A 57671-nucleotide genomic window follows, 5' to 3' on the forward strand; every position below is an offset into this window, starting at 1 on the left:
GCCTTCGCACCTCAACCACCGGAAGCCCGGCGGCCTTCGCACCTCAACCACCGGAAGCCCACCGGCCTTCGCACCTCGACCACCGAGAGCCTGGCGGCCTTCGCACCTCAACCACCGGAAGCCCGGCCGCCTTCGCACCTCAACCACCGGAAGCCCGGCGGCCTTCGCACCTCGACCACCGAGAGCCCGGCCGCCTTCGCACCTCGACCACCGGAAGCCCGGTGGTTGAGGTGCGAGCGCCAGCGAGCCTCGAAACCACCCCACGACCGACCGACTACGTTGAGGGGGTGAGTGACACGTTGCCGATGTTCCCGTTGAACACGGTGCTGTTCCCTGGGCTCAGCGTGCCGCTCCGGGTCTTCGAGGACCGCTACCGGGCGCTGGTGCACCATCTGCTCCGCGTCGAGGACCCGGCCGAGCGGTCGTTCGGCTCGGTCGGCATCCGCGACGGCTACGAGGTCGGTGACCACGGCGCCCAGTCGCTCTACCGGGTCGGTTGCCGGATGCAGCTGACCGAGGTCGAGAGCAACTCCGACGGCACCTTCGACGTCGTCGCGGTCGGGATGGAGCGCATCGAGCTCCAGCGGCTCGACACCACCGGCAACTTCCCGGTCGGACACGTCGTCGACCGGCCGGACTCCTCGGCCCCGGTGCCCGAGGAGGTCCTGGAGCGCGCCCGCGCGGCGTTCACCGCCTACCGGGTGGCACTGGCCGACCTGCGCAGCGACCCGTACGAGGGGGCGCTCCCCCGCGACCCGACGTACCTCTCGTGGACGCTGGCCGCGGTCGCGCCGCTGCCGATGTCGGAGCGCCAGTCCCTGCTCGAGGCGGAGGACGCGACCGACCGCCTGATCCTGCTGACCGACCTGCTCCGCACCGAGCTCCAAGCCATGAACGTCATCCCGTCGCTGCCGGCCACCGAGGTGGCCCGCACGCGGTGGTCGCCGAACTGAGCGCCGTGGCCCAGCAGAAGCCGTCCGGCGGCACTCCCGCGACCGTCGCGCTCTCGCGAGCGGGCATCGCGTTCACCCTTCACGAGTACCGCCACGACCCGCGCGCCGAGTCCTTCGGGCTCGAGGCGGCCGAGGCGCTCGGCGTCGAGGTCGGGCGGGTCTTCAAGACGCTGATGTCGGTCGTCGACGGCGTCCTGACGGTCGGCATCGTCCCGGTCTCGGGCCAGCTGAACCTCAAGTCGCTGGCCCGCGCCGTCGGCGGCAGCAAGGCCGCGATGGCCGACGTGGCCCTGGCCGAGCGGGCGACCGGGTACGTCGCCGGCGGGATCTCGCCGATCGGCCAGAAGCGGACCCACCCGACCGTGCTGGACAGGAGCGCCTCCGAGCACGCCACGATCTTCGTCTCCGCCGGTCGCCGTGGTCTCGACCTCGAGATCGCACCGGCCGACCTGGTGGCCGTGACCCGTGCGACCCTCGCCCCGATCGGCCGCTGAGCCGCTGGGCTAGTCGGTCGTGATCTTGAGCACCGTGTGGGCCGTGTCGTCGTCCACCCACGCGCTCATGCCCAGCGCGTCGAGGGGCTCGAGGTTGTCTCGGACCTCGGCGTCATCACCGGCCAGCTCCACCAGCCAGTCGTCGCCCGCGTCGAAGTCGAGGTAGACGACCGCCGCCGCGTCGTCAGCGTGCTCGACGACCTTGCGGAAGGTGGCGGAGTCGCCCAGGCCGCCGTCCTCCAGGAGCTGCTTGCGGTAGAGCGGATCGGGCCCGACCGCCACCGCACCACCGTCGGAGTCATGGTCGAGGACGCCGCCGTCGGCGCCGCCCGCTGCGTCCTGGAGGCGGGAGAGGACGCCCTCGATGCCGTCGGCGTCGCCGACGATCTTGACGCCCACCCCGGTCGCTCCGCCGTCGGACTCCCCGGCCGCGAAGGACGACGGGTCGAACCCGGCGTCGACCGCGATGGCCATCGAGTCGCCGACGAGGGTCTCCACGTCGTCGGGCAGGTCGAGACCGAGCTCGTCCTCCGCCTGCGCGAGCAGGTCATCGGCGGACTCGCCCGTCGCCTTCGCGATCTGCTCGACGAGGTCCTTGGCCCAGCCGTCGGCGAAGCTCAGCCCGATGGCCGCCGCGGTGTCGTCGGGCAGCGTCGAGACCGCCTGCGCGCCGGCGTCGCCGGCGGTGATCGCCCTGCCGGTGGCGGCCGGGTCGGCCGCCACCTCCAGCTCCAGGCCGCCGTCGTCGAAGCGCACCGTGGCCGCCGCGCCCTTGAAGTCCTTCAGGGCAGCCGTCATGTCGTCGGGGGCCGCGGCCGCCTCGTCGCCGAGGTCGGAGAGCCCGGACAGGTCGCCGAGACCGGACGACAGCTGGTCCGCCAGCACCGTGCCGGCCTCCGGGGCGGCGTACATCGACACGATGCCGGTGTCACCGGCCGCACCCGTCCACTTCTGGAAGTCGTCGTCGTCGGCCAGCGAGGAGTCGTCGGCGTCGTCGGCGATGCCGTCGACGACCTGCTGGCTCTCCCCAATGAGTGCCCAGCCGTCCGAGATCGCCCAGGCAGCGGCGTCGCTGTCACCGCCGCCGCACTCGAGCAGCTTGGTCAGGCCCTGGTCGGCCTTGTCGTCGTCGGAGACCTGAACCACCACCACCGGCGCCGGGCCGTCCTTGCCGGTGTCGACGGCCGCCACGGCGAACCGGTCGCCCAGCCAGGGCTCGATGTCGTCGCCGTAGTCGAGGTCCTTGCAGCCGGACTCCTGCTGGATCTGCTCGAAGATCCACTCGCGGATGTCGTCGTCGGTGTCGATGCCGACCTCGTCCTTGAAGCCCGGGAACTTCTGCAGGGTCCGCAGCGCCTCGATCTTCTGACCGCCGTTGGGGTCCAGGTCGATGCTGGCGTAGGCGAGCGTCGAGCCGGGCAGCGCCTCCGCCGGCTGTGCACCGGTCGCGAAGAACGACCACGCCGCCCAGGCCACGCCACCCACGGCCACGGCCCCGATGGCGCCGCCGATCGCGAGCACCGTCGTACGGCGTCCACCGCGCGAGGAGCCGGTCGCGGGCAGCGGCGCGCCACCTCGGCTGTCGAGCGTCTCGGGCGCACCAGCGGGCGGCCCGACGGGCGGGCCTGACGGCGGTGGTCCGGGCGGCAGGTCGTAGGACACCGGCAAACCTCACGATCGGTTCGCCGACCCGTGCCGGCGAGGTGGACGCAGCCTACCCAGCAACGCCGACGTCAGTCGGCGACTCCGGGGAAGTGTGCGGCTGGCCCTCCGACCGGTCCGGACGGGTCCGCGCGGAGAGCCCGACGAACACCACCATCAGGCCGAGCAGCGCTCCGCCGGGATAGGCGATGAGGGGGCCGTGCCCCGACACCGACAGCTGCATCGGGAGCCGGGTGCCGTCCGCCGCGGTGCGGGCCAGGACCGTGGGGTCGGCCGGACCCAGGGCGGTCCCGACGACCACCATCAGCCAGGCGCCGAGGACGGATCCGACCAGCACGGCGGCCAGCGTCCCGAGCGGCTGCCGGTCCACGAGCAGGGCCGCGGCCACCCCGGCCACGAGTCCTGCGACGGTGCCGATCGCGACGTACCACCCGGTCCCGGCGAACTCGTGCTGGAGCCCGATCGCGTCGCCCGCCGTCCACCGGTGGTCCACCACGACGCCCATCGTCGGAGTCCAGAGCCACTGCCAGACCGCGCCGGCGAGCGCGCCGAGCGCAGCGAGGGCGACGACGACGAGCACGAGGTGGACCGCGTCACGGCGCCTCATCCCGTCAGGCATCCGGGGCCGAGGAGCTGCTTGAGGTCGGCGAAGAGCGCCGGGCTCGGGGTGACCCGGTGGTGGTCGCCGATCCGCATCACCAGGGTCTTCTCCCTCATCAGCACCTTGAGGTGCACCTCGGTGACCCCGGGATGGGTCTTGAGCACGTCCTTGAGGTGGTCGACGGTGTCGGAGTTGACCCGGGTCTGGGGCAGCTTGATCACGACCGGACCGGACGGTCCGTCGGACAGGTCCGGGAGACTGACCTCCTGGCCCATGATCTCCGGCTGGTCCTTGCTGCGTGACAGCCGGCCCTTGACGGTGATGATGGCGTCCTCGGAGATCATGTGACCCGACAGCTGCCAGGCGCTGGGGAAGAGCAGCACCTCGATGGCTCCGTCGAGGTCCTCCACCGTGACCATCCCCCAGGCGTCGCCGCGCTTGGTGATCTTGCGCTGCACCCCGGTGACGAGACCGGTGATCTGGATCGGGCTGCCGTCGGCGCGGTCCTCGTCGAGCATCAGCTGGCCGACCGTGCAGTCGGAGCTGTTGGCCAGCAGGTGCTCGAGACCGAGGAGCGGGTGGTCGGACACGTAGAGGCCGAGCATCTCCCGCTCGTGGCCGAGCAGTGTCATCTTGTCCCACTCGTCCAGCTCGGGGATCGCGACGGAGACGCCGAAGCCGCTGTCGTCGTCGACACCGCCGAAGAGCGAGTCCTGGCCGATCGCCTCGTTGCGCTTGATGTCGACGTACTGGTCGACGGCGGTCTCGTGGATGGCGACCAGCGCCCGACGGCGGTGCTTCATCTCGTCGAACGCGCCGGCCTTGACCAGGGACTCGATGACCCGCTTGTTGCAGACCTGGGCGGGCACCTTGTCGAGGAAGTCGTTGAAGTCCTCGTAGCGGCCCTTCTCCTCGCGGGCGCTGACGACGCCGTCGACGACGTTGCTGCCGACGTTGCGGATCGCGGTGAGGCCGAAGCGGATGTCGGGTCCCACGGGCGTGAAGTTGTGCGCCGACTCGTTGACGTCGGGCGGGAGCACCTGGATCTTCATCCGGCGGCACTCGTTGAGGTAGATCGCGGACTTGTCCTTGTCGTCCTTGACCGAGGTGAGCAGCGCCGCCATGTACTCGGCCGGGAAGTTGGCCTTCAGGTAGGCGGTCCAGTAGGAGACCATGCCGTACGCCGCGGAGTGGGCCTTGTTGAACGCGTAGTCGGAGAAGGGCAGCAGCGTGTCCCACAGCGTCTTGATCGCCCCGGCGGAGTAGCCGCGCTCGGTCATGCCCGCGGAGAAGCCGGCGAACTGCTTGTCCAGCTCCTCCTTCTTCTTCTTGCCCATGGCGCGGCGCAGGATGTCGGCCTGGCCCAGCGTATAGCCCGCGAGCTTCTGGGCGATCGCCATGACCTGCTCCTGGTAGACGATCAGGCCGTAGGTCTCCCCCAGCACGTCCTCCAGGGCCTCGGCCAGCTCGGGGTGCAGCGCCTCGACCGGCTCGCGGCCGGTCTTGCGGCGGGCGTACTTGTTGTGCGAGTCCGCGCCCATCGGTCCGGGGCGGTAGAGCGCGCCGACCGCGGAGATGTCCTCGAAGGTGTCGGGGCGCATGCTGCGCAGCAGCGCCCGCATCGGCCCGCCGTCGAGCTGGAACACGCCGAGCGTGTCGCCGCGCTGGAGCAGCTTGTACGTCGCCTCGTCGGTGAGCTCGAGCTCCTCGAGCACGACGTCGACGTCGCGGTTCATCTTGATGTTCTTGACGGCGTCGTCGAGGACGGTGAGGTTGCGCAGTCCGAGGAAGTCCATCTTGATCAGGCCGAGGCCCTCACAGGTGGGGTAGTCGAACTGGGTGATCATCGCGCCGTCGGCGGGCCGCTTGAGCATCGGGATGATGTCGAGCAACGGCTCGCTGGACATGATCACGCCGGCGGCGTGTACGCCCCACTGGCGCTTGAGTCCCTCGATGCCGATGGCGGTGTCCACGACGCGCTTGACGTCGTTGTCGGCGTCGTACAGCGCGCGGAACTCGCCACCCTCGCCGAAGCGCTTGTGCTCGGCGTTGAAGATCTCCTGGAGCGGGACGTCCTTGCCCATCACGGCCGCGGGCATCGCCTTGGTGATGCGGTCGCCCATCGCGAACGGGTAGCCGAGGATCCGCGAGGAGTCCTTGACCGCCTGCTTGGCCTTGATGGTGCCGTAGGTGACGATCATCGAGACCCGGTCGTCGCCGTACTTCTCGGTGACGTAGCGGATCACCTCGCCGCGCCGACGCTCGTCGAAGTCGATGTCGAAGTCGGGCATCGAGACGCGGTCGGGGTTGAGGAAGCGCTCGAAGATCAGGCCGTGGACCAGCGGGTCCAGGTCGGTGATGCGCATGGCGTAGGCGACCATCGAGCCGGCACCGGAGCCGCGGCCCGGACCGACGCGGATGCCGTTGTCCTTGGCCCAGTTGATGAAGTCGGCGACGACCAGGAAGTAGCCCGGGAAGCCCATCTGGGTGATGACGCCGACCTCGAAGTCGGCCTGCTTGCGGACGTCGTCGGGGATCCCCGCCGGGTAGCGGAACTGCAGGCCCTTCTCGACCTCCTTGACCAGCCAGGAGTCCTCGTTCTCCCCCGGAGGGCAGGGGAAGCGCGGCATGAAGGTGCCGTTGCCCTCGGTGAACGAGACGTCGCAGCGCTCGGCGATCAGCAGCGTGTTGTCGCAGGCCTCGGGGAAGTCGCGCCACAGGTCGCGCATCTCCCGGGCGGACTTGATGTAGTAGCCGTCGCCGTTGAACGCGAACCGCTGACCCGGACCGTCGCCGGCCGGGATGTCCATCGTCGAGCCGGAGTTGATGCAGAGCAGGTGCTCCTGGCTCTTGGCATCCTCCTTGTTGACGTAGTGGGAGTCGTTGGTCGCCAGCAACGGGATCTGCAGGTCCTTGGCCAGTCGCAGCAGGCCGTCGCGTACCCGGGTCTCGATGTCGAGCCCGTGGTCCATCAGCTCGAGGAAGTAGTTGTCCTTGCCGAGGATGTCCTGGAAGTCGGCCGCCGTCTGCCGCGCGGCGTCGTACGCCCCGTGGCGCAGGTGGACCTGGACCTCGCCCGAGGGGCAGCCGGTGGTGCCGATGATGCCCTTGCCGTGCTGCGAGAGGAGCTCACGGTCCATCCGCGGGTGCTTGAAGAAGCCGTCGCGCCAGGCGCCGGTGGAGAGCCGGAAGAGGTTGTGCATGCCCTCGGTCGACTCCGAGAGCAGCGTCATGTGGGTGTAGGCACCGCGGTTGGAGACGTCGTCGGGACCGCCGCCGTAGAAGTTGACGCCCTTGCGCTCGAAGCGCGAGATGTTGGGCGCGAAGTAGGCCTCGATGCCGATGATCGGCTTGACCCCGGCGTTCTTCGCCTTCTTGTAGAACTCGTAGGCGCCGAACACGTTGCCGTGGTCGGTCATCGCGATCGCGGGCATCCCCAGCTCGGCGGTGCGCTCCGCCAGCGCACCGAGCCGGGCGGCGCCGTCCAGCATCGAGTACTCGGTGTGGACGTGGAGGTGGACGAAGGAGTCCTGGGAGCCTGTCGCCATCGTCGCGGGCCACTCCTCGGCGGTTGTGCGGGCATACGGAAAAAGGGCCACGATCACGTCGCGACGGCGCCTTGGGGAAGGACGTCAGACTACGCGACCGGTGAAGAGGATGGTGGCAGCCACCACCGACAGCCCCGGACGAGCATCGACGAGCAGCGACGACGGCAGCGGCGCCACGGCGCCGGCGCGCCTCAACCGCCGTCGGGAGCCGCGTCGAGGCTCTCGGTGATGATCGTGTGCACGATCCGCGACAGCCGGTCGACGCCCAGCGCGGGTGCCCGGACGGCCATCGCCTCCGCGATCGCCCGCTCACGCTCGGGGTCGCGCGACGGGTCGTGCTTGATGCCCTGGACCGCGGCGGTGAGCGCGGTACGACGCGCGAGCAGGTCACCCAGCTGGTCGTCGACCTCGTCGATCAGCCGCCGCAGGAAGGCGAGAGGGTCGCTGCCCGGCCACGCCATCCGGACGTCGGGCGCCCGCTCCTCGTTGGCGGACCCGTCGGTGCGCTCGAGCTCGACCAGGCCGTGGCGGGCGTAGAAGGCCCGGGCCGGGACGTTGGTCTCGAAGACCCACAGGCAGAACCCGTCGGGACGCTGGGCCTTGACCACGTCGAGCAGCGCCGAGCCGATGCCTCGGCGGGCCGCCGCGGGCGCGACGTACAGGTCGTCGAGCCAGGTCTGCGTCATCCGGGCATAGCCGACCGGCGCTCCGCCGTCCTCCGCCAGCCAGACCTCGTCCTCCGCCACCCGCGCGGTGAGCCAGGCGGCGACGTCGCCGTCGGTGTGGACGCTCGGAGGCATCGCAGCGGTACGGCGCGCCGCCAGGTGCACCGCGACCACGGCCGGGGCGTCCTCCTCGGTCGCCGGCCGCAGGGTCAGCTCAGTCGGCATCTCGGATCACCGCGAGCGCGTGCTCGAGGTCGGCGGGATAGGTCGACTCGTACTCGACGTGCTCGCCGGTGTCCGGGTGCTCGAAGCCGAGGCGCATCGCGTGCAGCCACTGGCGCTCGAGCCCGACGCGCTTGGCCAGCGTCGGGTCGGCGCCGTACGTCAGGTCGCCGACGCAGGGGTGCTTGAGCGCGGCCATGTGCACCCGGATCTGGTGGGTGCGGCCGGTCTCGAGGTGGACCTCGAGGAGGCTGGCGAACCGGTGTGCCTCGAGCGTCTCGTAGTGCGTGACGCTGTGCCGGCCGTCGGCCATCACCGCGAACTTCCAGTCGGACTTCGGGTGCCGGCCGATCGGGGCGTCGATCGTGCCCTCCAACGGGTCGGGGTGGCCCTGGACGAGCGCGTGGTAGACCTTGTCGACCGTGCGGTGCCGGAAGGCGTTCTTGAGCACGGAGTAGGCGTGCTCGGACTTGCAGATGACCATCACGCCGGAGGTGCCGACGTCGAGCCGCTGCACGATCCCCTGCCGCTCCGAGGCGCCGCTGGTGGAGATCCGGAAGCCGGCACCCGCGAGGTGCCCGACCACGGTCGGACCGGACCAGCCGGGCGAGGGGTGCACGGCGACCCCGACGGGCTTGTCGATCACCACGATGGCGTCGTCGTCGTGGATGATCTTGATGCCCTCGACGACCTCGGGGACGACCTCGAGCGGGTCGGTCAGCACCGGGATGCGGACGTCGAGCACCGCACCGGGCAGCACCCGGTCGCTCTTCGCCACGGCGGCCCCGTCGAGCTCGACGTGGCCGTCGGCGATCAGGTCGGCCGCGCGGGTGCGCGAGAGGCCGAACAGGCGGGCCATCGCGGCATCGACGCGCTCCCCGGCCATCCCCTCGGGGATGGTCAGGACCCGGTGGTCCGCAGCGCCGCTCACGGGGCACGCTCCCCGGGATGCTGGTCGGTGGTGCCGGTGTCGTCCACGCTCTGGTCCTCGGTCTGGTCGGTGGCGCGCGTGCCGTCGAGGCGTACGCCCCGGAAGACCTGGATCACGATCAGGACGGCGGCCGCGTTGATGAGCATGTCGGCGACGTTGAACACCGGCCAGTGCGGCAGCATGAAGAAGTCGATGACGTGCCCGCGCAGGGGGTCCGGCTCGCGCACGAGCCGGTCGGTCAGGTTGCCGGAGACCCCGGCGAGCAGCAGCCCGAGCGCCCACGCCCAGGCGACGCTGCCGAGCCGGCGCGACAGGTAGCAGATCACCACGACGGCAGCGATCGCCAGGCCGGTGAAGAGCTGCGTGTAGGCGGTCCCGGTGCTGAACGCCGCACCGGGGTTGCGGACCAGGTGGAGGACCAGCAGGTCCCCGACGATCTGCACGTCCGGGTGGTCGGTCAGCCGGTCGACGGCGACGATCTTGGAGATGACGTCGACGGCGTACGCCGTGGCTGCGACGAGCGCGAAGACGACCAGCACCCGACGGCGGTGAACGCGGGGTCGGAGGGCTGGGTTCACCTCATGGTCGCCGGTCAGCGACGCTCCTCGCGCTGCTTGCATGTCATGCACAGTGTGGCACGCGGGAAGGCCATGAGCCGCATCTTGCCGATGGGGTTGCCGCACGACTCGCACACGCCGTACGTGCCATCGTCGATGCGTCCCAGGGCCCGCTCGATCTGCGCCAGCTTGTCGCGCTCGCTGCTGAGGACCATCAGCTCGTGGTCGCGCTCGAAGCTGCTGGCGCCGACGTCCGCCTGGTCCTGACCGGCGCCGTCACCGGAGTCCCTCATCAGCCCGTTGAGCTCGCTGTCGAGTCCCGCGATGATCTCGAGGCTGTGCGTGCTCTGCTCGTGCAGCTCGTCGAGGACCTCCTTGAGCTCCGCCTTGGTCCAGGCCGCCTCACCGGGCTGCACGACCAGGGAGCTGGCGACCGCCTTCTTCGCGGGCGGCGCCTTCTTGGCCGGGGCCGCCTTGGTGGCCGGGGCTGCCTTCTTGGCGGGAACTGCCTTCGTCACAGGTGCTGCCTTCTTCACGGGAGCCGTCTTCTTCGTGGGAGCCGGCTTCGTGGCCGGGGCCGCCTTCTTGACGGTCGCTGCCTTCTTGGCCGAAGGCGCCTTCTTGGTGGGAGCGGCCTTCTTGACGGTCGCTGCCTTCTTCGCCGGAGCCGCCTTCTTCGCGGGCGCTGCCTTCTTCGCGGGCGCTGCCTTCTTCGCGGGAGCCGCCTTCTTCACCGGAGCCGCCTTCTTCGCGGGCGCCGCCTTCTTGACCGTCGCCGCCTTCTTCGCGGGCGCCGCCTTCTTCGCCGGGGCCGCCTTCTTGACCGTCGCCGTCTTCTTCCCGGCCGCTGCCTTCTTGACCGGGGCCGCCTTGGTGGCGGTCGAGGAGGAGCCGGCGGCCGTGGCCGCTGCCTTCGCCGGGGCCCGCCGCGACACCACCTTGCGGGCTGCAGCCTTCGCCGTACCGGCGATCGACTTCCTGGTGGTGCGTGCCATGAGCGGGCCTCCTCGGCCGTTCGGGCGACTGTGGTCCGTGCCACAGTGGGTGCAGGGAGGGTAGCCGTTGAGCGGCACCCCCTCCAATCCGACGCACCGTGCAACGCAACACCGGCCGACCCCGAAGGGGCCGGCCGGTGCAGTGGAGGGTCAGATCAGGCGTCGTCCTCGCCGAGGATCGACCGCAGGCGCTTGGGCGCCGGCGCCTCGTCGCCGCTCGGCGCCGGGGTGTCCGAACCGGAGTTGAGCGACTCGAGCTGCTGGGTGAAGTAGCTCTTGAGCCGGGAGCGGTACTCACGCTCGAACGAGCGGAGGTTCTCGACCTCGCCGTTGAGCTTGTCCCGCTCCTTCTCCAGGTCACCGAACATCTGGCGACGGCGCTCGGCCGTCTCCGAGTCGAGCATCTGCGCGCGGGTGCGCGCGTCGGCCTCGAGCCGGTCCGCCTTGGTGCGGGACTCGACGTCCAGACGCTCGGACTTGGTCCGGGCCTCGGCGATGATCTTGTCCGCGTCGTTCTTGGCCTCTTCGACCAGCTCGTCGGCGTTGCGCGTCGCGATCTCGAGCAGGCGAGCCGCGGCGTTGGACGCCTGCGGGACCGTCTCCACCCGGATCGTCTCGACCGGGCTGGCCACCACGACCGGCGCGGGCGTCGGCTCCGGGGTCGGCTCGGGCGCGGGCTCCGGCTCGGGCGTCTTCTCGACGACCGGCTGCGGGGCGGCCGGCGCCGGGGCACCGGACTGCGCGGCGGCGAGCTTCGACCTGAGGTCGTCGTTCTCCTTCGTGAGCCGCGCGAGCTCCCCCTCCACCTCGTCGAGGAACTGATCGACTTCACCCATGTCGTAGCCCTCACGGAGCCGGACGGGAGTAAAGCGCTTGTTGCTCACGTCCTCAGGCGTCAGCGGCATGACCTCACCCATTCATTCTCGTCAGAGTTAATGTCCATCGAACAATAGCGCTTGCGACGACCCCGAGGTCATCCACCACCAGCGCCGGTCAGGTCAGGACAGCAGCAGCTGTCGGTTGACCTGGAGTAGTACGTAAGCACCGATCATCACGATCAGGAAACTGAGGTCGAGGGAGATGCTCCCGATCCGCAGCGGCGGGATGACCCGACGCAGCGCCTTGATCGGCGGGTCGGTGATCGAGTAGACGACCTCGAGCGCCACCAGGAGCACCCCGCGCGGCGTCCACTGCCGCGCGAAGATCTGGACCCAGTCGACCACGAAACGGATCCACAAGAGCGCGATGAAGAACCACAGCAGCCCCTCGATGAGGCTTCCGGCAACTCTCACGTACGACGTTTCCTAGCTCTGGTTGAAGAATCCACCCTCGACAATGCGCTGCTTGTCCTCGGCCGCCACCGAGACGTTCGGCGGCGAGAGCAGGAAGACCTTGTTGGTGATGCGCTCGATGGTGCCACGGGTGGCAAACACGAGCCCAGCCGCGAAGTCGACGAGGCGCTTGGCATCAGTGTCGTCCATGTCGGACAGGTTCATGATCACCGGGGTGCCCTCCCGGAAGTTCTCGCCCACGGTCCGCGCCTCGTTGTAGGTGCGCGGGTGCAGGGTGATGATGCGGGACAGCTCCGCGACCACCGAGGTCGGGCCGGGCGTCGTACGGCGCCGCTCGGAGAGGTCCGCGACCGGGGCCGGACGGCTCTCCCGCTTCGCCGGCCGGGCCGAGACCGGCATGGTCTCCTGCGTGTCGTACTCGCCCTCGTAGGACCCGTACTCGTCGTCGTACCGACCGGTGTCCTCGAGCAGGCCGAGGTACTCGCCGATCCTGCGCATTCCGCCGCTCATGACTGTTGCCTCCGGTACTCCGCGACCCGTTGCGGGACGCACTCTTGGTGTTTGGACCCTACTTGAACTGCGGCCTCGAACCGAGGACCGCGGACCCGACACGCACATGTGTCGCGCCGGCATGGATGGCCTGCTCGAGGTCGCCGCTCATCCCGGCCGAGAGCCAGGTGGCGGCGGGGTGCTCGACGAGCAGGTCGTGGTGGATCGCAGCGAGCCGCGCGAAGGCCGGCCGCGGGTCCTCGCCCAGCGGCGCGACCGCCATCAGGCCACGCAGCCGGAGCGGGTCGGCCGCCTCGACCGCGGCGGCCAGGTCCGGCACGTCGTCGGGGTCGGCACCGGCCCGGCCCGCGCGGTCGGGCGGGTCCAGGCTGACCTGGAGCAGCACGTCGACCTCGTGCGAGCGCTGCTCGGCACCCCGGGCCAGCGGAGCCACCAGCTTGGCGCGGTCGAGGGACTCGACGACATCGGCGTACGACGCCACCGCGGCCGCCTTGTTGCTCTGCAGACCGCCGATGAAGTGCCAGCGCAGCCCGAGGTCGGCACACTCAGCGGCCTTGGCCTCGGCCTCCTGGTGGCGGTTCTCCCCCACGTCGGTGACGCCGAGGCCCGCGAGCAGGCGCACGTCGCTGGCCGGGAAGAACTTCGTGACCACGACCAGGCGAACGGCCCCGGGCTCGCGCCCGGCGTCCGCGCAGGCGGTGTCGATCCGGCGGCGTACGGCGTCGAGGTTGGCCGCGAGCTCCTCGGGACGGCCGGTCGAGCTCGTCATGGCGTCCTCCAGACGACGCCCGCGAGCCGGCCCGCGGCAGCACCGTCGCGACGGTAGGAGTGCAGCGCCTCGTCCTCGCGGGTGCAGCCGCCCACGTCGACAGCGGGTACGCCGGCGGCCGCCAGCTGGGCGCGGACACCGGCCCCGAGATCGAGCGCCGGAGTCCCCCAGCTGGTGGTCGCGCGGGTGGCCGGCACCACCGCGGCTACCTCGTCGCGCAGCTGCGCCGGCACCTCGTAGCACCGACCGCAGATGTGCGGGCCGACCCAGGCGCGCACGTCGGTGGCGCCCAGCTCGTGCAGGAGTGCCAGGGCCGCGGCGACCACACCGTGTCGTACGCCCTCGCGCCCGGCGTGGACCGCTCCGACCTCTCCGGACGCGGCCACCAGCAGCACCGGGACGCAGTCGGCCGCCCGGGCGAGCAGCGCCTCGCCGGACAGGGCGGTGACGAGCGCATCGGCGTCCGGGACAGCGCTCGCCGGACCGTCGACCACGTGGACGTGCGCGCCGTGCACCTGGTGCATGAGGTGCGGCGTGGCACCGCTCGCCGCAGCGACCTCCCCCAGCCCCGCCTCCCGGACGGCGGGCTCGGCCAGGTCGCCCAGGTCGAGGCGCCGGTCCGTGAACGCGACCGAGACCGTGCCGGTGGTCACCGGCACGGTCTCGTGGAAGAAAAAGGTCACTTGAGGAAGTCGGGGATGTCCAGGTCGTCGTCGTCGAACTGCACCGGGGTCGGGGTCGACCGCGGCGCGCTCGGCGGCGGCGACTTCGGGGCTGCCGACGCGGGGACGGGGACACTGGCACCGACGGACGCGCGCTCGACCGGAGCCGGAGCGGTGGCGGCCTTGGCCTCCGCCTGGGCCGGCGTCCGGCGCAGCACAGCACCCTCGTCGCGACGCTTGGGCATGCCCCCGTCGAAGCCGGCCGCGATGACGGTGACCCGCACCTCGTCGCCGAGCGCGTCGTCGATGGTGGCACCGAAGATGATGTTGGCCTCGGGGTGCACCGCGTCAGCGACCAGTGCGGCCGCCTCGTTGATCTCGAAGAGGCCGAGGTCGGAGCCACCGGCGATCGAGAGCAGCACGCCGTGCGCACCGTCGATGCTCGCCTCGAGCAGCGGGCTGGAGACGGCCATCTCGGCCGCCTGGACCGAGCGGTCGTCGCCGCGGGCCGAGCCGATGCCCATCAGCGCCGATCCGGCGTTGGCCATGACGGACTTCACGTCGGCGAAGTCGAGGTTGATCAGGCCCGGGGTGGTGATCAGGTCCGTGATGCCGGAGACGCCCTGGAGCAGCACCTGGTCGGCCTGCTTGAAGGCGTCGAGCACCGACACGTTGCGGTCGCTGATCGACAGCAGCCGGTCATTGGGGATCACGATGAGGGTGTCCACCTCCTCGCGCAGCTGCGCGATGCCCTCCTCGGCGGAGTTGGCGCGGCGGCGACCCTCGAACGCGAACGGGCGGGTCACGACGCCGATGGTCAGCGCGCCCAGGGAGCGCGCGATGCGGGCCACGATCGGCGCGCCACCGGTGCCGGTGCCACCGCCCTCGCCGGCGGTCACGAACACCATGTCGGCGCCCTTGATGACCTCTTCGATCTCGTCGGAGTGGTCCTCGGCGGCACGCGCCCCCACGTCAGGGTTGGCGCCGGCGCCGAGACCGCGGGTGAGCTCGCGACCGATGTCGAGCTTGACGTCGGCGTCGCTCATCAGGAGCGCCTGCGCGTCGGTGTTGATCGCGATGAACTCAACGCCCTTGAGGCCGACCTCGATCATCCGGTTGACGGCGTTGACACCACCACCACCGATACCGACGACCTTGATGATGGCCAGGTAGTTCTGTGCTGCTGCCACGGCGACTTCGCCTCTCGCTGCTCGATTGGATGGTGCTGTCCGGTGCGGGTGACCGGGAAGCTGTCCGGCGTGTCGAATGAACTCTGACCCTCAGCCTGAGGGTTATAGTTATGTCAACCTCGCCGTGGTCACGACAGTAGGCATCGAGCGCGCCGAGATCGTGGCGACACGCCCCAGGTCGCCGGACTTCTCGCGACTTTGTCTCGAGCTACTGCCGCGTCGTCGGCTGACCGGGGACGCTCACGTCGTAGTGCTGGGCGTCGACGGCCTTCAGCAGGTCGGCGAGCACCGCGGCCTTCTGCGTGGTCTGCTCCGCGCTCCCCCACTCGACCGAGCGGTCGTCGCGCAGCACCAGTGAGATCTCGTCGACCGTCTCCACGTCGACGTGGTCGACCTGCGAGGCCAGGGCGGTGGGCAGGGCGGCGACGACGAGCGCACCCTCGCGCAGCGCCTCGGACCCGGTGGCGGCGGAGGTCTGGACCCGGGGCAGGCCGGGGGGCGCCTTGGCGTAGCTGCGGAAGATCACCCCGTCGCCGTCCATGCCGCGCAGCTGGCCGTCGATCTCCACGACCGCGACCGGCCGCCGCTCGACGACGTCGATCAGCACCTTGTCGGGCCACTGCCTGCTGACGTCGGCGGACTGCACGGGCGCCAAGGACTGCACCCGCGCGCGGATCCGGTCGAGGTCGACGCTCGCCAGCGGTCTGCCCTCGGGCACCGCTGCGGCGTGCTCGACCTGGGCGGACGTGAGGTGCTGGACGCCGGTGACCTCGACCCCCTGCACCGCGAGGTAGGAGGAGAAGTAGACGAGCCAGACACTGCCGACGATCAGCCCGACGAGCAGCAGGACCGCCAGCACCGGCTTCCAGTTCAGCCAACGGCGCGCCCACTGCCGCCGGGCGAACCGTCGACGGCTGCGCAGCACCCGGCGGTCCGGCTGCGGCGCGGCGACCGGTGCCAACGCGTCGAAGCCCTGGGTGGCGTCGGGGTCCTGGGGTCTAGCCACGGCCGAGCAGCTCCAGCACCTGCGGCGCGATCTCGGTGACGGTCCCGGCGCCGAGCGTGAGCACGAGGTCGCCGGGCCGGGCCCGCGCCACCAGCTCCGCCGCGACGTCGTCGAAGGACGGCACGAACGTCACGCGGTCCGTCGGCAGCGGCACTGCCGCGGCCACCAGCGCGCCGGTCACGGCCGGGTCGGCGTCCTCACGGGCGAGGTAGACGTCGAGGACGACGACCTCGTCGGCCGCCCCCAGCGCGACGCCCATCGCCTCGCCGAAGATGCGCGTGCGGGAGACCAGGTGCGGCTGGAAGGCCACGACGACGCGGCCCTCGCCCGCCACCGCGCGGGCGGCCGCCAGGTCGCCGGCGATCTCGGTGGGGTGGTGGGCATAGCTGTCGTAGACGCGGACGCCGGCGACCTCGCCCTTGCGCTCCATCCGGCGCTTGGTGCCCGTGTAGGACACCAGCCCACGGACCAGGTCGTCCTCGGCGAAGCCGAGCTCCCGTCCGGCGGCCAGCGCGGCCAGGGCGTCCGCGAGGTAGTGCTCCCCCGGCGACCACAGGCGGACGTCGCCCAGCGCTCCCGGCTCGCGTGCGGAGACGGTCACGACCCGCCGACCCGCGGCGCGGTGCCGCTCGGCCAGGGCGGCGGCCCCGGGATCGTCGACCACGCAGACCAGGAAGCCGTCGGGGTCGAGGGTGTCGGCGAACTCGTCGAAGGCGGCGACGTACGCCTCCTCCGTGCCCCAGTTGTCGAGGTGGTCGGCCTCGACGTTGGTCACGATCGCGGCGTACGGCGCGTAGTGCAGGAAGGCGCCGTCGCTCTCGTCCGCCTCCGCGACGAAGAGCTCGCCGCTCCCCGCGGCCGCGTTGACGCCGGTCGCGGCCAGGTCGCCACCGATGGCGTACGTCGGGTCGGCGCCCGCCGTCTGCAGGGCGACGGTCAGCAGCGAGGTCGTCGTGGTCTTGCCGTGGGTGCCGGCCACGGCCACGACCCGGCGGTCGGCCATCACCGACGCGAGGGCGGCGGAGCGGGGCAGCACCCGCAGGCCCTGCCGCACGGCCTCGACGTACTCGGGGTTGTCCTCGCGCACCGCCGTGGAGACCACGAGCGTGTCGACGTCGCGCACCTGCTCGGCCGCGTGGCCGAGGTGCACGGTCGCGCCGAGGTCGCGCAGTGCCTCGAGGCCCGGCGAGTCGCTGCCGTCGCTGCCGCTGACCGTGACGCCGCGGGCGAGCATGATGCGGGCGATGCCGGACAGGCCCGCGCCGCCGATGCCGACGAAGTGCACCCGGCCCAGCCGCTCGACCGGCAGCAGCTCCTCGGGGACGGGCACCCTCATGGAGCCGCCTCGAACACCATCCGGGCGAGCCTCTCGTCGGCGTCGCGCGGGACCAGCGCCGAGGCGGCCGAGCCCATCGCCGCCAGCCGGTCGGGGTCGGTGGCGAGCGCGGGGACCGTGCTCGCGACCCAGGCGGAGGTGAGGTCGGCGTCGGGGACGAGCAGCCCGCCACCGGCGTCGACGACGGGCAGGGCGTTCTGCAGCTGCTCGCCGTTGCCGATCGGCAGGGGCACGAAGACCGCCGGCAGGCCGACGGCCGCGGCCTCGGTGACGCTCGAGGCACCGGCGCGGCACACGACCAGGTCGGCGGCGGCGTAGGCGAGGTCCATCCGGTCGACGAAGTTGACCACGACGTACGGCACGTCGCCGGTGGCCGGGGTGGCCTCGCCCTGCGGGCCCACGACGTGCAGCACCTGCACGCCGGCGGCCGCCAGTGCGCCGGCCGCTCCGGAGACCGACTGGTTGAGCTTGCGGGCGCCCTGGGATCCGCCGGTGACCAGGAGGGTCGGGCGGTCCGGGTCGAGCCCGAAGAACTCACGCGCCTGCGCCCGCAGGGCGGCGCGGTCGAGGCCCGAGATCATCGTCCGGATCGGCAGGCCGACGTACTCCGCCCGGGGCAGCGGGGTGTCGGGGAAGCTCACGGCGACCCGCTGCGCGACCCGGGCACCGACCCTGTTGGCGAGGCCGGGTACGGCGTTCTGCTCGTGGACGATCAGCGGCAGCTTGCGACGCCGGGCCGCGAGGTAGGCCGGCATCGAGACGTAGCCGCCGTACCCGACGACGACGTCGGGACGCACCCGGTCGAAGACCGCGAGCGTCTCCTTGACCGCGGCGCGGAGCCGGAACGGGACCTTGACGAGGTCGGCGTTGGGCTTGCGCGGCAGCGGCACCGGCGGGATCAGCTCGAGCGGGTAGCCGGCCTCGGGCACGACCCGGTTCTCGAGGCCGCGGGGCGTGCCCAGGCAGGTGATCTCCACCTCGATGCCGAGGTCGGGGGCGAGCCGCCGGATCGCGTCGGCGGTGGCGAGCAGGGGCGAGGTGTGGCCAGCGGTTCCGCCGCCGGCGAGTAGTACGCGCATCAGACCAACCCTAGTGAGGAGCGCGGCCGGCCGAGAGGCCGGCCGACCGAGCCTTCTTGCGCTGGGCGAGAGCCAGGGCGGCCTCCGGCTCGCGGCGCGCGAACCCGATCACCAGCCCCAGCGCGACCAGCGAGGGCACCAGCGCCGAGCCGCCGTACGAGACCAGGGGCAGCGGGATGCCGATGACCGGGAGCAGGGCGAGCACCATGCCGACGTTGATGATCATCTGGCCGAGCAGCCAGACCACGATGCCGAAGGTCATGTAGCGCACGAACGTGTCGGTCGTGTGGGAGGCCACCCGGACGGCGGCGTAGGCGATCGTCAGGAAGAGCCCGATCACCAGCAGCGTGCCGACCAGCCCGAGCTCCTCGCCGAGCACCGCGAAGATGAAGTCGGTGTGGGCCTCGGGCAGGTCGCCCCACTTCTGCTGGCTGGCGCCGATCCCCTGGCCGAACCAGCCGCCGGAGGCGAGGGCGTAGAGCCCGTGGGCGGGCTGCCAGCCGGCCCGGTGGAAGTCCTTGAACGGGTCGGTGAAGGTCGTCAGGCGCTCGAGGCGGTGCTGGCTGGTCGTGGCGAGGTAGAGCGCGATCACGCCGATCACCATGATCGACACCGTGAAGAGCCGCGCGGGCGCGCCGACCACCCAGAGCATGGCCAGCAGGATCGCGAAGAGGACCAGCGCGGTGCCGAGGTCGCGTCCGAGCATGACCAGGACGATCACGACGCCGATCCCCAGCACGACCGGGAAGAGCAGCTCGTGCAGGCTGCCGAGCCGCTTCTCCTTGCGGGCGTAGATGTGCGCCGCCCACAGCACGATCGCGAGCTTGGCGATCTCCGCCGGCTGGATCACGATCGGCCCGAGCCCGAGCCAGTTCGTGTTGCCGTTGACCTCGCGGCCGAGGCCGGGCACGCGCACCAGCGCGAGCAGCACGACGGTGAGGAGCAGCGCCGGCCACGCGAAGCGGCGTACGACGCCCAGCGGCAGCCGCGAGGCGATCCAGGCGCACGGGATGCCGATGGCGACCCACATCAGCTGGCGGGTGACGACCGCGTAGGAGTTGCCCTCGTTCTGCTTGTAGGAGTAGACGCTCGAGGCGCTCAGCACCATGATCAGGCCGATGGTGAGCAGCAGCGCCGAGGCGCCGAGCAGGAGGTAGTACGCCGTCAGGGGCCGGTCGAGCGCGTCGCGGGCGACGGCGTACCACCCGCGGATCGAGGAGCGCCGCGGCGGTGCGGACTTGGGCCGGGCGGTCTCCTGCGGCGGTGCGGGAGGAGTCGCGGTGCTCATCGCGGTGCCCCTCCCGGTCTGCGGCCTCAGAGCCTGCGTCGTACGGCGTCTGCGAACGCGTCGCCGCGCTCGGCGTAGTTGGTGAACATGTCCATGGAGGCACATCCGGGGGCCAGCAGCACCGTGTCGCCGGGTCGGGCCAACTCGGTTGCGGCACCCACGACACGCTCCATGGCATGCCCACCGCTTACGCCCCCAGTCTCGTCGCCGTCGACGAGGATGACGGGCACATCGGGCGCGTGTCGCGAAAGGGCGTCCGCGATCACGTCGCGGTCCCGGCCGATCAGCACGACGGCGCGGAGCCGGTCGCGCGCGGCCAGCACCAGGTCGTCGAAGCTGGCCCCCTTCGCCAGGCCGCCGGCGACCCACACGACGGAGTCGTAGGCCAGCAGGGAGGACTGGGCGGCGTGCGGGTTGGTCGCCTTGGAGTCGTCGACCCAGGTGACGCCGTCGCGCTCCCCCACGACCGCGATCCGGTGGCCGTCGGGGCGGAAGGAGCGCAGCCCGTCGCGCACGGCGCTCTGGGAGACCCCGTGCGAGCGCGCGAGCGCCGCAGCGGCCAGGGCGTTGGCGACGAAGTGCGGCGCCGGTGAGGCCAGGTCGGAGATGGTGCACAGCTCGGCGGCGCTGCTGTCACGCTGCTCGATGAAGGCCCGGTCGGCGAGGATGTCCTCGACCAGGCCCACCATGCCCACGCTCGGCATGCCGAGCGTGAAGCCCACGGCGCGGGCACCCTCGATGACGTCGGCCTCGCGGACCAGCCGCTCGGTCTCGGGGTCGGCGACGTTGTAGATGCAGGCGCGCTGCACGCGCTCGTAGATGCGGCCCTTGTCGGCCGCGTAGTCGCGCATCCCGCTCGGACCGGGATACCAGTCCAGGTGGTCCTCCGCGACGTTGAGGACCGCGGCTGACTCCGCGCTCATCGAGTCGGTGTAGTGCAGCTGGAAGCTGGACAGCTCCACGGCGAGCACGTCGTACGGCTCGGGGTCCATCACGGCCTCGACGATCGGCAGCCCGACGTTGCCCACCGCGAGGCTGCGCAGACCCGCCGCGCGCAGGATGGCGTCGAGCATCTGCACGGTCGTGGTCTTGCCGTTGGTGCCGGTCACACAGAGCCACGGCGTGCGGTGGTCGGGGTCGCGCAGCCGCCAGGCCAGCTCGACCTCCCCCCACACCGGGATGCCGCGCGCGGTGGCCTGCGCGAGCAGGGGCGCCGTCGGCCTCCAGCCGGGCGAGGTGACCAGCACGTCGACGTCGTCGGGCAGCGTCGCGGTGGCACCGGGACCCAGGCGTACGTCGGCCCCGAGCACCTCGAGCAGCTCGGCCTTCTCGGCACGCTCACCGGCGTCGGACTCGTCGAGCGCGACGACGCTGGCGCCGAGGTGGTTGAGGTTGTCGGCGGCGGCGAAGCCGGAGACGCCGAAGCCGGCGACGACCGCGCGGACGCCCTCCCAGGAGTCGTGACGACCGAGGATGTCCGGGTTCACAGCCGAGCGACCCACTCGGCGTAGAAGATCCCGAGGCCACCGGCCACGCAGAGCCCGGTGATGATCCAGAACCGGATCACGACGGTGACCTGCTCCCAGCCGAGCATCTCGAAGTGGTGCTGGAGCGGCGCCATCCGGAAGACCCGGTGTCCGGGTTGGACGCGGAAGATCTTGCGGACCACGCCGGACCGCCGGGACAGCTTGAAGAAGCCCACCTGGATCATCACCGACAGCGTGATCACCAGGAAGAGCCCGCCGAGGACCACCAGCAGCAGCTCGGTGCGGGTCAGGATCGCCAGACCGGCGAGCGCGCCGCCCAGCGAGAGCGAGCCGGTGTCGCCCATGAATATCTGGGCCGGCGAGGCGTTCCACCACAGGAACCCGAAGCACGCCCCGGTCAGCGCGGCCGACACGATGGCGAGGTCCAGCGGGTCGCGGACGTCGTAGCAGAGCGGCGTCGGGTCGGCGCCGCAGAACTGGTTGCCCTGCCAGATGTTCACGATCATGTACGCCGCGAACACCATCGTGCACGCACCGGTCGCGAGGCCGTCGAGACCGTCGGTGAGGTTCACGGCGTTGCTGGTGCCGACGACGATCACCCAGATCAGCAGCACGGCCACGACCATCGGCAGCGCCAGCCAGCTGATGTCGCGCAGGAACGAGATCTTCTGCGACGCCGGCGACACGCCGTTCTCGTCCTCCAGCAGGGGCGAGAGCGCGAGCACGCCGAAGACCACGGCGATGACGGTCTGCCCGATCATCTTCGCCTTGCTGCGCAGCCCGAGGCTGCGCTGCTTGGAGATCTTGATGTAGTCGTCGAGGAAGCCGACCAGCCCCATCCCCACGAAGAGGAAGAGCAGGAGCAGGGCCGACGCGGAGGGTGCGGTGCGGGTGATCAGCAGCGCGCTGAAGTAGCCGACCACCGTCGCGAGGATGATCACGACCCCGCCCATTGTGGGCGTGCCGCGCTTGGTGTGGTGGGTCGTCGGGCCGTCGTCGCGGATCTCCTGGCCGTAGCCCCACTTGGTGAACAGGCCGATCGCGACCCGGGTGCCGAGCAACGAGATCAGCAGGGACAGGCCGCCGCCGAACAGGATGGCTCTCATGGCGTGCTGGTCCCTCCCTCCTGGTCTTGGGCGAGCAGTTGCTCCGAGATCACCCACAGCGCGACGCCGTTGGATGCCTTGACGAGGACGACGTCCCCGGCCGCGACATTCTCGCGCACCCAGGCCAGTGCCTCGTCACGCCCCGCCGTGACGATCGCCTCACCGTCCCAGTCGACGTCCGCCGAGCGCAGCCCGTCGGCGATGCCGGCGGCTGGTTCGCCGACGACCACGACCACGTCGATGCCGAGGGCGGCAGCAGCCCGGCCGACCTCGGCGTGCCCCGCGTGGGCGCTGGTGCCGAGCTCGCGCATCTCCCCGAGGACCGCGACGGTACGACGAGCGCGCCGCTCGCCGATGAGCCGCAGGGCGTCCAGGGCGGCCGTCGTCGAGGCCGGGTTGGCGTTGTAGGAGTCGTTGATCACGATCAGGCCGTCGGCTCGCTCGTGCAGCTCCATCCGCATCGGCGAGGCCGACTCCGAGCCCGACAGCCCGGCGGCGACCTCGGCCAGCGGGAGGCCGACGGCAAGGGCGAGCGCGGCGGCCGCGAGCGCGTTCTCGATCTGGTGGGCGCCGCTCAGGCGCAGCCGCACCTGGTGCCAGGCGTCGCCGTACCCGAGGTGGAAGGACGGCCGCCCGAGGTCGTCGGACGTGATGTCGCGCGCGGAGACGTCTCCGCCGGGACCGAACGTGAGGACGCGGGCGCGGGTGCGCGACGCCATCGCGGCGACCAGGGGGTCGGCGGCGTTGAGCACGGCGGTCCCCTCGACGGGCAGCGCCTCGACGATCTCGCCCTTGGCGAGCGCGATCGCCTCCTGGGAGCCGAACTCACCGATGTGCGCGGTGCCCACGTTGATGACCGCTGCCACCCGAGGCGGGGCGATCTCGCACAGGTAGGCGATGTGCCCGATGCCACGAGCACCCATCTCGACCACGAGGTGGCGGGTCCCGGCATCGGCGGCGAGCACGGTGAGGGGGACGCCGAGCTCGTTGTTGTGGTTGCCCGCGGTCGCCACGGTGGGCCCGGCAGCGGCCAGGACCTGGGCGAGGTAGTCCTTGGTGCCCGTCTTGCCCTGGGAGCCGGTGAGCGCGACCACCGTGACGTCCAGGCGGTCCAGGACGTGGCGGGCGAGGCGACCGAGCGCGACCACGGGGTCGTCGACGACCACCGTCGGGGCACCGGTCGGGCGACTGCCGAGCACCGCGTGGGCGCCGTCGGCGTACGCGTGCCCGTCGACGCGCTCCCCCACGACCGCGACGAAGAGCCCGCCGGGCAGCCGGTTGCGGCTGTCGAGGTACGGCGGGCCGTCCACCACCAGGTCCGCGACCTCGGGGCTGACGGTGCCGTTCACGGCGTCGGCGATCTCGCCGAGGGTCATCGGGATCATCGGAGGGCCTCGCGAACGACGTCGCGGTCGTCGAAGGGATGGACCGCGCCGCCGATCTCCTGACCGGTCTCGTGGCCCTTGCCCGCGATCAGGACGATGTCGCCCGGCGCGGCGAGCCGGAGGGCCTCCCCGATGGCGGCGCGGCGGTCGCCGATCTCGAGCACCTCGGCGGCCGAGTCGGAGATCCCGGCGAGCATCGCCGCCCGGATCGCCGCGGGGTCCTCGGTGCGCGGGTTGTCGTCGGTGACGACGACGACGTCGGCCAACCGGGCCGCGATCTCGGCCATGATCGGGCGCTTGCCGGGGTCGCGGTCGCCCCCGGCGCCGAGCACGACGATGACCCGCCCGTCCGTGAGCGGGCGCAGGGTGCGGAGAGCGGCGGCCACGGCGTCGGGCTTGTGGGCGTAGTCGACGACGACCACGAAGTCCTGGCCGGTCTCCACTCGCTCCAGACGGCCCGGGACGCCCCCGCCCCCGGCGATGCCGGCCGCCACGACCACCGGGTCGAGGCCGGCCTCGCCGGCGGCCGCGACGGCGGCCAGGGTGTTGGACACGTTGAAGTCGCCGGGCAGCGGGCACCCGGCAGTGATGCGCTCCCCCGCGGGGGTGGTGATGACGAAGGTCGACCCGGCGGCGGTCAGCTCGACGTCCGAGACCTGCCAGTCGGCGGTCGCGCCCTCGGCGGAGAAGGTGCGCAGCGGGATGCTGGCGCGCTCGAGCAGCAGCCGGCCGTGCTCGTCGTCGATGTTGACCAGCCCGGTCCGGGCGCGGGCGGGGGTGAAGAGCGACGCCTTGGCGGCGAAGTAGTCGTCGACGTCGCGGTGGAAGTCGAGGTGGTCGCGGCCGAGGTTAAGGAAGACGGCGACGTCGAAGACGACCCCGTCGACCCGGCCCAGCACGAGAGCGTGGCTGGAGACCTCCATCGCGCAGGCCTCCACGCCGCGCTCGCGCATCACCGCGAAGAGGCCGTGTAGGTCGGGTGCCTCCGGGGTGGTCAGCGCGGTCTTGACCTCCTCGCCCGCGACCCGGGTGCCGACGGTGCCGATCACCGCGGAGCGCACCCCGGCCCGCTGCAGGCCGCCGTCCAGGAGCCGGGTGGTGGTCGTCTTGCCCTGGGTGCCGGTGACCCCGATCACCCGCATCGCGGCCGCGGGCTCGCCGTACACCCGGGCGGCCAGGCGGCCGAGCACGGAGCGCGGGTGCTCCACGACCAGGAGTGGTACGCCGACCCCGGCGAGCTCGCCGCCGGCGGGGTCGGTCAGCAGGGCGACCGCGCCCGAGGCGACCGCGTCGGCGGCGAACTCGGCGCCGTGGCGGCGAGCGCCGGGCAGGGCGGCGTACAGGTCTCCGGGCAGGATGCGCTGCGAGCTGAGCGAGACGCCGCTCAGCGTCACGCCCTCGGTCGTGCCGCGCACCTCGGTCGAGGCGTCGGCGCCGGTCAGCCAGGTCGCCAGCTCGCCGAGCGGGGTGTGCTCGGGCTGCCGGGGCCTGGTCGCGGCCGTCTGGTCGTCGGTCACCACGCGAGGCTATCGCTGGTGCTGACGGCGCTGAAGGTCACCACTCGACGGGCAGCTGCGACGGCTGGGTGCCGGTCGGCGGGACCGCGTAGCGGCGCAGCGCGTAGCTCATGATCTTGGAGAAGGCCGGGCCGGCGACCGAGCCGCCACCGCCGCCGTTGCGAGGGTTCTGGACGACGACGTAGATCGTGAAGCGCGGGTCGTCGGCCGGGGCGAAGCCGGCGAAGGAGACGGTGTCGGTGCCGTCGTAGCAGCCGCACTCGGCGCCGACCCGCTGCGCCGTGCCGGTCTTGCCCGCGACCCGGTAGCCGGCCACCGCAGCGCCCGGCGCGACGCCGACCTCGGGGTCGATGACCCGCTCCATCATCCGCATGGTCTGCGTGGCCGCCTTGGCGCTCACGACCCGCTTGCGGGTGGCGTGGTCGGTGCCGACCGGGACGCCGTCGTCGGTCGTGGCGGAGCCCTCGATCAGGCTGGGCGAGACGCGGACGCCGCCGTTGGCGATCGTGTTGATCGCCGCGGCCATCTGCACCCCGTTGACCGAGACCGACTGACCGAAGGCGATGCGGTCCTGCATCTGGTGAGTCCAGGTGCTGCCGGCCGGCAGCAGGCCCGAGGTCTCGCCCCGGACACCGACGTCGGTCTTCTGCCCGAGCCCGAACTTCTGCAGGTAGGTGTAGAGCTGGCCCTGCTTGAACTTGTCGGCCGCGAGCACGGTGCCGATGTTGGAGGACTTGGCGATCACGCCGGCGAGCGTCAGCGGGATGGTGCCGTGCTGCCACCAGTCGTTGATCGGCCGGTCCTCGCGGCGCAGCTGGCCGGGCACCACGATCCTGGTGCGCGGCGACACGACGCCGAGGTCGATCAGCGAGCTCATGGTGAGCACCTTCTCCACCGAGCCGGGCTCGTAGACGTCCTGGAGCGCCCGCGAGCCGAGGTCGGCCTTCGGGGAGGCGGTCGGGTCGTTGGCGTCGTACGTCGGGCCGTCCGCGACGGCCAGCAGGCCGCCACTGCGGGTGTCCATGACGATGGCGAAGCCGGAGTCGGCGCGGGAGTCCTCGACGGTCTGCTGCAGCACGCGCTGGGCGTACCACTGCAGGTCGAGGTCGAGCGTCGTCTGGAGGGGCTTGCCGTCGACCGGCTCCTTGACCGTGCTCTCGCCGAGAGGGATCCGGTTGCCGCCGCCGACCTCGTAGCGCGCCGAGCCGTCCTTGCCCGAGAGCTGCTTGTCGAAGGTCCGCTCGAAGCCGGCCAGGGGCTCGTCGGTGCCGATGAAGCCGACCAGGTTGGCGGCCACGTCGTCGGCCGGGTAGTCCCGCACCGGGTCGCGCTCGGTGTCGAGGCCCTTGAAGCCGCGGCTCTTCGCCTCGTCCATGATGTCGGTCGCGATGGTGGAGGGCACCCGGCGCGCGATGTACTCGAAGCGGACCTCGGTGCCGTCGACCTTGTGCTCGCGGAGCTTGGCGAGCGTCGAGGCGTAGTCGATGTCGAGGCGCTTGTAGAGGAACGCCGCGAGCTCGGCGGCGTGCGCACCGGTGAGCTTGGGGTCCGCGATCAGCATCATCCCGGCCACGGAGTCGGCCAGCGGCTCGCCGTTGCGGTCGACGATGTCACCGCGCTCGGCCGGCAGGTCCACGCGGTGCAGGTTCTCGGCGGCCGCCATCTGGGCGTACGAGTTCGGGTCGAGCCCCTGGAGCTGCACCAGCCGGGCGCCGAAGACCGACAGCGCGATCGCGATCACCAGGAAGCCGACGCGCAACCGCAGCTGCGGCGAGCCGCGGCGGGTGCCGCGGGGCGTCGTGGTCGCGGGCAACGGCTGCTCCTCGCTCGGGGTGACGGATGGGACGGGTGTGAACTAGCGGCTCTTCTTCTTACCGTCTCCCGTGGTCCGGGCGGCGCTGCCACCGGCCGTGTCGTCCGTCGACTTGCCGGCCGCCGTGCTCGCCGGCGGTGCCGCGACGCGGACGACCTTGGTCCGCGGGCTCAGCACCGCGGGCTTGGCCGGCGCCTTGGCGTGGATGCGCAGCGGGACGGCGTCCGAGCACGGTGCGCCGGTGACCTCGCCGGTGCCGAGCTGGAGGAAGGCCGGGCTGCACGCCTGGACCATCCCGAGCTTCACGGCCGCGCCGGCGATCCGCTGGGGGTTGCGCAGCCGGTCGAGGTCCATCCCGAGGCTCTGCTCGCGGGCCGCCAGACGCGTCGACTGCTGCTCCAGCGCGGTGGTCGCGAACGACGCCTGCTGCATCGAGGTGTTGAAGAGGAGCAGTCCGACGACGCCGCCGAGCAGCACCATGGACACCAGGGCGAGGAACGGCGCGCGACCGGCCGTCGTACGCCGCCGCGGGACCACCGTGAGGCGGGCCCGCTGGATGGCGTCCTCGGCCAGTCGGGGGATCCGGGACCGCACCTGCATGGCCGGAGTACTCATGCCGCCGCTCCCTTGTCTCGCACGCGCTCGATGACGCGCAGCCGCACCGAGGCGGCCCGCGGGTTCTCGGAGATCTCTGCCGGGCTCGCCTTCTCGCTGCCCCGGGTGACCAGGCGCAGCGCCGGCTCGTGCCCCTCCGGCACGAACGGCAGGTCCACGGGGACGTCACTGCGGCTGGCGGCGACGAAGGCCTGCTTCACCAGGCGGTCCTCCAGCGAGTGGTAGGACTCGACGACGACCCGACCGCCGACGTTGATCGCGTCGATCGAGGCCGGCATCGCCCGGCGCAGGACAGCGAGCTCGTCGTTGACCTCCATCCGCAGGGCCTGGAAGGTGCGCTTGGCCGGGTGTCCCCCGGTCCGTCGCGCCGGGGCCGGGATCTCGGCGTACAGGAGCTCGACGAGCCGCCCGGACCTGGTGAACGGCTCCTTGGCCCGCTCGCGCACGACCGCACCGGCGATCTTGCGGGCGAACTTCTCCTCGCCGTACTCGCGCAGGATCCGGGTCAGGTCGGAGGCCTCGTAGGTGTTGAGCACCTCGGCGGCGGTGATGCCCGTGGTGCCGTCCATCCTCATGTCGAGCGGCGCGTCCTCGGCGTACGCGAAACCGCGCTCGCGGACGTCGAGCTGCATGGAGGAGACGCCGAGGTCGAACAGCACGCCGTCGACAGCGGACAGCCCGAGGTCGTCGAGCACGTCCTCGATCTCGTCATAGACGGCGTGGACGGCGGTGAAGCGGTCGCCGTACGGCGCGAGGCGCTCGCTGGCCAGTGCCAGGGCCTGCGGGTCCCGGTCGATGCCGATGACCCGGGTCGCGTCGATCCGGGAGAGCACGGCCTCGCTGTGGCCGCCGAGCCCGAGCGTGGCGTCGACGAGCACGGAGCCGGGGCGGTCCAGTGCGGGCGCGAGAAGAGCGACGACCCGGTCCAGGAGGACGGGGACGTGGGAGGGGCCGGCCATGTCAGGCCTGTCGCGCCGCGACTGCGAGGAGCAGGAAGAAAGCAGCGACCCCGACCGAGGTGGCCGCGGAGAACGCCATCAGGGTGGCGGCATCCCGGGCCTGGTGCCGGACCCGCGGTGCGGCGGCGGCCGGCTCGGTGTACTGCGGCGGGGGTGCCGCGGAGGTGATGCTCATGTGGTTCTCGACCCTCGATGTGGTGGTGCTGGGGAAGACTTCGAGTTGTGCTGCGATCCGCCTGACCAGGTCCCTGCCCGCTCCCGAAGGAAGGTGACATCTGGAACCGGGGAAGGTGCCCCAGATGTCGCGGGAGCGGGCTCGAGACCTCGTCCTGCGGATCGTGTGAAGCTCGTGGTGCTGTGCTGGTTGCTGGTGCTGCTTGCTGGTGCTGGTCGGTGGGCTGCTAGTTCGGTGATGCGGGCTGCTCGTCGAGCTCGGCGAACTTCTCCTGCGCTCCGGTGGAGTACTCGCGCCAGCGGGCCGGGTCCCAGATCTCGATCCGGTCCATGACTCCGATGACGACGACGTCGCGCTCCAGCGCGGCGTACTCCCGCAGCGTGGCCGGGATGCCGATCCGGCCCTGCTTGTCCAGCGATCCCTCGTCGGCCCCGGCGAAGAGGATGCGGGCGTAGTCACGCGCGCCGCGCACCGTCATCGGCGTGGCCTGGGCTCGCCGGGCCTCCTCCATGAAGACGTCGGTCGGCCACACCACGAGGCAGTTCTCCTGTCCCTGTGTGACCACGAGCCCCTCCGCCAGTCGATCCCTGAACTTGGCCGGGAGGAACAGGCGGCCCTTGTCGTCGAGCTTGGGGGTGTAGGTGCCCATGAAGAACATCGAGCACCTCCACTCCCCACGACACTGGCCAGTGACGCTTCCTCCACTGCGCTCCACATTACTCCACAATCCACCACCGTCAACCACTTCACGCGTGTTGTCGCGCCTGTTTGCCGGTGGCGGCGCGTCCCTGCGCCCCGTCGACGAGGTCCGGCCCGTGCGGTCGTAGCGGCGTTTGCGCAGGTCAGCGGCCCGCAGAGGGCGGTGGAGCCGCCTCGTGAAGGGGTGGTGGAGGGCGGGTGGAGCGCCGGTGGGGCGAAATGGGGTGAATAGTGGGGAGAGCGGTGCGTCCGGGCCGTCCCGCCCCGTAGGTTTCGCTCCACGATCTACGGTGGTCGCAGGCATCGACCGACCCACGGGGGCCGGCCGGCCCAACGGGAAGGGACGACGTTGGAGACTCAGACGGGCGGGGCCGATCTGGAGACGTTGGCGCGGGTCCTGGGCCGCGTGCGGTCCAACATCGAGCGGGTCATCGAAGGCAAGCCCGACGTGGTGTCATCGGCGCTGACCGTGCTGATCGCCGAGGGCCACCTGCTCATCGAGGACGTGCCCGGCGTCGGCAAGACGATGCTCAGCAAGGCACTGGCCCGCAGCATCGACTCGACGGTCCGCCGGATCCAGTTCACCCCGGACCTGCTGCCCTCCGACGTCACCGGGGTCTCGGTGTTCAACCAGAACACCCGCGAGTTCGAGTTCCGCCCCGGCGGCGTCTTCGCCAACATCGTCGTCGGCGACGAGATCAACCGCGCCTCTCCCAAGACGCAGTCCGCGCTGCTGGAGTGCATGGAGGAGCGCCAGGTCACGGTCGACAACGCGACGTACTTCCTCGAGCAGCCCTTCATGGTGATCGCGACCCAGAACCCGATCGAGATGGAGGGCACCTACGCCCTCCCCGAGGCCCAGCGCGACCGCTTCATGGCCCGGGTGTCGGTCGGCTACCCGGTCGAGGCCGCCGAGATCGCGATGCTCAACACCCACACGGGGCTGAACCCGCTCGACGACCTCGAGCCGGTCACCGACGCCGCCGAGATCCGCAAGCTGATCGGGATCGTCAACCAGGTCCACGTCTCCCACGCCGTCCAGCGGTACGCCGTCGCGATCACCTCCGCGACGCGTCGTACCGAGGAGCTCTCGCTGGGCGCCTCGCCGCGCGCGACGCTCCACCTGGTGCGGGCCGCGAAGGCGGTCGCCGCGATGGACGGCCGCGACTACGTGCTGCCCGACGACGTGCTCCGGCTGACCCGTCCCGTGCTCGCCCACCGGCTGCTGCCGAGCGTCGAGGCGGCGATGAGCGGCCGCTCGACGACCGCGATCCTCGACGCCGTTGTCGCCGGCGTCCCCGTGCCGGCCGCGGACGGCAGCCGCTGACGTGCGAGAGGCCCTGACCTGATGAAGGAAGCTCTGGCCGGGCTGACCGTCCGCGGACGGGCGTTCCTCACCGCCGGCGTGACCGCGATCGTCTGCTCGATCATCCTGGACCAGCCGACGCTGGCACGCGTCGGCGTGCTGCTCCTGGCCCTGACGCTGCTCACCGTCGGGGTGCTGGCCCGCAACCGCTACCGGCTGACCCTCATCCGCACGGTCACGCCCCAGCTGGTCGCGGCGGGCCAGCCGGCTCGCGTGGCGCTGACGCTGGCGAACGACGGGCTCGCGCCCAACGGCGTGCTGCTCCTGGAGGACCAGGTGCCGTACGTCCTGGGCACCCGACCGCGGTTCGTGCTCGAGGGCATCAGTCACGGCTGGCGGCACTCCGTGAGCTACCAGGTGCGCTCCGACGTCCGCGGGCGCTTCGAGATCGGGCCGATGTCGGTGCGGGTCAGCGACCCGTTCGGCCTGGTCGAGCTCGGCCGCACCTTCCGGACGACGGTGCCGCTCACCGTGACGCCGCGCACCGTGCCGCTCGCCAACATCCCGCTCGGGGGCGCCTGGACCGGATCCGGCGACAATCGGCCGCGCTCGTTCGCGACCGGCAGCGCCGAGGACGTCACCGTCCGTGAGTACCGCCAGGGCGACGACCTGCGGCGGGTGCACTGGCGCAGCTCGGCCAAGCTGGGCGAGCTGATGGTGCGTCGCGAGGAGCAGCCCTGGCAGTCCCGGGCGACCCTCTTCCTCGACAACCGGATCATCGCCCACCGCGGGCAGGGCATCGCCTCGTCGCTCGAGGCCGCGGTGTCGGCGGCGGCGTCAATCGCCGTCCACCTGACCCACCGCGGCTTCGCCGTACGACTGGTCACCGCGACGGGCGAGGAGCCGGGCAGTGCCTGGCACCTGCGCGGCGCCGACCTCAACACCGGTCCCCTGCTCGAGTCGCTCGCCGTGGTCCAGGCCGTCCAGCAGACGCGGCTCGAGACCAGCTGGCTCGGGGAGGGCGCGCACGGCGGCCTCACCGTGGCCGTCTTCGGTTCGGTGGAGCCCTCCGACCTCCAAGTGCTGCGCCGGATGCAGAACCACGCCGCCTCGGCGGTCGCGATCTCCCTCGACGTCGACGCGTGGGGCGGCGCTCCCCCGGCGGACGGCGCCACCCGGATCCTCGGTCAGCAGGGCTGGCGCGCCGTGACGCTGCGGCCCCGCGACCGGCTCGAGGCCGTGTGGCAGGAGCTCGCTCACACCAGCGGCGCGAGCTCGCGCGGCACGACCGCACGCGAGGCCACGGTATGAGTCGCTCCCGTGGCCGCCTGAGCACCAACCTCCTCGTCGCCGTCGTGGCGGCGGGGACGACGTGGCTCGCGATGTACGCCTGGCGCGACCTGACCGTGACCCCCGGCGACTTCCTGAACCCCCTCCTGCTGCTCGCCGCCGTCATCGCGGTCACCGGCACGGCGGCGCGCTGGTGGCGCTGGCCGGGTCCGATCGTGGTGCTGGCGCAGCTCGTCGTCTCCGGCATCCTGACCAGCCTGCTGCTGACGGGCTCGCCGCTGCCCATCGGCGGCGCGTGGGGCGAGCTCACCAGCGCGGTGAGCGACGCGGTCAACACCTCCCACCTGTACGCCGCGCCCGTCCCGTCCGACGCCCCGCCGGTCGACCCGCTGCTGATCCTCGGCGGCCTCGCCTGCCTGCTGCTGGTCGACCTGCTCGCCTGCACCCTGCACCGGGCGCCGCTCGCCGGGCTGCCGATCCTGGCCATCTTCACCATCCCGGTCGGCATGGTCGGTGACGCGGTCAGCTGGTGGATCTTCGCCGGTACGGCGGTGGGCTTCCTGGCCCTGCTGTTCCTCCAGGAGAGCGAGCAGGTGTCGCGCTGGGGCCGCCCGCTCGGCCTGGACCAGGAGACCGGCGACCCGATCGCGTTCGGCGCCGGCACCAACACCGTGCGCGGCACCGCCGGCCTGGTCGGCGGGGCGGCCACCGCGCTCGCCGTCCTGATCCCGGTGCTGATCCCCGCCACCGGCCTGCACCTCTTCGACTTCGGACCCGGCAGCGGCGGCGGCGAGGACATCCGCGTCGACAACCCGACGACCGACCTGGTCCGCGACCTCCGGCAGGGTGACGACACCCCCCTGATCCGGGTGACCACCAACGACCCCGACCCGTCGTACCTGCGGATCCTCACCCTCACCCGCTTCAGCGACGCGGAGTGGAGCCCGGGCAACCGCGACGTCCCCAGCGACCACCTCGCCGACGGCCTGATGCCGCCGCCGCAGGGCGTGAGCACCGACGTCCCCCGCAAGGAGTACCCCTACGACGTCTCCGTGCTGTCGCCCTTCAAGTCGCGCTGGCTGCCCACCCAACCGCCGGTGAGCAGGATCGTCGCCGACGGCGACTGGCGCTACGACGACGAGACGCTGGACTTCATCGCGGGCGACGACGACCTGACCACCTCGTCGATCGAGTACTCGATGACGTCCGTCGACCTCGACCTGACCTCGAAGGTGCTGGCCGACGCCGGTCCGCCCACCGGCAAGGTCGACGACCTCTTCACCGAGCTCCCCAACGACCTGCCGCCGATCGTGCACGACCTGTCGGTGCAGGTGACCCAGGATCTGCCCACCCGCTACGAGAAGGCGGTGGCGCTGCAGAACTGGTTCCGCGAGGACGGCGGCTTCACGTACTCGCTGGACCGCGAGCCCGGCAACGGCACCGACGCGCTCGTCTCCTTCCTCAGCGACGGCCCCGGCGGTCGCGTCGGCTACTGCGAGCAGTTCGCGTCGGCGATGGCCGTGATGGCGCGCGAGCTCGGCATCCCCGCGCGGGTCGCCGTCGGCTTCCTCAACCCCGAGCGGGACGGCGCCAACACGTGGGTCTACAGCGCCCGCGACATGCATGCCTGGCCCGAGCTGTACTTCGACGGCGCCGGTTGGGTGCGGTTCGAGCCCACCCCGTCCGGACGGGCCGGGGACGTGCCGGGCTACACCGTGCCGGCCACCGGTGCGGACGACGAGCCGAGCGCCGCGCCCACGGACCAGCCCAGCGCGTCGGTCTCCGCGCCGAACGCGCGCCCGAGCGACTCCCAGTCGGCGGGAGCGGCCGGTGCGGACGCCTCCGACGGCGGCTCGGCCTTCCCGTGGCTGGCAGCCGTCGGCGCGCTCGTGGTGCTGGCGCTCGTCCTCGGCGGTCTGGTGCTGCCCCGCACGCTCCGGGCCCGACGCCGCGAGCGCCGCTTCGCCTCCGGTGGGGTCGAGCCGGTCTGGGCCGAGCTGGAGGACACCGCCGTCGACCTCGGCGTGCCGTGGCCACGAGGGCGTTCGCCGCGCGCCACCCGCGCCGTGCTCGTCGCCCACTTCGGGGCCCCCGTCAGTCGGGACACCGTCGAACGCCCCGCCCACGGCGCCGACCTCGCGCCGGAGGCCGCCCAGGCGCTCGACCGGCTCGTGCACACGCTCGAGCTGGACCGCTACTCGCGCTCGGGCACCACGCTCGACCCGGTGCGCCTGCGCGCCGACGGCGAGGCCTGCGTGGCGGCGCTCCAGGGCGGCGCGACCCGCTCCGCGCGCCGCCGGGCCGCCTGGTGGCCGCGCTCGGTGCTCGCGCGCCGCGGCCGACGGTCGGCTCCCGGCACGCTCGAGGCCAAGTACGGCGGGGTCGTCGACCACGTCACCTGACGGTGGTCAGCGCCGGTGGCTGAGGTGCGAAGACCGCCGGTGGTTGAGGTGCGAAGGCCGCCAGGCCTGAGCCTCGAAACCACCACCGGCACTCGACGCAGCGCTCGGCTGCGGGGGTTTCGAGACGGGCCTGGCGGCCCTCCTCAACCACCGGGGCGGGGCCGCCCTCTCCTCAACCACCGGGGCGGGGCCGCGCCCTCCTCAACCACCGGGGCGGGCCGCACCACCAGTGCGGGCGCTGTCGGTGGTTGAGGTGCGAAGGCCGCCAGGCCTGAGCCTCGAAACCACCGAGACCGGACCGCCGACGCGGCCGGGCTAGTACGGGCTAGTACCCGCCGTTGTCGCGGCGACGGCTCCAGCGCTCGGCCATGCGGTCCATGAAGGAGCCGTGGGAGGACGCTCGGGAGCGCTTCGTACGACGACCGCCGTCGATGACGGTGAAGCCGCCCCGACTGGGGTGGCTGGCGCGCGGGTCGGGTGCGGCGGAGCCGTGCTGGCCGCGCATGGCGGTGAGCGCGACGGTGGCCGAGCCGAGCATCACGACGAACCCTGCGACGCCCAGCAGCGTGAGGCCGGCGACAGCGCCGGTCATGAGGACCGCGACGCCGATGGCGAAGCCGACGCCGGCGATGATGGCGCGGCGACGAGCGGATCGGCGGAACGCCGTACCTCGCAACGTCGAGGCGAACTTGGGGTCCTCTTCGACGAGGGCGCGCTCCATCTGCTCGAGCAGTCGGAGCTCCTCTTCCGAGAGTGGCACCGTTCCTCCCCAGGTGTCGTCGCCGGACGGATCTTCTCCGGCAGTGCAAGTCTAGGCAGCGGCTGGGCATCCCGGTAGCCGGGATCGGAAATTAGTGATCGAACTGTTTCACGGGCCCGCCGCTCCCGGCACGATCAGCGCGCGAGCAGGTGCAGCTGCGCCGCCAGTGGCAGGTACTCCGGGCGGCTCGACACGGCGCGCTCGAGATCGACCAGCGCCGAGGTCGCACCGGGCTCGAGGTCGAGCAGCGAGCCCGGGACCAGGTCGGCGAACACCCGGACGCCGTGCACCGTCTCCACGGAGAAGCCGGCGGCCTGCGCCAGCGCGGTCACCTCGTCGGCGGTGAAGCGGTGTCCGGCCCGACCGTCGCGCTCCCCCGGCCCGGCATCGAGCAGCGTCAGCGCCTGGGCGAAGTGACCGGCCATCGCGCGGGCGACCACGGCCGCGTGTCGTTGGGCGACCAGCAGGCTCAGGACGCCACCGGGTCGCAGCACCCGGCGCAGCGTGGCCAACGCAGCGGCGGGGTCGTCCACGACCTCGAGCACGCCGTGGCACAGCACCAGGTCGGCGCTGTCCGGTCCGGTGACCTCCAGCAGCGTCGACAGGTCGCCCTGCTGGGCCGAGACGTCGACGGCGAGCTCCCTGGCCCGCCGCGCGAGCGCCGCCAGCGCGTCGGGGCTCGGGTCGACGACCGTCACCCGGGCGCCGAGCCGGGCCACCCGGACCGCGAAGCCGCCGGTGCCGCCGCCGATGTCGAGCACGTCGGCACCGGGCGCGACGTGCGGGTGCACGGCGTCCCAGACGACGGACGTGCGAGCCGCGGCCCGACGTTCGCTGGGCCGGTCGGTGGGCCGCGCACTGTCGGTCATGGGGCCACCCTAGAGGCAGCGCGTGGGCGTCAGCCCGCCCGTACGGCGGCGGCGCGGATCTCCAGCGGCAGATGGGGCACCAACCCGAGCGACCGCTCGATCACCGCCAGGAACCGGTCGGCGTCCCGGACCAGGTCGTCGGCCTCCCGCTCGGCGACCGACCGGGTCGATCCCGCCTCGGCGGCGGCCCGCTTGGCCGCACCACCGGCGAAGAAGGTCGCCCACTCGCTGAGCTCGGGCGCCACCTCCGTGAGCAGCACCCAGGCGTTCTTCTGCGGTCGACGACCGCGCACGGCGACGGGCCGCGCCCTGGCCGAGAGCAGGGCGGCGGCCGCACGCAGCGCCGCGACGTGGGCGCAGGCGTACCGGGTCGGCGCGTCGGTGGCGGCCACCGACTCGCTGAGCGACTCGGCAGCGCGCGCGAGGTAGGAGTGGGTCGTCGCGGGCAGGGCGTACGGGTTCATCAGGCACCTCTCCTCCGCGCGGCGCGGGCGCGCCTCGCATGCGCCGGCCCGGCGGGGTCGAGGGTCGAGGTCGGCCCCGCCGGACCGTGATCGAACAATTGTTCGAACACTCCCCAAGGTACACCGCCCCACCGACAGTCCGTCAAGGATGCGCGGCAGCACCGCTCACGAGGCGGCGGGCAGGTCCCCCGCACGGCGCGACTCACGCAGGTAGGCAGAGGTGTCGCGGTGCCACAGGGCCACGACGATGGCGACCTGCAGGACCAGGCCGACGACGGAGAGCACCACGAAGAGCGCCGGCGGGCCGATCCGGAGGGTGGCACAGGTGCCGAGCGCCATCAGCACCACGTTGCCGGTCAGGGCCCAGCGGGCCCAGCCGTGCTGGGAGCGGAAGAACTCGAGGATGACGAGCGCGAGGAGCGCGACCACGACCAGCATCACCGCGGCGACCGGCGCGATCGCCGGCGGCTTGAGCGAGCTCGCGTCCGGGCGGCCGGACTCCCACGCCTCCATCAGGTCGTCGCGGAAGATGATGCTGAGCAGCGCCATCACCCCCGACAGGGCCACCAGGGCCAGGGTCAACCACACCGCTGCCTTCACCGATGCCGGCCGGTCCTGACTCATGCGTCTCCTCCTCATCACAGGCCGTCCCCGGTGCAGCGCGCTGCCCTAGGGTCTCGACCATGAACACCGAACACCCGACGATCACCCGGTTCCGCGACGACCACGCGCGACGCGGCGGCACCGGTGAGATCGTCATCCTGCCCGATTCGGTGCACACAGCGGCACTCGCGGCCGAGGCTCTGGGGTGCGAGGTCGGTGCGATCGCCAACAGTCTGCTCTTCGACGCCGACACGGCGCCGGTGCTCATTCTGACCTCGGGCGCGCACCGCGTCGACACCGCCAAGGTCGCGGCGCTCCTGGGCGGGACCAGGCTCAAGCGGGCCACGCCCGACTTCGTGCGCGAGCACACCGGGCAGGTCATCGGCGGCGTCTCCCCCATCGGCCACCCGGCCCCGGTGCCGACGTACCTCGACTCCTGGCTGCGCCGCTACGACGTCGTCTGGGCCGCCGCGGGCCATCCCGCGGCAGTCTTCTCGACGACGTACGACGAGCTCGCCTCGATGACCGGCGCGCCGGAGATCGAGGTCGGGTAGTGCCGCAGGTGGTGGTGGTCGGCGGTGGCTTCGGCGGCCTGGCGGCGGCGCTCCGGCTGGCCAAGCTCGGCCACGAGGTCACCCTGCTCGAGCGCTCCGCGACCCTGGGCGGGCCGCTGGCCGAGGTGAGCGCGGGCGAGTTCGCGTGGGACGCGGGGCCGTCGTACACGCTGCTCCCGGCCGTCGTGCGCGATCTCTTCCGCAAGACCGGCCGCCCGGTCGAGCGTGAGCTGGAGCTGGTGCCGCTGGACGTCGTGCGCGAGCACCGCTTCGAGGACGGCTCGTCGGTGCGGGTGCCGAGCGGGCGTGCCCCGCAGCTCGCCGCCTTCGACGGGCTGGGGGCCGGGCTCGGGCAGCGGTGGGTCGACCACGTCGCGTCGTACGCCGACGACTGGGACGTGCTGCGGCGCGGCTACCTCGAGAACCCCTGGAGGCCGGACCACCTCCCCCGCGACCTGGCCGCGCTGCTGGACAGCCGCGAGACGCTCCACAAGCGGCTGCGCAAGACGTTCAAGGACGAGCGGCTGCGGCTGGTGGCGGCCCACCCGCTGGTCGCCGAGGGACACGACCTGCGCAACGTGCCGGCGTGGGCGGGGTCGACGGCGTACGTCGAGCAGCGGTTCGGCGTGTGGACGGTCGAGGGTGGGATGGCGCGGCTGGGCACCGCCCTGGCCGACCGTCTGGCGACCCGAGGGGTGACGACCCTGACCGGCACCGAGGCGACCGACCTGGTGGTGCGCGACGACCGCGTCGTGGGGGTGTCGACGTCCGGCGGGGTGATCGACGCCGACGTCGTGGTGTGTGCGATCGACCCTCGCCGGCTGCCCGCACTGGCGGCGTACGTCCTCCGCACGATGCCGGCGATCCCCCCGGTCGTGGCCTACCTCGGTCTCGAGGGCGACGCGCCGGAGCTGCCCCACGAGCTGGTCCTGCACGGCGACCCGACGCTCGTCGTCCGCACGGCCGGCCGGGCGCCCTCCGGCGCCTCGACGCTGACGGTGCACGGCCGCGGCCGGCTGTCCGAGGACATCCTGCGGGCGCTGGCGCGGCACCGGATCGACGTGCGCGCGCAGGTGGTCGAGCGCGTCGACCTCAGCCCGCGCGACCAGGTCGAACGCTGGGGCGGCTCGCCGCTGGGCGTGCTCTGGCAGGGCCGGGCGACGGTGCGGCGCCGGCTCGGGCCGCGCACCCCCATCGCGGGCGTGTACGCCGCCGGCGCGCACGCCACCCCCGGCGCCGGACTGCCGTTCGTGGGGCTGTCCGCGGCGTTGGTGGCGGCTGAGGTGGGGCCGGCGTGAGGGGGGCGCTGCGTTGCCTCGTCGGATTCACCGGTGCACCGGTGAAACCGTCACTTCTGGGGCATTGCAACGCCTGAGAGGTGACAGCCCTGCCTGAGCCGCGGGGCGAGAGTGGCCGCTGAGGTCGAGCGCGCGTGCGTGCTGCGTTGCCTCGTCGGTTTCACCGGCGCACCGGTGAAACCATCACTTCTGGGGCATTGCAACGCCTGAGAAGTGACAGCCTTGCCTGAGACGTGGGGCCAGAGTGGCCGCTGAGGTCGAGCGCGCGTGCGTGCTGCGTTGCCTCGTCGGTTTCACCGGTGCACCGGTGAAACCGTCACTTCTGGGGCATTGCAACGCCCGAGAAGTGACAGCCCTGCCTGAGACGTGGGACGGGGGTAGCGACCGGCACCGTCCAGGAGACGTACGGCGTGCCTCAGACCGACATGTTCAGCGCCGCGAAGATCTCGCGCGTCGCCTTGGAGCGGTTCAGCGTGTAGAAGTGCAGCCCCGGAGCACCACCGGCGAGCAGCTCGTCGCAGAGCTCGGCGGCGATCGTGATGCCCTCGGCCCGCATGGCCGCCGGGTCGCCGTCGTGGGCCGCGATCCGCGCGACGATCTCCGGCGGGACGTCGGTGCCGATCAGCTCGCTCTGGCGGCGGATGCTGGCGAGGTTCAGGATCGGCATGATGCCCGGCAGGATCGGCAGGTCGCAGCCACGGGCGCGCACCCGCTCGACCAGCGCGAAGTAGTCGGAGGCCCGGAAGAACATCTGGGTGACGGCGAACTCCGCGCCCGCCCGGGCCTTGGCCACGAGCACGTCGGCGTCCCGGTCGAGCGACGCGGCCGACGGGTGGCCCTCGGGGAAGGCCGCCACGCCGATGCTGAAGTCACCCCGGCCGCGGGTCAGCTCGACCAGCTCCTGGGCGTACGTCAGCCCGCCGTCGGTGGGGGTCCAGGGCGCTCGCGGCCCGGCCTCCGGGTCGCCGCGCAGCACCATGACGTTGCCGATGCCGACCGCGGCGTACGAGTCGAGGACGGCCTCGAGCTGCTCCCTGGTGTGGGACACGCAGGTCAGGTGCGCCATCGGCGTCAGCGAGGTCTCCGCCGCGATCCGGCCGGTGATGCGCACCGTCGTGTCGCGGGTCGAGCCGCCGGCGCCGTACGTCACCGAGACGAACGTCGGCCGGTAGGGCTCCAGCTCGCGGATCGCCTGCCAGAGCTGCTCCTCGCCGGCCTCGTCGCGCGGCGGGAAGAACTCAAAGGAGAACGACCGCTCCCCGGCCCGGATCAGGTCGCCGATCCGGGGTGCCTGCTTGTGCGCCATGCGCACCAGTTTAAGGACGGGGACCCCCCGCCCGGCATCGATGTCCACTGGCTAGTCTCGTCCGCGTGACGGCGAACGGGTGGGACAGCGCCGGGTTCCGCGACCAGGTCCAGGCAGCGCTCGACGGGTTCATCGACGCCCAGGCGACCCTGATCGAGCCGCTGGGCGACGACGCCGTCCGACTGGTTGCCGAGGCCCGTACGGCGGTCCGCGGCGGCAAGCGCTTCCGGGCGTCGTTCTGCTACTGGGGCCACCGCGCGGTCGAGCCGACGTCGGCCGACGAGGGTGCTCTGGTCCGCGCCTGCGCGTCGCTCGAGCTCCTGCACGCCAGCGCACTGGTCCACGACGACCTGATGGACGCCTCCGACACTCGCCGCGGCCGCCCCTCCACCCACCGCGCGTTCGAGGCGGAGCACCGTACGGCGGGCTGGCGCGGCGACCAGCAGCAGTACGGCGCCGCCGCGGCGATCCTGCTCGGGGACCTGCTGCTGAGCTGGTCCGACGAGCTGCTGCGCCGCTGCGGGCTGCCGATCACCCAGGTCGCGCCGGCACTCGAGGTCTTCGACCGCTGCCGGTCGGAGGTGATCGCCGGTCAGTTCCTCGACGTCTCGGTGCAGGCCCGCGGGCGCGCCGACGTCGACGCCGCGATGACCGTGCTGCGCTACAAGTCGGCGAAGTACTCGATCGAGCGGCCGCTGCACATCGGCGCTGCCCTGGCCGGCGCGTCGCCGGCGACGATGCACGCGCTGACCGAGTTCGGCCTGCCGCTCGGCGAGGCCTTCCAGCTGCGCGACGACCTGCTCGGCGTCTTCGGCGACCCGGCGACCACCGGCAAGCCGGCCGGCGACGACCTGGTCGAGGGCAAGCGCACCGTGCTCGTCGCGCTGGCTCTCGACGCCGCGTCGCCGGCGGACGCCGCCCTCCTGGACCGCTCCCTCGGCACCGACCTCTCCCCCGACGCCGTCGCCGAGCTGCGCCGGATCATCGACACGAGCGGCGCACAGGCCCAGGTCGAGGCGGTCATCGACGAGCTCGCCACCCACGCCGTACGGTCCCTCGACCGGGCAGGACTCGACGAGCACGCCACCGAGGTGCTGCGCGAGCTCGCGGCCTCGGCGACGCAGCGCGCCGTCTGAGGCTGCGGGCCGGCCCGCGGGCCGACAGGGTGGCGCTACAGCGAGATGGCCTGCGCCCGCCGCTTGACCTCGGAGCCGCGGTTCTCGCGCAGCGCGTCGATCGGGCGCCCGGGGTAGTTGTCGTCGGTGAAGATCCAGGCGATGCACTCGCGGTCGTCGTACCGACCGTCGTGGAGGATCGTCAGCAGGCCGGGCAGGCCCTTGACGACCAGGCCGTCCTGGATGAAGTCGGCCGGCACCTGCTGCCCGGCACCGGGCGACGGGACCGCGGCGGCCAGCTCGTGGTCGCGGATCATCGTGCGCACCTTGCCGACCGTCACGCCGAGTGCCTTGGCGGTGGCCGCCCAGTCCAGCCACTCCGGGACGAGGGCCGCGAGGTCGGCGTCCGCGAGGCGCCGCAGATCTGCACTGTCTTCCATGCGCCCAGTCTCCCACCCGGAGGTTCGCCACGCCGCACCGCCGCCCAGCAGGCCAGTTCGGTACGCCGTCCGTACGATTGAGGCCCCGGATGCTTCCCCGTCCGGTCACAGGAGGGTCGCTGTGCAGCAGGACGAGCACGGAGATCGGCGCGCGCGCGCAGGCGGCGCCGACGCTGTCGTCGACCCCCTGACCGGCCGCCTCCTCGACGGCCGCTACCGGATCGGGGCCCGGATCGCGCGCGGCGGCATGGCCAGTGTGTACGAGGCCACCGACCTCCGTCTCGACCGCACGGTCGCCGTCAAGGTGATGCACCCCGGGCTGGGGGACGACAACGAGTTCGCCGAGCGGTTCGTGCGGGAGGCGCGGGCCGCGGCCCGGCTCTCCCACCCCCACGTCGTCGCGGTCTACGACCAGGGCGACGACGACGGCACCGTCTTCCTGGCCATGGAGCTGATCCCCGGCCACACCCTGCGCGACGTGATCCGCAAGGAGAGCCCGATGTCGCCGGCCCGCGCGCTGGCCGTGATCGAGCCGGTCCTCTCGGCGCTCGCCGCGGCTCACCGGGCCGGCCTGGTGCACCGCGACGTCAAGCCCGAGAACGTCCTCATCGCCGACGACGGCCGGGTCAAGGTCGCCGACTTCGGGCTGGCCAAGGCCGTCAGCACCGACACCCAGCACACCGCGACCGGCGGCGTCCTGATCGGCACCGTCTCCTACCTCGCACCCGAGCTCGTCATCAGCGGACGCGCGGACGCCCGGGCCGACGTCTACGCCGCGGGCGTCGTCCTCTTCGAGCTGCTCACCGGCACCAAGCCGCACGAGGGCGAGACCCCGATCCAGGTCGCCTACAAGCACGTCCACGAGGACGTCCCGCCCCCGAGCAGCCTCGAGCCCGCCATCCCGGCGTACGTCGACGCGCTGGTCGCCCGCGCCACCGCCCGCGACCGCGAGCTGCGTCCCGCGGACGCCGCGGTCCTGCTGCACCAGGTCCACCGGGTCAGCCACGCGCTGGCCGAGGGCGTGCTCGACGACGCCGACCTCACCGCCGACCTGACCCCGCTGCGGATGCGCCCCGAGACCCTCGAGGCACCGTCGCCGGACGACACCGCGCCCGATCCCTTCGACCGGCACGAGCTCGCGACGATGACCGCCCCCCTCCGCATCCTGCCGCCCGCCGACGCGGTGCCGCCGCGCCCCGCTCCCCCTCGCCCACCGCGCCCGCCTGCCCCCGCCCCGGCCGGACGCCGCCGCTCGCGCAAGGGGCTCGTCCTGCTCCTGGTGCTCCTGCTCCTCATCGTCGGCGGCGGTGTCGGTGCCTGGTGGTTCCTCGACGGCCGCTACACCGCCACCCCCGGCGTCCTCGGGATGACGCAGAAGGCGGCGGAGCGCGAGCTGGACGCGGCCGGCCTGGACACCGAGAAGGGTCCCCCGGCCTACTCCGAGACCGTCGCCGCGGGCCGGGTCGTCTCCACCGACCCCGAGCCGGGCTCGAAGGTCCTCACCGGCGGCACCGTCACCATTGTCCTGTCGCTCGGCAAGGAGCGGTACGACGTGCCCAAGCTCAAGGGCCTGACCGAGGACGAGGCCCAGGACGCGCTCGCCGACGGACACCTCGGCTTCGGCACCACCGCCGAGAAGTGGTCCGACACGGTCGCCGCCGGAGTCGTCATCTCGAGCTCGCCGAAGGTGGGCACGACGCTGCGTCGCGACGCCCCGGTCGACCTGGTCGTCAGCAAGGGACCCAAGCCGGTGAAGCTCCAGGACTGGGTGGGCAAGGACGCGGACGACGCGCTGGCCTGGTTCAAGGACCAGGGGCTGACCGGCAAGGTCGCCGACGAGCAGTACTCCGACACCGTCGACGACGGTGACGTGATCTCGATGGACCCGCCCGCCGGCACCACCGTGCACCGCGGCGACAACGTCTCGGTCGTGGTCTCGAAGGGCCCCGAGCTGGTCAAGGTGCCGTCGGTGCGCGGTGAGGGTGTCGCCGCGGCCCGCGAGAGGCTGGAGGGCCTCGGCTTCACGGTCGAGACCCACGACGCTCCGGGGTCGCTGGGCCTCGGGTTCGTCTTCTCGCAGAGCCCCGGCGGCGGCGAGATGGTGGCCCCGGGCTCGACGATCAGCCTCAGCCTGATCTGAGGATCGCCCCGCCCGCGGACCGGCAGCGGTCGGGCGATATTTTGGCGCGGTGCCCGACCTCGCCTCCCGCAACCCGATCGGCACCCACGTCCTGGTCGGCAAGGGCCTGGTCGAGGGCGCCGTCGCGAACGCCGACGAGGTCGGCTGCGAGACCTTCCAGGTCTTCGTCGGCAACCCGCGCGGTTGGGCGCTGAGCGCTGGGAAGCCCGCCGAGGACGCGCGCTTCCGCGACCTGATGGCCGAGCGCGGCACCCGCACCTTCATCCATGCGCCCTACCTGGTCAACCTCGGCTCGCCCACCGCGTCGACCTACGAGCGCTCGGTGGCCTCGGTCGCCCACAACCTGAAGCGGGCCGCCGAGATCGGTGCCGAGGGCGTCGTCGTGCACACGGGCTCCTTCGTCGACCCTGGCGAGGGCGACAGCGCCGCGCGCCACGACACGGCGATGAAGCAGGTCCGCGAGGGGCTGCTGCCCCTCCTGGACGCCGTCGCCGACGACGCCGCCCCGTGGGTGCTGCTCGAGCCGACCGCCGGGCAGGGCCGCTCGCTGTGCGCCGGCGTCGAGGACCTGGCGCCGTACCTCGACGCCCTCGACCACCACCCCAAGGCCGGCATCTGCCTCGACACCTGCCACGTCTTCGCCGCCGGGGCGCCGCTCGACGAGCCGGGCGGGACGACGGCCACCGTCGACCGGATCGTCGAGATCGGCGGGCCGGGACGGCTGCGACTGGTGCACGCCAACGACTCGATGGACGTGCGGGGCGCGTTCAAGGACCGGCACCAGCGCATCGGCGAGGGCCACATCGGGACCGGCGCCTTCGCCGAGCTCTTCGCCCACCCGGCGACGGCCGGCGTGCCGTTCGTCCTGGAGACCCCCGACTCGCGCAGCGCCGACAACCGCGACATCCCGCTCCTGAAGCAGCTGCGCGCCGGGGCCGGGCGGTGACCGAGGCACGCCGTACGACGCTCCTCGCGACCGCCGCCCTGCTGAGCGTCACGGCCTGCTGGGGGTCGACCTTCTTCCTCATCCACGACCTGGTCGAGCGGGTGCCGCCGGTCGACTTCCTGGCGCTGCGGTTCTCGATCGCCGCCGTGCTGCTGCTGGTCGTGGCACCGAGGGCCCTGCTGCGGCTCTCGGCGCGGGCGCGGCGCCAGGCGGTCGTCCTGGGTGCGGTGTACGGCGTGGCGCAGATCATGCAGACCGTCGGGCTCGCCCACACCCCCGCCAGCGTCTCCGGCTTCATCACCGGGATGTACGTCGTCGCGACGCCGCTCCTCGCCGCCGTGCTGCTGGGCAACCGGATCACCCGGATGACCTGGCTCGCCGTGCTGCTCGCCTTCGCGGGTCTCGCGGTGCTCACCCTCGACGGCCTGTCCATCGGGTACGGCGAGGCGATCACCTTGTCGGCCGCCCTGCTCTACGCGCTGCACATCGTCGGGCTCGGTGCCTGGTCCAACGCCGGCGACGCGATCGGGATGTCGATCCTGCAGATCATCGTGGTCGCGGCGATCTGCCTGGCCGCCAGCGCACCGCACGGGATCGTGCTCCCCGACAACGGGCGCGACTGGCTCTCGATCGTCTACATGGCGGTCTTCCCGGCCGCGCTCGCACTACTCGCCCAGACCTGGGCCCAGGCGCACCTGAGCGCCACGCGGGCCGCGATCGTGATGAGCATGGAGCCGGTCTTCGCCACGCTGTTCGCGGTGTGGTTCGGCGGCGAGTCGGCGACCCTGCGGATGGTGGTCGGTGGCCTGATGGTGCTCGCCGCGATGCTGGTGGTCGAGATCGGGCCGCGGCGCAAGATCGAGGGCGAGGTGCAGCACATCGCGGTGTGAGGCCCGTCGTACGCCCGCGTCCGCATCGCGGTCACCATGGCGGCCGTCTCCGGCGGTGACCTACTCTCCTCGTGTGGCCGCCACGTATTTCTTTGGACACCTGCCGGGAGCACCCGTGCAGGCCGTCTTGACGTAGGCAGCCTCCACCCATCCAACGCCCCCGGTCACCCGCGGGGCGTTCTGCATGTCTGGGCCCCCGACGACGTGGCCAGCTCCACCGAAAGAGGCACCACCATGGTCGTCGTCATGTCCCCCCAAGCCACCGACGAGGACGTCGCGCGCGTCGTCGCCCGCGTCGAGAGCGTCGGCGGGGAGGCCTTCGTCAGCAAGGGCGTCGTCCGCACGATCATCGGGCTGGTCGGCGACGTCGAGTCCTTCCACCACCTCAACCTGCGTGCCCTGCGCGGCGTCGCCGACGTGCACCGCATCTCGGACCCCTACAAGCTGGTCAGCCGCCAGCACCACCCCGAACGGTCGACCGTCTGGGTCGGACAGCCCGGCCACCAGGTGCCGATCGGCCCGGACACCGTCACCTTCATCGCCGGACCGTGCGCCGTCGAGTCCGCCCAGCAGACGCTCGAGGCCGCGCTGATGGCGAAGTCTGCGGGCGCGACGATCCTGCGCGGCGGCGCCTACAAGCCGCGGACCTCGCCGTACGCCTTCCAGGGCCTGGGCGTCGCCGGCCTGGAGATCCTGGCCGACGTCCGCGAGGCGACCGGGATGCCGGTCGTCACCGAGGTGGTCGACGTCCGCGACGTCGCCGTCGTCGCGGAGCACGCCGACATGCTGCAGATCGGCACCCGCAACGCGGCGAACTTCGGGCTGCTGCAGGCAGTCGGCGAGGCCGGCAAGCCGGTGCTGCTCAAGCGCGGCATGACCGCGACCATCGAGGAGTGGCTGATGGCGGCGGAGTACGTCGCCCAGCGCGGCAACCTCGACGTGGTCCTGTGCGAGCGCGGGATCCGCACCTTCGAGCCCGCCACCCGCAACACCCTCGACATCTCCGCAGTGCCGGTCGTGCAGGCCGCCAGCCACCTGCCGATCATCGTCGACCCGTCGCACGCGGCCGGCCGCAGGGACCTCGTCGTCCCGCTCTCGCGGGCCGCGATCGCGGTCGGCGCCGACGGCGTCATCGTCGACGTCCACCCCACGCCGGAGACCGCGCTCTGCGACGGCCCGCAGGCGCTGGAGGGTGCGGAGCTGCGCGAGCTGGCGCAGGTCGTACGCCGCTTCCCGGAGCTGGTCGGGCGGCAGCAGGCGCGGACTCCGGTGGCCGTCGTCTAACGTGACGCACCACGACGGTTCCGAGGGCAGGAGAGGGATGACGGACTGCGCCGAGTGCGGCCACGAGCTGGGCACCGGCCGCTACTGCACCAACTGCGGCCACCCGGTGGACGGCGCTGCTCCCTCCCTGGGCGACGAGCACGACGGGAGCGACTGGCGCACCGGCACCGCCGAGCGCCCTCGCCCGCGCACGCCTCCCGCCCCGCCCCCGGCGCCCCCGCCCGCGTGGACGCCGCCGTCGGCTCCGCGCTTCCCGTTGTTCGCCGACGAGGTCGACGAGGTCGACGGGGTCGGCGGGGTCGACGGGCTCGACGGGCCGGTCGGGGTCGCCGAACCGCCGCCCGCCCACCACCGGCGAGCACCGTGGGGCAGGTGGGTGGCGGCCGCCGCCGTCCTGGCCGTCGTGGTGGTCCTCGGGGTGTGGCTGCTCGGCGACGACGACGGCGACGGCTCGGCCGCCCGGGAGCCGGGACCGAGCGCGTCGGCGACCGCGACCGGCGACCCGTCGGCCGACGAGCCGGACGCCGACACCCCAGCAGGGCTGACCGCCGAGTCCGAGGTGACCGTGCCGGCGACGGCCGAGCCCAACCAGGACGTCAACGGCAAGCCGGTGGACTACGAGGCCGCCAACATGCTCGACGGGGTGCCCGAGACGTGCTGGCGGATGCCCGGTGACGGCAGCGGCGAGGAGATCGTGATCACCCTGCCCGCGAAGACCCGTCTGCGCTCGGTCGGCCTGATCAACGGCTACGCCAAGCAGATGGAGGGCCGGGACTGGTACCACGGCAACCGGCGCATCGCGAAGGTCGAGTGGGAGTTCGACGACGGCACCAAGCACGCTCAGGTGCTCGAGGACACCACGGCCGTCCAGTCGATCGACGTGGACACCACGACCACGACGATCACCCTGCGCCTCGTCGACGTCTCCAAGCCCGGGAAGGGGAAGTCGGGGCGCGACTTCACCGCGATCAGCGACCTGCTGTTCGTGGCTCGGTAGGCCCGCTGGCGGAGCTGCCGGCTTGCCCGTCGGGCAGGATCGAGAGGTGCTCGACCGCTTGTCGCCAACTCGCCGCCGCTTCGTCCTCGCAACGGTGGCGCTGGCCGCTGCCGCCGCGGTGGTGGTCGCGGTCGTGGTGGTCGCCACGCGACCGAGTCCGGTGGACCCGGTCCCGCAGGGCTCCCCGGGCCCGGTGCTGCTGGTGCCGGGGTACGGCGGCTCGACGGCCGCTCTCGAGGTGCTCGCCGATGCGTTGCGGGCAGGTGGCAAGGACGTGACGGTGGTCCGGCCGGCCGGCAACGGCACCGGCGACCTGCGCCGTCAGGGCGAGGACCTGGATCGTGCCGCCCGGTCGGCCCTGCGGCGTACGGGCGCCCGGTCGGTCGACGTCGTCGGCTACTCCGCCGGCGGGGTCGTGACCCGGATCTGGGTCGCCGACCTGGGCGGGGCCGAGATCGCGCGTCGCGTGGTCACCCTCGCCTCGCCCAACCACGGCACCGACCTGGCCTCCCTCGCCAGCGGCCTGGGCGCCACCGCGTGTCCCGAGGCCTGCCAGCAGCTGGCGACCGACAGCGACCTGCTGACCGGACTCAACGCCGGCGACGAGACTCCACCCGGCCCGCTCTGGGTGGCGGTGTGGACCACCGACGACAAGACCGTCGTACCCCCGGTGTCGGGATCCCTCGCCGGCGCGGTCGACCTCGCCGTCCAGGACGTGTGTCCCGCGCTCACGGTCGGGCACCCGGACATGCCGCGGACCCCGGCGGTGATCGCCATCGTCGAGAGTGCTCTGGGGACCGCCCGGCCGGCCGTGCCGGAGGCGTCCGTCTGCTAGTCGGTGATGTCCTTGGTCATGAAGTTGGCCCAGGCGGCGCCGAGGAACACCACGACGTACACGACCTGGAGCAGCACGCCACGCTCCACGTCGCGCCACAGGATGGGGTCGCGGAAGAGGTCGACGAAGGCGAGCCAGTAGCGCGTCGGCAGGTAGGGCTGGAGCAGGTGCGCGGCGTCGAGCGTCAGCAGCACGGTGGAGGTCGCCAGCACCCCCATGGTGCCGAGCGCGGCCGACAGCGGCGACCGGACGACCGTCGAGAGGAAGAGCGCGATCGCGGCGACCCCGAGCATGCACAGCATGGCGTAGGCCAGCGCGAGGAGGGTGCGCAACGCCATCTCCTGGGTCGACAGCCCGCTGCCCGACACGCTCGTGGTGCCCGCGCTCACGCTGTCGCTGCCGAGCAGCAGCGTGCCGACGACGTACGCCGTGGCCGCCACGACCACGACGGTGAGGACGACGAAGGCCATCACGCTGACGAGCTTGGCGACCAGCAGCCGGGTCCGACCGACGGGGCGCACCAGCAGGTAGCGCAGGGTGCCCTGCTGCGCCTCGCCGGCGATCGCCTCCCCCGCGGTGACGGCCACGGCGATCGGGAGGAAGAGCGGCAGCACGATGGCCAGCGCGGCCAGCGGGAAGAGCGTGCCGTCGGTGAGCACCGCGGAGAGGAACGCCGGCCCGGTGCCGGGGCGCGGGCCCAGGTCGGTGACGGCGAGCAGCACGCCGACCAGGGTCGGGAGCGCGTCGATGAGCAGGATCGTGACCCACGTCCGGCGGCTCCAGAGCAGCTTGCGGAGCTCCACGCCGATCATCGGCGGTCACCGCTGGCCGTGGCGGCCTGCAGCACGACGTCCTCGAGGGTGTGCCGCTCCGGCCCCAGCTCCAGCACCCGCACGCCCACCCGCACCAGGCTGGCGTTGAGGGCGAGCGGGTCGTCGGCGCGCACCCAGATCGTGTCGCCCTCCTGGCGCTCGACGTGGCCGTCGAGCAGCGCCAGAGCGGCATCGGTGTCGGGCGTGCGGACGACCGTGCGGCCGGTCGGTCGCTGCAGGTGCTCGAGCTGGTCCTGGAGGACCAGTCGACCTCGGTCGAGCACCCCGACGCGGGTGCACATCTGCTCGATCTCGGTGAGCAGGTGGCTCGAGAGGAAGACCGTCGTCCCGGCCGCGTTGAGGTCCAGCAGCAGCCGACGGATCTCGCGGATGCCCTGGGGGTCGAGGCCGTTGGTCGGCTCGTCCAGCACCAGCAGCCGGGGTCGACGCAGCAGCGCGGCCGCGAGGCCGAGCCGCTGCCGCATGCCGAGCGAGTAGGCCCGGACCGGCCGCCGGTCGACGCCGTCGAGGCCCACCTGGGCCAGGGCGTCGTCGATCCGGCCCGCCCGGCTCGGCCGGTCGCGACCGGGGCCGCTGGCGTCGAAGACCGCCAGGTTCGCCCGCCCGGAGAGCTGCGGGTAGAACCCAGGACCCTCGACCATCGCCCCGATCCGCGGCAGCACCTCGCGACCTGACCCCGGCATCGACCGTCCCAGCACCTCGATCGAGCCCGAGGTGGGCAGCACCAGCCCCAGCAGCATCCGGACCGTCGTGGTCTTGCCCGAGCCGTTGGCGCCCAGGAACCCGTAGACGTCACCGTCACGCACCTCGAGCCCGACGTCCTCGACGGCGGCGATCCGCCCGTAGTGCTTGGTGAGCCCCTCGGTGCGGATCATCGTCTCTCCCCCAGGTACGTCGTGCCGCGGGCGAGGTCGCCCGCCGCTCGGTAGAGCGCGGTCGCCGTGACCGTGCCCGTCAGCAGCCAGGCCCGGCGACCGGTCGTGCCCGTCACCAGCACCCCCAGCGGCCCCGCCGTGACGAGGGTGCCGCGGTCGTCCTCGGTGACGTCTGGTGCCTGGCGCAGCTGCTCGCGCAGCGGATCGGCCTCCCGGCGGCGCAGCGGGATGGCGATCAGCTGCGTGATCCCGACGCCGTACACCCCGACGGCCCCGTCGGAGGTCGACGACATCGGCAGTCCCGCGATGCTGGCCGGTGGGCGGAGCGGAGCGTACTGGTTGGCCGCGTCGGCGATGTCGAGCACGTCCTGGTGGGTGACCTCGATGCCTGGCGAGCTGGCGAACGTGGTCGCGGACGCCGCCGGTCGAGCCGAGGAGAAGCCGCGGAGCTCGGTGACGAAGGACGGCGACCCATCGCCGTCGGCGTACACCTCGACCCGCAGCGGTACGCCGCTCGCCGGGTCGGCCCACAGGTCGACGTGGTCGACGCTGGACTGCGGCGCGGCGGGTACGACGCGCAGCCCCGGGGCAGCCCGCCCGGCGACGCGGCGGGCCGGCACGCGCCGTACGTCCGCGGCGACGACGTCGCGGAGCAATCGCTCGGCCAGCACCGGCGGCACCAGGTCCGCAGCGCGCGGCAGCCGGATGTCGGGGTCGCGGCTGACCTGGGCTCGGTTGCGCTCGTAGCTCCACTCGATCGTCACCCCGTGCTGGTGGACGAGATCGGTCTCCCCCGAGACCAGCAGCCGGTCGACCCGCCAGTCGTCCCCGCTCCGCCACCACGCCCGCATCCGGGTCCGGTCGCTGACCAGCGCCCCCACGTCGGAGAAGTCGTCGGCCACCGGCAGCTCGAGCGCGCCCTCGGTCTGGACGTAGCCGGACCACGGGTGGTCCTCGGCCGCATCGATCCGCTCGAGCAGCGCGCTCGCGGTGACGTCGGGGTCACGGGCGGGGAGCGCGTTGATCGCGACCGGGACGGCGATGACCAGCAGGACGCCGAGTGCGACCACGCACCACCGGTTGAACCTGGTCATACCTGAGCACGCTACGTCGCGGGTCCCCGCCCGGCGGCTCCGTGGCCGCAACCTAAGGGGAGTCTCATCTAGCAGCCGAGCGCCTCGCGCAGCCGGTCCTGCTGCCTCACGTAGTCCTGGTCCTCGGTCTCGTTGCTGTCGGCGTACGCCTGGCAGTAGAGCGCCTGGTCCATCTCGCGGTGCTGGTGGGTCTCCCACGCCGTGACGCCGGTGAACGCCGCCGCCGCGACGGCCGCGGCGGCGATCACCCACAGCAGCAGCCGCTGGTGGCGCCCGGGATCCCGCGGCCCCGCCGGCCTCGGAGGCCGGGGCGGCTTGGCCGACCCGATGCTGTCCTCGACCGTGATGCCGTCCCGAGCGTCGTCCATGGCTGGAGGCTAGAGCGTGGCCAGCACCGACGCGGCCCTTTCGGCGTCGACACGCGAGACGCCGAGGTGCGTGACCAGGCGTACGGCGGTGGGTCCGACCGCCGACACGAGCACCCCCGCCTCCCGGGCGGCGGCCACGAAGCCGAGGGCGTCGGCGTGCTGGACCACCACGATGTTGGTGTCCACCGCGACCGGGTCCACGCCGCACGCCTCGGCCAGCAGCCGCGCGTGCGCGTGGTCGTCGGCCAGCCGCTCGAGGTGGTGGTCCAACGCGTGCAGGCCCGCCGCCGCCAGGATGCCGACCTGCCGCATCCCGCCTCCCATCCGCTTGCGCCAGACCCGGGCCTCGGCGATCGCGTCGGCCGAGCCGACCATCAGCGAGCCGACCGGCGCACCGAGGCCCTTGGACAGGCAGACGGCCAGCACGTCCGCGATCGCGCCGTACTCCGCGAGCGGGACGCCGGTGGCGACGTGGGCGTTCCAGATCCGGGCGCCGTCCATGTGCACGGCGACGCCGACGCCGGTGGCGTACTCGCGCAGGTCGCGCAGGTCCTGGATCGGCAGCACCGCTCCCCCGGCGAAGTTGTGGGTGTTCTCCACCGAGATCGCGGTCGTGCGCACGAAGAACGGGCCCATGTCGGGGGCGAAGAGGGTCCGGACCGTCGGCAGGTCGACCTGGCCGCGCGGGTGGATCCAGGTGCGCATGGTGACGCCGGAGTAGGCGCCGTGGGCGCCGAGCTCGGCGCGGGCGATGTGGGCGCTCGCCTCGCAGAGCACCTCCTGGCCGGGCGCGACGAGGGAGCGTACGGCGAGCACGTTGGCCATCGAGCCGGTCGGCATGAAGAGCGCCGCCTCGTGCCCGAACATCCCGGCGACGCGCTCCTCGAGGAGCGCGACGGTCGGGTCCTCGCCGTACACGTCGTCGCCCACCTCCGCGCGCGCCATCACGGCGCGCATCTCGTCGGTCGGCTTGGTCAGGGTGTCGGAGCGCAAGTCGATCACGTGGTCTTGACTACCACGGGCGGACCTACGGGCCATCGGGCGGACCCCCGGACCCGCAACTCCTCGGGCCCTTCGTCGACTTCTCAGGCTCTGCAGTGCCTGAGAAGTTCAGCGATACCCGGTTAACCGGGTATCCCCGGGCCGGGCCGACCACCTCACACCGTGCGCAGCATCTCCGCGACCAGGAAGGCGAGCTCGAGCGACTGCACCCGGTTGAGGCGCGGGTCGACGACGGACTCGTAGCGGTGCGCGAGCCCGGCCTCGTCGATCTCCTCGCCGCCGCCGATGCACTCGGTGACGTCGTCGCCGGTCATCTCGACCAGGACGCCGCCGGGCCAGGTGCCCAGCGCCCGGTGCACGTCGAAGAAGCCCTGCACCTCCTCGATGACGTCGTCGAAGCGGCGGGTCTTGTAGCCGGTGCTCGACTCGAAGGTGTTGCCGTGCATCGGGTCGCAGACCCAGGCCACCTGGACGCCGGCGGCGGTGACCTTCTCGACCAGCTCGGGCAGGCCCTCGCGGATCTTGCCGGCACCGAAGCGGGTGATGAAGGTCAGCCGGCCGGCCTCGTTGTCCGGGTTGAGCCGGGCGGCGAGCGCGATCGCGTCGTCGGCGCTCGCGGACGGCCCGAGCTTGCAGCCGATGGGGTTCTGGATGTGGCGGAAGTACTCCACGTGCGCGCCGTCGAGCTGGCGGGTGCGCTCACCGATCCAGACGAAGTGGCCGGAGACGTTGTAGGGCTTGTCGGTGCGCGAGTCGATGCGCGTCATCGCGTGCTCGTACTCCAGCAGCAGCGCCTCGTGGCTCGAGTGGAAGTCGACGCGCTTGAGCTCCTCGGCGTCCACGCCGATCGCGCCCATGAACCCCAGCGCCTTGTCGATCTCGGCGGCCATCGCCTCGTAGCGCTGACCGGCCGACGACGACTTCACGAAGTCGGTGTTCCAGGTGTGCACCTGGCGCAGGTCGGCGTAGCCACCGGTCACGAAGGCGCGCACCAGGTTGAGCGTCGCGGCCGACGCGTTGTAGGCGTCCAGCAGCCGGTGCGGGTCGGGGATCCGGGCCTCCGGCGTGAAGTCGAAGCCGTTGACCACGTCGCCGCGGTACGCCGGCAGCGTGACACCGTCGCGGGTCTCCATGTCGGAGGAGCGCGGCTTGGCGTACTGGCCGGCCAGACGGCCCAGCTTGACGACCGGCACGGAGCCGGCGTACGTCAGGATCACCGCCATCTGGAGCAGCACCCGCAGCTTCTTGCTGACGTTGTCGGCGGTGACCTCCTCGAAGGTCTCCGCGCAGTCGCCACCCTGGAGCAGGAACGACTCGCCGCGCGACACCGCCGCCATCTTGGCCTTCAGGTCGTCGCACTCCCCCGCGAAGACGAGGGGCGGCATCCGCCGCAGGCGCGCGACGTTGGCCGCGACCGCCTCCTGGTCGGGGTAGGTCGGCTGCTGCGCCGCGCCGATGGCGTGCAGGGCGGCGAGGTCGGGGAGGGTGCTGCTCACCTGCCCAGGGTACGGCGGGCCCGCGGTGCCGCCCGATTCGGCGGGCCGCGACGAGACGCCCGGGACGCCGTCAGTCCTCGAGGTGCTCGATGTCGCGGAAGCCGGTCTTCTTGGCCCGGACTCCGCGGTTGGTCAGCCAGGTGCACGCCCAGAGCACGATGCCGAGCAGCAGCAGGCCTCCGGCCACCTTGTACTGGATCCAGTCCTCCCGGTCGCGGGCCCACGGGCCGGCGAGGAAGAGGCACGCGGCGGCGCCGACGAACGGGACCCAGCCGGGTGCGCGGAACCCGCGCTCCGTGGCGGTGTCACGGCGCAGGACCACGCACGCCACGTTGACCACCGAGAAGACGCACAGCAGCAGCAGCGCGGTCGTCCCGGAAAGGGCGCTGATCACCGACGTGTCGGCGAGGAAGGTCACCACGACGATGAGACCGAGGGCGAGCACGGTCGAGAACGCGATGCCGGCGTACGGCGTGCGCCGACCCGGCAGGACCTTGCCGAGGGTCCGGGGCAGCACGTCCTGGTTGGCCAGGCCGTAGAGCAGCCGGCTGGCCATCAGCATGTTGAGCAGCGCGGTGTTGGCGACCGCGATCACCGTCATGAAGGGGAAGATCTTGTCGATCGGCAGACCGGGGGCACCGGTCTCGACGACCGCGAGCAGCACCTTGCCCTCGTCGGCGACGACCGCCTCGATCTGGCCCTCGGGGATCACCGCGATCACCGAGATCGCGACCAGCACGTAGAAGATCACCGCGATGCCGAGGCCGGTGAGCATCACCCGCGGGAAGATCTTCTCCGGCTCCTGCGTCTCCTCGACCATGTTGACCGAGTCCTCGAAGCCGACCATGGCGAAGAAGGCGATCGCAGTCGCCACCGTCACCGCCAGGAAGAGTCCGCGGTCGGACCCGGAGTTGAAGACCACGATCCGGCCCATGTCAGCGTCGCCCTTGGCCATCACGTAGAAGCCGATCAGGATCACGATGACCAGCGCGGCCATCTCGATCAGCGTCAGCACGACGTTGAACTTCACGCTCTCGCCGACCCCGCGCAGGTTGATCGCCGCGAGCAGCACCATGAAGCACATGGCGACCACGGTGATCGCGGTGCGGCCCTGGGAGACGTGCCAGCCCAACCCGTCGAGGCCGGCCAGGAGGTTGGTCGCCAGCAGGTTCGACGACGTGGACGCACTGGTGATGCCGGAGCAGATCACCGCGAACGCCACCAGGAAGGTCACGAAGTGGATGCCGAACGCCTTGTGCGTGTAGAGCGCGGCACCGGCGGCCTGCGGGTACTTGGTGACGAGCTCGAGGTAGGAGAACGCGGTCAGCGTCGCGACCGCAAACGCGACCAGGAACGGCACCCACACGATCCCGCCGACCTCCAGCGCCATCTCACCGGTGACGGCGTAGATGCCGGCGCCCAGGATGTCGCCGACGATGAAGAGCAGGAGCAGCTTGGGTCCGAGCACGCGCTTGAGATCGGGCGACGGACCGTTGACGTCCTCGGTGCCGGCAGGTGCGGTGGTGCTCATTCGTGGCCTCCTGGGGGGTGGTCGGCTGAGGGCATCGTCCCCAGCGCGACCTGGCGCTAACCCCACCCACGACGTCGGTCCGTGCCTGGAAAATCGGTGGGGCACTGTCAGCACCATGGCATAGCGTCGGGTGGCGATGACAGTGACTCGGGCCGACGACCTCCTCCAGCACCCCGGGACCGGCGACGGCCCCCCGCTCCGGCTCGAGGACCCGACCCGGGTGGTCGACTGGCGCCGGCTGCGCAGGCCCGTGACGGTCGCCGCCCTGATCGCCTCGTTCGTCGCGGCGATCGGTCAGACCCTCGGGACCGTCGTCGCCGGTCGGCTGGCCGAGCACCCCTCGGGCGGCCTGGTCGGCCTGCTGGCGTGCTGCGTCATCGGCGCCGCCGTGCTCGACACGGCCGGCCGGGTCGCCTGGGCCGGGATCGTCGACCGGGCCGAGGGGGTGCTCCGCGCGGACCTGCTGGCGGCGGCGCTCCACCAGCCGCTCGAGGTGCTCTCGGAGCAGGCCGTCGGCGAGGTCCTCGACCGGGTCGACGACGACACCCACGAGGTCGGGGCCCTGCTGCGCCGGCAGGTGTGGGACGCGCTGCGCACCCTCTTCGCGGCGGCGCCGATGTGGATCGTCGCCGGCATCACGTGGTGGCCCGCCTGGATCCTCTTCCCGCTCTTCGGGACGGCGACGGTGCTGGCGGTCCGTCAGCTGCTGCCCGAGCTGGCCCGCCGCAAGGTCCTCGAGGAGATCGCCTGGACCGACCACGCCGCGGCCATGGAGGAGGGCGTCACCGGCCGCGACGACCTCCGCACCAGCCTGGGCCAGGCCTACCTCGTACGTCGCTGCAGCGAGCTCTCCGCCCGGGTGCACACGCTCTTCGCCCACGTCGTCGCCATCGAGACCCGGATCGGGCGCCGCGCCGGCGTCCTGCTGCACGGGCTCCTCGCCGGGGTCGGTGTCGTCGGGGTCGTCCTCGCCGCCGACGGGGACCTGTCGGTCGCCCAGCTGGTCACGCTCTTCCTGGTCACCACGACCTTCGTCGGCCAGATCAACCAGCTGGCCCGCCACCTGCCGGACCTGCAGGAGGGCGTCGGCGCGCTCATCCGGCTGCGCCAGCTGCTCGAGACGGAGCCCGAGCCGGTGGGTGGCCTGCCTCTCCCCGAGGGCGGGCTCCGGCTCGAGCTGCGCGACCTGCACTTCGCGTACGGCACCGGCCGGTTCGCCCTGTCGGGCGTCGACCTCCGGCTTCCGGCCGGCGAGACCTGCGCGCTCGTCGGCCGGACCGGGTCGGGCAAGTCCACCGTGGCCTCCCTCGTCTCGCGTGCGGTCGAGCCCGAGCGGGGCAGCGTCTTCCTCGGGGGCACCGACGTGCTCGACCTCGACCTCCAGCAGCTGCGCCGCTCCGTCGGGGTGGTCACCCAGCGCACCGAGATCCTGGCCGGCACCCTCGCGGAGAACGTCG

54 protein-coding genes (1 of these 54 running past the window's edge) are annotated in these 57671 nt (G+C 72.3%); 15 read left to right on the forward strand and 39 right to left on the reverse strand.

The features are described from left to right. The first annotated feature begins 287 nt into the window (after window positions 1-287). Entirely contained in the window at window positions 288-953 is a 666-nt protein-coding gene (locus tag N542_RS0121470) for an LON peptidase substrate-binding domain-containing protein (RefSeq protein ID WP_028645679.1), read from the forward strand. Beyond that, complete coding sequence (gene ybaK / locus N542_RS0121475; protein ID WP_231482823.1) at window positions 938-1447, forward strand: Cys-tRNA(Pro) deacylase; 510 nt, start codon at window positions 938-940, stop codon at window positions 1445-1447. Before N542_RS0121470 ends, ybaK begins: the two co-directional genes overlap by 16 nt. 9 nt (window positions 1448-1456) lie before the next feature. On the opposite strand, the gene N542_RS0121480 is transcribed toward ybaK, so the two are convergent. From N542_RS0121480 to mraZ, 26 genes are all read right to left on the reverse strand, one after another. Next, the gene (locus tag N542_RS0121480; protein ID WP_197026053.1) at window positions 1457-3109 is read right to left on the reverse strand and encodes a DUF3352 domain-containing protein; all 1653 of its coding nucleotides are present in this window, start codon (window positions 3107-3109) and stop codon (window positions 1457-1459) included. Between the two features lie 52 nt (window positions 3110-3161). Continuing rightward, on the reverse strand, window positions 3162-3716 hold the full coding sequence (locus N542_RS0121485; protein ID WP_028645682.1) for a hypothetical protein: 555 nt from the start codon (window positions 3714-3716) through the stop codon (window positions 3162-3164). After that, window positions 3713-7258, reverse strand: coding sequence for a DNA polymerase III subunit alpha (dnaE, locus tag N542_RS0121490; protein ID WP_028645683.1), 3546 nt, complete (start codon window positions 7256-7258; stop codon window positions 3713-3715). The genes N542_RS0121485 and dnaE overlap by 4 nt, the downstream gene beginning before the upstream one ends. A 191-nt stretch (window positions 7259-7449) precedes the next feature. After that, window positions 7450-8148 carry a GNAT family N-acetyltransferase gene (locus N542_RS26900; protein ID WP_051552227.1) on the reverse strand — a complete coding sequence of 233 codons (699 nt, stop codon included), beginning with the start codon at window positions 8146-8148 and terminating at the stop codon, window positions 7450-7452. Further along, the gene (locus N542_RS0121500) at window positions 8138-9031 is read right to left on the reverse strand and encodes an RluA family pseudouridine synthase (protein WP_051552290.1); all 894 of its coding nucleotides are present in this window, start codon (window positions 9029-9031) and stop codon (window positions 8138-8140) included. Before N542_RS0121500 ends, N542_RS26900 begins: the two co-directional genes overlap by 11 nt. 41 nt (window positions 9032-9072) lie before the next feature. Next, the gene (locus N542_RS26020) at window positions 9073-9615 is read right to left on the reverse strand and encodes a signal peptidase II (protein ID WP_051552229.1); all 543 of its coding nucleotides are present in this window, start codon (window positions 9613-9615) and stop codon (window positions 9073-9075) included. A gap of 53 nt (window positions 9616-9668) precedes the next feature. Then, window positions 9669-10628 carry a TraR/DksA family transcriptional regulator gene (locus N542_RS28215; protein ID WP_081795468.1) on the reverse strand — a complete coding sequence of 320 codons (960 nt, stop codon included), beginning with the start codon at window positions 10626-10628 and terminating at the stop codon, window positions 9669-9671. A 155-nt stretch (window positions 10629-10783) separates the two neighbouring features. After that, complete coding sequence (locus N542_RS0121515) at window positions 10784-11533, reverse strand: DivIVA domain-containing protein (RefSeq protein WP_036509509.1); 750 nt, start codon at window positions 11531-11533, stop codon at window positions 10784-10786. 93 nt (window positions 11534-11626) lie between these two features. Next, window positions 11627-11920 carry a YggT family protein gene (locus N542_RS0121520; protein ID WP_028645687.1) on the reverse strand — a complete coding sequence of 98 codons (294 nt, stop codon included), beginning with the start codon at window positions 11918-11920 and terminating at the stop codon, window positions 11627-11629. 12 nt (window positions 11921-11932) lie between these two features. After that, entirely contained in the window at window positions 11933-12430 is a 498-nt protein-coding gene (locus tag N542_RS0121525) for a cell division protein SepF (protein ID WP_028645688.1), read from the reverse strand. A 58-nt stretch (window positions 12431-12488) separates the two neighbouring features. Next, the gene (locus N542_RS0121530; RefSeq protein ID WP_028645689.1) at window positions 12489-13199 is read right to left on the reverse strand and encodes a YggS family pyridoxal phosphate-dependent enzyme; all 711 of its coding nucleotides are present in this window, start codon (window positions 13197-13199) and stop codon (window positions 12489-12491) included. Continuing rightward, window positions 13196-13882: a polyphenol oxidase family protein gene (locus N542_RS0121535; RefSeq protein WP_028645690.1), complete on the reverse strand. Its 687-nt coding sequence runs from the start codon at window positions 13880-13882 to the stop codon at window positions 13196-13198. The genes N542_RS0121530 and N542_RS0121535 overlap by 4 nt, the downstream gene beginning before the upstream one ends. Further along, on the reverse strand, window positions 13879-15051 hold the full coding sequence (gene ftsZ, locus N542_RS0121540; RefSeq protein ID WP_028645691.1) for a cell division protein FtsZ: 1173 nt from the start codon (window positions 15049-15051) through the stop codon (window positions 13879-13881). Before ftsZ ends, N542_RS0121535 begins: the two co-directional genes overlap by 4 nt. Window positions 15052-15259: 208 nt before the next feature. After that, window positions 15260-16057, reverse strand: a complete 798-nt coding sequence (locus N542_RS0121545) for a cell division protein FtsQ/DivIB (protein ID WP_231482825.1) — start codon at window positions 16055-16057, stop codon at window positions 15260-15262. After that, on the reverse strand, window positions 16050-17393 hold the full coding sequence (locus N542_RS0121550; RefSeq protein ID WP_028645693.1) for a UDP-N-acetylmuramate--L-alanine ligase: 1344 nt from the start codon (window positions 17391-17393) through the stop codon (window positions 16050-16052). The genes N542_RS0121545 and N542_RS0121550 overlap by 8 nt, the downstream gene beginning before the upstream one ends. Then, complete coding sequence (gene murG, locus N542_RS0121555; RefSeq protein ID WP_028645694.1) at window positions 17390-18472, reverse strand: undecaprenyldiphospho-muramoylpentapeptide beta-N-acetylglucosaminyltransferase; 1083 nt, start codon at window positions 18470-18472, stop codon at window positions 17390-17392. The genes N542_RS0121550 and murG overlap by 4 nt, the downstream gene beginning before the upstream one ends. Before the next feature lie 10 nt (window positions 18473-18482). Continuing rightward, window positions 18483-19760, reverse strand: a complete 1278-nt coding sequence (ftsW, locus tag N542_RS26030; RefSeq protein ID WP_036509365.1) for a putative lipid II flippase FtsW — start codon at window positions 19758-19760, stop codon at window positions 18483-18485. 26 nt (window positions 19761-19786) lie between these two features. After that, window positions 19787-21247, reverse strand: a complete 1461-nt coding sequence (murD, locus tag N542_RS0121565; protein WP_028645695.1) for a UDP-N-acetylmuramoyl-L-alanine--D-glutamate ligase — start codon at window positions 21245-21247, stop codon at window positions 19787-19789. Beyond that, window positions 21244-22353 (reverse strand): phospho-N-acetylmuramoyl-pentapeptide-transferase, encoded by a 1110-nt coding sequence (mraY, locus tag N542_RS0121570; protein WP_028645696.1) that lies wholly within the window; start codon window positions 22351-22353, stop codon window positions 21244-21246. Before mraY ends, murD begins: the two co-directional genes overlap by 4 nt. Then, on the reverse strand, window positions 22350-23738 hold the full coding sequence (locus tag N542_RS0121575; RefSeq protein ID WP_028645697.1) for a UDP-N-acetylmuramoyl-tripeptide--D-alanyl-D-alanine ligase: 1389 nt from the start codon (window positions 23736-23738) through the stop codon (window positions 22350-22352). Before N542_RS0121575 ends, mraY begins: the two co-directional genes overlap by 4 nt. Then, on the reverse strand, window positions 23735-25192 hold the full coding sequence (locus tag N542_RS0121580; RefSeq protein ID WP_442937525.1) for a UDP-N-acetylmuramoyl-L-alanyl-D-glutamate--2,6-diaminopimelate ligase: 1458 nt from the start codon (window positions 25190-25192) through the stop codon (window positions 23735-23737). The genes N542_RS0121575 and N542_RS0121580 overlap by 4 nt, the downstream gene beginning before the upstream one ends. A 100-nt stretch (window positions 25193-25292) precedes the next feature. Beyond that, complete coding sequence (locus N542_RS0121585) at window positions 25293-27068, reverse strand: peptidoglycan D,D-transpeptidase FtsI family protein (protein ID WP_028645699.1); 1776 nt, start codon at window positions 27066-27068, stop codon at window positions 25293-25295. Window positions 27069-27110: 42 nt separating this feature from the next. Continuing rightward, a complete protein-coding gene (locus N542_RS26915) occupies window positions 27111-27683 on the reverse strand; it encodes a hypothetical protein (protein WP_155993295.1) in 573 nt (190 codons plus the stop codon). Beyond that, window positions 27680-28642 (reverse strand): 16S rRNA (cytosine(1402)-N(4))-methyltransferase RsmH, encoded by a 963-nt coding sequence (gene rsmH / locus N542_RS0121595; protein WP_028645700.1) that lies wholly within the window; start codon window positions 28640-28642, stop codon window positions 27680-27682. The genes N542_RS26915 and rsmH overlap by 4 nt, the downstream gene beginning before the upstream one ends. 1 nt (window position 28643) lies before the next feature. Next, window positions 28644-28817 (reverse strand): hypothetical protein, encoded by a 174-nt coding sequence (locus N542_RS27710; protein WP_155993297.1) that lies wholly within the window; start codon window positions 28815-28817, stop codon window positions 28644-28646. A gap of 226 nt (window positions 28818-29043) precedes the next feature. Continuing rightward, window positions 29044-29475: a division/cell wall cluster transcriptional repressor MraZ gene (gene mraZ / locus N542_RS0121605; protein ID WP_028645701.1), complete on the reverse strand. Its 432-nt coding sequence runs from the start codon at window positions 29473-29475 to the stop codon at window positions 29044-29046. Between the two features lie 390 nt (window positions 29476-29865). On the opposite strand from mraZ, the gene N542_RS0121610 reads away from it, so the two are divergent. The 3 genes from N542_RS0121610 to N542_RS0121620 are packed head-to-tail and all read left to right on the forward strand — an operon-like array spanning window position 29866 to window position 34514. Then, on the forward strand, window positions 29866-30843 hold the full coding sequence (locus N542_RS0121610; RefSeq protein ID WP_028645702.1) for an AAA family ATPase: 978 nt from the start codon (window positions 29866-29868) through the stop codon (window positions 30841-30843). Between the two features lie 21 nt (window positions 30844-30864). Beyond that, a complete protein-coding gene (locus N542_RS0121615) occupies window positions 30865-32133 on the forward strand; it encodes a DUF58 domain-containing protein (RefSeq protein WP_028645703.1) in 1269 nt (422 codons plus the stop codon). Further along, complete coding sequence (locus N542_RS0121620; RefSeq protein ID WP_028645704.1) at window positions 32130-34514, forward strand: transglutaminase family protein; 2385 nt, start codon at window positions 32130-32132, stop codon at window positions 34512-34514. The genes N542_RS0121615 and N542_RS0121620 overlap by 4 nt, the downstream gene beginning before the upstream one ends. Window positions 34515-34839: 325 nt before the next feature. On the opposite strand, the gene N542_RS0121625 is transcribed toward N542_RS0121620, so the two are convergent. The 4 genes from N542_RS0121625 to N542_RS0121640 form a co-directional block, all read right to left on the reverse strand. Further along, complete coding sequence (locus N542_RS0121625; RefSeq protein ID WP_028645705.1) at window positions 34840-35274, reverse strand: DUF3040 domain-containing protein; 435 nt, start codon at window positions 35272-35274, stop codon at window positions 34840-34842. Between the two features lie 134 nt (window positions 35275-35408). After that, window positions 35409-36143 carry a methyltransferase domain-containing protein gene (locus N542_RS0121630; protein ID WP_028645706.1) on the reverse strand — a complete coding sequence of 245 codons (735 nt, stop codon included), beginning with the start codon at window positions 36141-36143 and terminating at the stop codon, window positions 35409-35411. A gap of 29 nt (window positions 36144-36172) precedes the next feature. Further along, complete coding sequence (locus N542_RS26040) at window positions 36173-36607, reverse strand: SAV_6107 family HEPN domain-containing protein (protein WP_036509370.1); 435 nt, start codon at window positions 36605-36607, stop codon at window positions 36173-36175. A 165-nt stretch (window positions 36608-36772) separates the two neighbouring features. Further along, entirely contained in the window at window positions 36773-37231 is a 459-nt protein-coding gene (locus N542_RS0121640) for a hypothetical protein (protein WP_155993299.1), read from the reverse strand. 59 nt (window positions 37232-37290) lie between these two features. Between N542_RS0121640 and N542_RS0121645 the strand changes: the two genes are divergently transcribed. Beyond that, the gene (locus N542_RS0121645) at window positions 37291-37764 is read left to right on the forward strand and encodes a YbaK/EbsC family protein (protein ID WP_028645708.1); all 474 of its coding nucleotides are present in this window, start codon (window positions 37291-37293) and stop codon (window positions 37762-37764) included. Further along, window positions 37764-39062, forward strand: coding sequence for a phytoene desaturase family protein (locus N542_RS0121650; RefSeq protein WP_028645709.1), 1299 nt, complete (start codon window positions 37764-37766; stop codon window positions 39060-39062). Before N542_RS0121645 ends, N542_RS0121650 begins: the two co-directional genes overlap by 1 nt. Before the next feature lie 415 nt (window positions 39063-39477). On the opposite strand, the gene metF is transcribed toward N542_RS0121650, so the two are convergent. Then, window positions 39478-40368: a methylenetetrahydrofolate reductase [NAD(P)H] gene (metF, locus tag N542_RS0121655; protein WP_028645710.1), complete on the reverse strand. Its 891-nt coding sequence runs from the start codon at window positions 40366-40368 to the stop codon at window positions 39478-39480. A gap of 65 nt (window positions 40369-40433) precedes the next feature. Between metF and N542_RS0121660 the strand changes: the two genes are divergently transcribed. Next, window positions 40434-41504, forward strand: a complete 1071-nt coding sequence (locus N542_RS0121660; protein WP_028645711.1) for a polyprenyl synthetase family protein — start codon at window positions 40434-40436, stop codon at window positions 41502-41504. A gap of 35 nt (window positions 41505-41539) precedes the next feature. Here N542_RS0121660 and N542_RS0121665 read toward each other — a convergent pair whose 3' ends face one another. After that, window positions 41540-41923: an Rv2175c family DNA-binding protein gene (locus N542_RS0121665; RefSeq protein WP_036509373.1), complete on the reverse strand. Its 384-nt coding sequence runs from the start codon at window positions 41921-41923 to the stop codon at window positions 41540-41542. A 121-nt stretch (window positions 41924-42044) separates the two neighbouring features. Here N542_RS0121665 and pknB point away from each other — a divergent pair, with 121 nt between their 5' ends. The 6 genes from pknB to N542_RS0121695 all read left to right on the forward strand — a co-directional run bounded on the left by pknB (window position 42045) and on the right by N542_RS0121695 (window position 49015). Then, the gene (pknB, locus tag N542_RS0121670; protein WP_051552232.1) at window positions 42045-44063 is read left to right on the forward strand and encodes a Stk1 family PASTA domain-containing Ser/Thr kinase; all 2019 of its coding nucleotides are present in this window, start codon (window positions 42045-42047) and stop codon (window positions 44061-44063) included. Between the two features lie 49 nt (window positions 44064-44112). Continuing rightward, complete coding sequence (locus N542_RS0121675) at window positions 44113-45009, forward strand: deoxyribonuclease IV (RefSeq protein WP_028645714.1); 897 nt, start codon at window positions 44113-44115, stop codon at window positions 45007-45009. Next, complete coding sequence (locus N542_RS0121680; protein ID WP_028645715.1) at window positions 45006-45899, forward strand: DMT family transporter; 894 nt, start codon at window positions 45006-45008, stop codon at window positions 45897-45899. Before N542_RS0121675 ends, N542_RS0121680 begins: the two co-directional genes overlap by 4 nt. 246 nt (window positions 45900-46145) lie before the next feature. Then, window positions 46146-47183, forward strand: a complete 1038-nt coding sequence (gene aroF, locus N542_RS0121685; protein WP_231482829.1) for a 3-deoxy-7-phosphoheptulonate synthase — start codon at window positions 46146-46148, stop codon at window positions 47181-47183. Between the two features lie 37 nt (window positions 47184-47220). Further along, window positions 47221-48180, forward strand: a complete 960-nt coding sequence (locus N542_RS0121690; RefSeq protein WP_028645717.1) for an NADase-type glycan-binding domain-containing protein — start codon at window positions 47221-47223, stop codon at window positions 48178-48180. A gap of 46 nt (window positions 48181-48226) precedes the next feature. Continuing rightward, a complete protein-coding gene (locus tag N542_RS0121695; protein ID WP_028645718.1) occupies window positions 48227-49015 on the forward strand; it encodes a lipase family alpha/beta hydrolase in 789 nt (262 codons plus the stop codon). Here the strand turns inward: N542_RS0121695 and N542_RS0121700 are convergent. From N542_RS0121700 to N542_RS0121730, 7 genes are all read right to left on the reverse strand, one after another. Next, the gene (locus N542_RS0121700) at window positions 49012-49818 is read right to left on the reverse strand and encodes an ABC transporter permease (RefSeq protein WP_197026054.1); all 807 of its coding nucleotides are present in this window, start codon (window positions 49816-49818) and stop codon (window positions 49012-49014) included. The genes N542_RS0121695 and N542_RS0121700 overlap by 4 nt on opposite strands. Before the next feature lie 5 nt (window positions 49819-49823). Next, on the reverse strand, window positions 49824-50723 hold the full coding sequence (locus tag N542_RS0121705; RefSeq protein WP_028645720.1) for an ABC transporter ATP-binding protein: 900 nt from the start codon (window positions 50721-50723) through the stop codon (window positions 49824-49826). After that, entirely contained in the window at window positions 50720-51817 is a 1098-nt protein-coding gene (locus N542_RS26045; RefSeq protein ID WP_051552234.1) for a hypothetical protein, read from the reverse strand. The genes N542_RS0121705 and N542_RS26045 overlap by 4 nt, the downstream gene beginning before the upstream one ends. Window positions 51818-51885: 68 nt before the next feature. Continuing rightward, window positions 51886-52185 (reverse strand): hypothetical protein, encoded by a 300-nt coding sequence (locus N542_RS0121715; RefSeq protein ID WP_028645721.1) that lies wholly within the window; start codon window positions 52183-52185, stop codon window positions 51886-51888. Window positions 52186-52194: 9 nt separating this feature from the next. Next, a complete protein-coding gene (locus tag N542_RS0121720) occupies window positions 52195-53187 on the reverse strand; it encodes a threonine aldolase family protein (protein ID WP_028645722.1) in 993 nt (330 codons plus the stop codon). A 155-nt stretch (window positions 53188-53342) separates the two neighbouring features. Next, on the reverse strand, window positions 53343-54683 hold the full coding sequence (locus N542_RS0121725; protein ID WP_028645723.1) for a class II 3-deoxy-7-phosphoheptulonate synthase: 1341 nt from the start codon (window positions 54681-54683) through the stop codon (window positions 53343-53345). Between the two features lie 70 nt (window positions 54684-54753). Beyond that, window positions 54754-56214 carry an APC family permease gene (locus N542_RS0121730; RefSeq protein ID WP_028645724.1) on the reverse strand — a complete coding sequence of 487 codons (1461 nt, stop codon included), beginning with the start codon at window positions 56212-56214 and terminating at the stop codon, window positions 54754-54756. A 136-nt stretch (window positions 56215-56350) separates the two neighbouring features. On the opposite strand from N542_RS0121730, the gene N542_RS0121735 reads away from it, so the two are divergent. Beyond that, window positions 56351-57671, forward strand: partial view of an ABC transporter ATP-binding protein gene (locus N542_RS0121735; protein ID WP_036509522.1) — the beginning only. Its footprint extends 2195 nt past the window's final position; the window shows 1321 of its 3516 coding nt (coding positions 1-1321); it begins with the start codon at window positions 56351-56353; its stop codon lies off the right edge, out of view.

Source organism: Nocardioides sp. URHA0020 (assembly GCF_000620705.1).
In the GTDB taxonomy this organism is placed as follows: domain Bacteria; phylum Actinomycetota; class Actinomycetes; order Propionibacteriales; family Nocardioidaceae; genus Nocardioides.

Bases quoted from the DNA above. Each gene is read 5' to 3' on its own strand.
- metF (WP_028645710.1), bottom strand. From the start codon at position 40,368: ATGGCGCACAAGCAGGCACCCCGGATCGGCGACCTGATCCGGGCCGGG.
- N542_RS26900 (WP_051552227.1), bottom strand. From the start codon at position 8,148: ATGCCGACTGAGCTGACCCTGCGGCCGGCGACCGAGGAGGACGCCCCG.
- N542_RS27710 (WP_155993297.1), bottom strand. From the start codon at position 28,817: ATGAGCATCACCTCCGCGGCACCCCCGCCGCAGTACACCGAGCCGGCC.
- N542_RS0121665 (WP_036509373.1), bottom strand. From the start codon at position 41,923: ATGGAAGACAGTGCAGATCTGCGGCGCCTCGCGGACGCCGACCTCGCG.
- N542_RS0121515 (WP_036509509.1), bottom strand. From the start codon at position 11,533: ATGCCGCTGACGCCTGAGGACGTGAGCAACAAGCGCTTTACTCCCGTC.
- ftsW (WP_036509365.1), bottom strand. From the start codon at position 19,760: ATGAGCACCGCGACTCCTCCCGCACCGCCGCAGGAGACCGCCCGGCCC.
- N542_RS26040 (WP_036509370.1), bottom strand. From the start codon at position 36,607: ATGAACCCGTACGCCCTGCCCGCGACGACCCACTCCTACCTCGCGCGC.
- N542_RS0121575 (WP_028645697.1), bottom strand. From the start codon at position 23,738: ATGATCCCGATGACCCTCGGCGAGATCGCCGACGCCGTGAACGGCACC.
- N542_RS0121645 (WP_028645708.1), top strand. From the start codon at position 37,291: ATGAACACCGAACACCCGACGATCACCCGGTTCCGCGACGACCACGCG.
- aroF (WP_231482829.1), top strand. From the start codon at position 46,146: ATGTCCCCCCAAGCCACCGACGAGGACGTCGCGCGCGTCGTCGCCCGC.
- mraZ (WP_028645701.1), bottom strand. From the start codon at position 29,475: ATGTTCTTCATGGGCACCTACACCCCCAAGCTCGACGACAAGGGCCGC.
- N542_RS0121705 (WP_028645720.1), bottom strand. From the start codon at position 50,723: ATGATCCGCACCGAGGGGCTCACCAAGCACTACGGGCGGATCGCCGCC.
- N542_RS28215 (WP_081795468.1), bottom strand. From the start codon at position 10,628: ATGGCACGCACCACCAGGAAGTCGATCGCCGGTACGGCGAAGGCTGCA.
- murG (WP_028645694.1), bottom strand. From the start codon at position 18,472: ATGCGCGTACTACTCGCCGGCGGCGGAACCGCTGGCCACACCTCGCCC.
- N542_RS0121530 (WP_028645689.1), bottom strand. From the start codon at position 13,199: ATGACGAGCTCGACCGGCCGTCCCGAGGAGCTCGCGGCCAACCTCGAC.
- N542_RS0121615 (WP_028645703.1), top strand. From the start codon at position 30,865: ATGAAGGAAGCTCTGGCCGGGCTGACCGTCCGCGGACGGGCGTTCCTC.
- N542_RS0121550 (WP_028645693.1), bottom strand. From the start codon at position 17,393: ATGAGGGTGCCCGTCCCCGAGGAGCTGCTGCCGGTCGAGCGGCTGGGC.
- N542_RS0121500 (WP_051552290.1), bottom strand. From the start codon at position 9,031: ATGGCCGGGGAGCGCGTCGATGCCGCGATGGCCCGCCTGTTCGGCCTC.
- mraY (WP_028645696.1), bottom strand. From the start codon at position 22,353: ATGAGAGCCATCCTGTTCGGCGGCGGCCTGTCCCTGCTGATCTCGTTG.
- N542_RS0121620 (WP_028645704.1), top strand. From the start codon at position 32,130: ATGAGTCGCTCCCGTGGCCGCCTGAGCACCAACCTCCTCGTCGCCGTC.
- N542_RS26915 (WP_155993295.1), bottom strand. From the start codon at position 27,683: ATGAGTACTCCGGCCATGCAGGTGCGGTCCCGGATCCCCCGACTGGCC.
- N542_RS0121525 (WP_028645688.1), bottom strand. From the start codon at position 12,430: ATGAGCGGCGGAATGCGCAGGATCGGCGAGTACCTCGGCCTGCTCGAG.
- N542_RS0121715 (WP_028645721.1), bottom strand. From the start codon at position 52,185: ATGGACGACGCTCGGGACGGCATCACGGTCGAGGACAGCATCGGGTCG.
- N542_RS26045 (WP_051552234.1), bottom strand. From the start codon at position 51,817: ATGACCAGGTTCAACCGGTGGTGCGTGGTCGCACTCGGCGTCCTGCTG.
- N542_RS0121730 (WP_028645724.1), bottom strand. From the start codon at position 56,214: ATGAGCACCACCGCACCTGCCGGCACCGAGGACGTCAACGGTCCGTCG.
- dnaE (WP_028645683.1), bottom strand. From the start codon at position 7,258: ATGGCGACAGGCTCCCAGGACTCCTTCGTCCACCTCCACGTCCACACC.
- rsmH (WP_028645700.1), bottom strand. From the start codon at position 28,642: ATGGCCGGCCCCTCCCACGTCCCCGTCCTCCTGGACCGGGTCGTCGCT.
- N542_RS0121485 (WP_028645682.1), bottom strand. From the start codon at position 3,716: ATGAGGCGCCGTGACGCGGTCCACCTCGTGCTCGTCGTCGTCGCCCTC.
- N542_RS0121630 (WP_028645706.1), bottom strand. From the start codon at position 36,143: ATGACCGACAGTGCGCGGCCCACCGACCGGCCCAGCGAACGTCGGGCC.
- N542_RS0121690 (WP_028645717.1), top strand. From the start codon at position 47,221: ATGACGGACTGCGCCGAGTGCGGCCACGAGCTGGGCACCGGCCGCTAC.
- N542_RS0121640 (WP_155993299.1), bottom strand. From the start codon at position 37,231: ATGAGTCAGGACCGGCCGGCATCGGTGAAGGCAGCGGTGTGGTTGACC.